Source organism: Pseudomonas sp. NPDC085632, assembly GCF_044541255.1.
Classification (GTDB): Bacteria; Pseudomonadota; Gammaproteobacteria; order Pseudomonadales; family Pseudomonadaceae; genus Aquipseudomonas.
On the sequence record NZ_JBITSX010000003.1, the window covers coordinates 1 to 55389 of the forward strand.

The 55389-nt window shown below is 59.8% G+C and carries 56 protein-coding genes, 2 tRNA genes, 1 pseudogene and 1 riboswitch (1 of these 60 only partly in view); of the genes and pseudogenes, 27 read left to right on the top strand and 32 right to left on the bottom strand.

The annotated features are described in order from the left end of the window. Positions 1-104 precede the first annotated feature (104 nt). From ACIF4X_RS03460 to ACIF4X_RS03520, 13 genes are all read right to left on the bottom strand, one after another. The gene (locus tag ACIF4X_RS03460; protein WP_397480934.1) at positions 105-1085 is read right to left on the bottom strand and encodes a LysR substrate-binding domain-containing protein; all 981 of its coding nucleotides are present in this window, start codon (positions 1083-1085) and stop codon (positions 105-107) included. 187 nt (positions 1086-1272) lie between these two features. Continuing rightward, positions 1273-2220, bottom strand: coding sequence for a peptidylprolyl isomerase (locus tag ACIF4X_RS03465; protein ID WP_397480935.1), 948 nt, complete (start codon positions 2218-2220; stop codon positions 1273-1275). Then, positions 2217-2687 carry a YbjN domain-containing protein gene (locus ACIF4X_RS03470; protein ID WP_397480936.1) on the bottom strand — a complete coding sequence of 157 codons (471 nt, stop codon included), beginning with the start codon at positions 2685-2687 and terminating at the stop codon, positions 2217-2219. The genes ACIF4X_RS03465 and ACIF4X_RS03470 overlap by 4 nt, the downstream gene beginning before the upstream one ends. 30 nt (positions 2688-2717) lie before the next feature. Next, entirely contained in the window at positions 2718-3347 is a 630-nt protein-coding gene (locus ACIF4X_RS03475) for a DNA repair protein (protein ID WP_397480937.1), read from the bottom strand. A gap of 17 nt (positions 3348-3364) precedes the next feature. Next, complete coding sequence (locus tag ACIF4X_RS03480) at positions 3365-5062, bottom strand: putative porin (RefSeq protein ID WP_397480938.1); 1698 nt, start codon at positions 5060-5062, stop codon at positions 3365-3367. A 39-nt stretch (positions 5063-5101) separates the two neighbouring features. After that, complete coding sequence (locus ACIF4X_RS03485; RefSeq protein WP_397480939.1) at positions 5102-5806, bottom strand: energy transducer TonB; 705 nt, start codon at positions 5804-5806, stop codon at positions 5102-5104. 3 nt (positions 5807-5809) lie between these two features. Continuing rightward, positions 5810-6235: an ExbD/TolR family protein gene (locus ACIF4X_RS03490; protein WP_397480940.1), complete on the bottom strand. Its 426-nt coding sequence runs from the start codon at positions 6233-6235 to the stop codon at positions 5810-5812. Between the two features lie 11 nt (positions 6236-6246). Beyond that, positions 6247-8043, bottom strand: coding sequence for a DUF2341 domain-containing protein (locus tag ACIF4X_RS03495; protein WP_397480941.1), 1797 nt, complete (start codon positions 8041-8043; stop codon positions 6247-6249). 12 nt (positions 8044-8055) lie between these two features. After that, on the bottom strand, positions 8056-9654 hold the full coding sequence (locus ACIF4X_RS03500) for a ShlB/FhaC/HecB family hemolysin secretion/activation protein (protein ID WP_397480942.1): 1599 nt from the start codon (positions 9652-9654) through the stop codon (positions 8056-8058). A gap of 56 nt (positions 9655-9710) precedes the next feature. Further along, on the bottom strand, positions 9711-10322 hold the full coding sequence (locus ACIF4X_RS03505; RefSeq protein WP_080750810.1) for a transposase: 612 nt from the start codon (positions 10320-10322) through the stop codon (positions 9711-9713). Between the two features lie 281 nt (positions 10323-10603). Next, the gene (locus ACIF4X_RS03510) at positions 10604-11812 is read right to left on the bottom strand and encodes a DSD1 family PLP-dependent enzyme (RefSeq protein WP_397481184.1); all 1209 of its coding nucleotides are present in this window, start codon (positions 11810-11812) and stop codon (positions 10604-10606) included. 74 nt (positions 11813-11886) lie between these two features. Further along, complete coding sequence (locus ACIF4X_RS03515) at positions 11887-13215, bottom strand: D-arabinono-1,4-lactone oxidase (RefSeq protein WP_397481185.1); 1329 nt, start codon at positions 13213-13215, stop codon at positions 11887-11889. A gap of 76 nt (positions 13216-13291) precedes the next feature. Further along, a complete protein-coding gene (locus tag ACIF4X_RS03520) occupies positions 13292-13648 on the bottom strand; it encodes a c-type cytochrome (RefSeq protein WP_397480943.1) in 357 nt (118 codons plus the stop codon). A gap of 349 nt (positions 13649-13997) precedes the next feature. On the opposite strand from ACIF4X_RS03520, the gene ACIF4X_RS03525 reads away from it, so the two are divergent. The 4 genes from ACIF4X_RS03525 to ACIF4X_RS03540 all read left to right on the top strand — a co-directional run bounded on the left by ACIF4X_RS03525 (position 13998) and on the right by ACIF4X_RS03540 (position 18170). Then, on the top strand, positions 13998-15623 hold the full coding sequence (locus tag ACIF4X_RS03525) for an NADP-dependent glyceraldehyde-3-phosphate dehydrogenase (RefSeq protein WP_397480944.1): 1626 nt from the start codon (positions 13998-14000) through the stop codon (positions 15621-15623). 129 nt (positions 15624-15752) lie between these two features. Next, a complete protein-coding gene (locus ACIF4X_RS03530; protein ID WP_397480945.1) occupies positions 15753-16103 on the top strand; it encodes a DUF3302 domain-containing protein in 351 nt (116 codons plus the stop codon). A 5-nt stretch (positions 16104-16108) separates the two neighbouring features. Next, positions 16109-17068: an HlyD family secretion protein gene (locus ACIF4X_RS03535; RefSeq protein ID WP_122597890.1), complete on the top strand. Its 960-nt coding sequence runs from the start codon at positions 16109-16111 to the stop codon at positions 17066-17068. A gap of 61 nt (positions 17069-17129) precedes the next feature. Beyond that, positions 17130-18170 (top strand): FUSC family protein, encoded by a 1041-nt coding sequence (locus tag ACIF4X_RS03540; RefSeq protein ID WP_258709805.1) that lies wholly within the window; start codon positions 17130-17132, stop codon positions 18168-18170. A gap of 3 nt (positions 18171-18173) precedes the next feature. On the opposite strand, the gene ACIF4X_RS03545 is transcribed toward ACIF4X_RS03540, so the two are convergent. After that, entirely contained in the window at positions 18174-19067 is an 894-nt protein-coding gene (locus ACIF4X_RS03545; protein WP_397480946.1) for a DMT family transporter, read from the bottom strand. Positions 19068-19204: 137 nt separating this feature from the next. On the opposite strand from ACIF4X_RS03545, the gene ACIF4X_RS03550 reads away from it, so the two are divergent. Together ACIF4X_RS03550 and ACIF4X_RS03555 are read left to right on the top strand one after the other, a co-directional pair. Further along, positions 19205-19642, top strand: a complete 438-nt coding sequence (locus tag ACIF4X_RS03550; protein ID WP_064118307.1) for an Lrp/AsnC family transcriptional regulator — start codon at positions 19205-19207, stop codon at positions 19640-19642. A 57-nt stretch (positions 19643-19699) separates the two neighbouring features. Further along, positions 19700-20017: a YceK/YidQ family lipoprotein gene (locus tag ACIF4X_RS03555; protein ID WP_397480947.1), complete on the top strand. Its 318-nt coding sequence runs from the start codon at positions 19700-19702 to the stop codon at positions 20015-20017. Positions 20018-20104: 87 nt separating this feature from the next. Here the strand turns inward: ACIF4X_RS03555 and ACIF4X_RS03560 are convergent, their stop codons facing one another. After that, the gene (locus tag ACIF4X_RS03560; RefSeq protein WP_008081508.1) at positions 20105-20776 is read right to left on the bottom strand and encodes a Bax inhibitor-1/YccA family protein; all 672 of its coding nucleotides are present in this window, start codon (positions 20774-20776) and stop codon (positions 20105-20107) included. 122 nt (positions 20777-20898) lie between these two features. Between ACIF4X_RS03560 and ACIF4X_RS03565 the strand changes: the two genes are divergently transcribed. Beyond that, positions 20899-20986 (top strand) — tRNA-Ser (locus tag ACIF4X_RS03565). A gap of 155 nt (positions 20987-21141) precedes the next feature. Here the strand turns inward: ACIF4X_RS03565 and ACIF4X_RS03570 are convergent. Further along, entirely contained in the window at positions 21142-21522 is a 381-nt protein-coding gene (locus ACIF4X_RS03570; RefSeq protein ID WP_397480948.1) for a hypothetical protein, read from the bottom strand. 142 nt (positions 21523-21664) lie between these two features. Between ACIF4X_RS03570 and ACIF4X_RS03575 the strand changes: the two genes are divergently transcribed. Next, positions 21665-22876, top strand: a complete 1212-nt coding sequence (locus ACIF4X_RS03575; protein ID WP_397480949.1) for an MFS transporter — start codon at positions 21665-21667, stop codon at positions 22874-22876. Continuing rightward, positions 22851-23060 carry a hypothetical protein gene (locus ACIF4X_RS03580; protein WP_397480950.1) on the top strand — a complete coding sequence of 70 codons (210 nt, stop codon included), beginning with the start codon at positions 22851-22853 and terminating at the stop codon, positions 23058-23060. The genes ACIF4X_RS03575 and ACIF4X_RS03580 overlap by 26 nt, the downstream gene beginning before the upstream one ends. Before the next feature lie 9 nt (positions 23061-23069). Here ACIF4X_RS03580 and ACIF4X_RS03585 read toward each other — a convergent pair whose 3' ends face one another. Both ACIF4X_RS03585 and ACIF4X_RS03590 read right to left on the bottom strand, forming a co-directional pair. Then, complete coding sequence (locus ACIF4X_RS03585; RefSeq protein ID WP_397480951.1) at positions 23070-23483, bottom strand: cupin domain-containing protein; 414 nt, start codon at positions 23481-23483, stop codon at positions 23070-23072. A gap of 123 nt (positions 23484-23606) precedes the next feature. Next, positions 23607-24506: a transcriptional regulator GcvA gene (locus ACIF4X_RS03590; protein ID WP_397480952.1), complete on the bottom strand. Its 900-nt coding sequence runs from the start codon at positions 24504-24506 to the stop codon at positions 23607-23609. 109 nt (positions 24507-24615) lie between these two features. Here ACIF4X_RS03590 and gstA point away from each other — a divergent pair, with 109 nt between their 5' ends. Then, positions 24616-25227 (top strand): glutathione transferase GstA, encoded by a 612-nt coding sequence (gene gstA, locus ACIF4X_RS03595; RefSeq protein ID WP_397480953.1) that lies wholly within the window; start codon positions 24616-24618, stop codon positions 25225-25227. An 83-nt stretch (positions 25228-25310) separates the two neighbouring features. On the opposite strand, the gene ACIF4X_RS03600 is transcribed toward gstA, so the two are convergent. Both ACIF4X_RS03600 and ACIF4X_RS03605 read right to left on the bottom strand, forming a co-directional pair. Continuing rightward, positions 25311-26783 carry a hypothetical protein gene (locus ACIF4X_RS03600; protein WP_397480954.1) on the bottom strand — a complete coding sequence of 491 codons (1473 nt, stop codon included), beginning with the start codon at positions 26781-26783 and terminating at the stop codon, positions 25311-25313. Positions 26784-26787: 4 nt separating this feature from the next. Next, positions 26788-27594 (bottom strand): GNAT family N-acetyltransferase, encoded by an 807-nt coding sequence (locus tag ACIF4X_RS03605; RefSeq protein WP_397480955.1) that lies wholly within the window; start codon positions 27592-27594, stop codon positions 26788-26790. 166 nt (positions 27595-27760) lie between these two features. Here ACIF4X_RS03605 and ACIF4X_RS03610 point away from each other — a divergent pair, with 166 nt between their 5' ends. Together ACIF4X_RS03610 and ACIF4X_RS03615 are read left to right on the top strand one after the other, a co-directional pair. Next, the gene (locus ACIF4X_RS03610) at positions 27761-28141 is read left to right on the top strand and encodes a RidA family protein (protein ID WP_397480956.1); all 381 of its coding nucleotides are present in this window, start codon (positions 27761-27763) and stop codon (positions 28139-28141) included. 211 nt (positions 28142-28352) lie between these two features. Further along, positions 28353-30341 carry a U32 family peptidase gene (locus tag ACIF4X_RS03615; protein WP_397480957.1) on the top strand — a complete coding sequence of 663 codons (1989 nt, stop codon included), beginning with the start codon at positions 28353-28355 and terminating at the stop codon, positions 30339-30341. Positions 30342-30454: 113 nt separating this feature from the next. On the opposite strand, the gene ACIF4X_RS03620 is transcribed toward ACIF4X_RS03615, so the two are convergent. Continuing rightward, positions 30455-30529, bottom strand: a tRNA-Gln gene (locus ACIF4X_RS03620). A 319-nt stretch (positions 30530-30848) separates the two neighbouring features. Between ACIF4X_RS03620 and ACIF4X_RS03625 the strand changes: the two genes are divergently transcribed. After that, complete coding sequence (locus ACIF4X_RS03625; protein ID WP_397480958.1) at positions 30849-31877, top strand: alpha/beta fold hydrolase; 1029 nt, start codon at positions 30849-30851, stop codon at positions 31875-31877. Between the two features lie 56 nt (positions 31878-31933). Here the strand turns inward: ACIF4X_RS03625 and ACIF4X_RS03630 are convergent, their stop codons facing one another. The 7 genes from ACIF4X_RS03630 to ACIF4X_RS03660 form a co-directional block, all read right to left on the bottom strand. Next, a complete protein-coding gene (locus ACIF4X_RS03630) occupies positions 31934-32290 on the bottom strand; it encodes a DUF6124 family protein (RefSeq protein ID WP_160040417.1) in 357 nt (118 codons plus the stop codon). 118 nt (positions 32291-32408) lie between these two features. Then, positions 32409-32774, bottom strand: a complete 366-nt coding sequence (locus ACIF4X_RS03635; RefSeq protein ID WP_007919069.1) for a DUF6124 family protein — start codon at positions 32772-32774, stop codon at positions 32409-32411. 601 nt (positions 32775-33375) lie between these two features. Further along, a complete protein-coding gene (locus ACIF4X_RS03640) occupies positions 33376-34401 on the bottom strand; it encodes a GlxA family transcriptional regulator (RefSeq protein WP_397480959.1) in 1026 nt (341 codons plus the stop codon). 50 nt (positions 34402-34451) lie between these two features. After that, on the bottom strand, positions 34452-35573 hold the full coding sequence (locus ACIF4X_RS03645; RefSeq protein WP_397480960.1) for an agmatine/peptidylarginine deiminase: 1122 nt from the start codon (positions 35571-35573) through the stop codon (positions 34452-34454). 46 nt (positions 35574-35619) lie between these two features. After that, positions 35620-36723, bottom strand: coding sequence for an extracellular solute-binding protein (locus ACIF4X_RS03650; RefSeq protein ID WP_397480961.1), 1104 nt, complete (start codon positions 36721-36723; stop codon positions 35620-35622). 1 nt (position 36724) lies between these two features. Further along, positions 36725-37633, bottom strand: a complete 909-nt coding sequence (gene aguB, locus ACIF4X_RS03655) for an N-carbamoylputrescine amidase (protein ID WP_397480962.1) — start codon at positions 37631-37633, stop codon at positions 36725-36727. A 4-nt stretch (positions 37634-37637) separates the two neighbouring features. Then, positions 37638-38690: an agmatine/peptidylarginine deiminase gene (locus ACIF4X_RS03660; RefSeq protein WP_397480963.1), complete on the bottom strand. Its 1053-nt coding sequence runs from the start codon at positions 38688-38690 to the stop codon at positions 37638-37640. Between the two features lie 111 nt (positions 38691-38801). Here ACIF4X_RS03660 and ACIF4X_RS03665 point away from each other — a divergent pair, with 111 nt between their 5' ends. Next, a complete protein-coding gene (locus tag ACIF4X_RS03665; protein WP_397480964.1) occupies positions 38802-39662 on the top strand; it encodes a LysR substrate-binding domain-containing protein in 861 nt (286 codons plus the stop codon). Here the strand turns inward: ACIF4X_RS03665 and ACIF4X_RS03670 are convergent. Next, the gene (locus ACIF4X_RS03670; RefSeq protein ID WP_397480965.1) at positions 39640-40566 is read right to left on the bottom strand and encodes a LysR substrate-binding domain-containing protein; all 927 of its coding nucleotides are present in this window, start codon (positions 40564-40566) and stop codon (positions 39640-39642) included. The genes ACIF4X_RS03665 and ACIF4X_RS03670 overlap by 23 nt on opposite strands. A gap of 116 nt (positions 40567-40682) precedes the next feature. Between ACIF4X_RS03670 and ACIF4X_RS03675 the strand changes: the two genes are divergently transcribed. The 11 genes and pseudogenes from ACIF4X_RS03675 to ACIF4X_RS03725 all read left to right on the top strand — a co-directional run bounded on the left by ACIF4X_RS03675 (position 40683) and on the right by ACIF4X_RS03725 (position 49256). After that, positions 40683-41084 carry a RidA family protein gene (locus tag ACIF4X_RS03675; protein WP_397480966.1) on the top strand — a complete coding sequence of 134 codons (402 nt, stop codon included), beginning with the start codon at positions 40683-40685 and terminating at the stop codon, positions 41082-41084. Positions 41085-41157: 73 nt separating this feature from the next. After that, positions 41158-41715, top strand: a complete 558-nt coding sequence (locus ACIF4X_RS03680) for a transcriptional regulator (protein WP_397480967.1) — start codon at positions 41158-41160, stop codon at positions 41713-41715. Positions 41716-41790: 75 nt separating this feature from the next. After that, positions 41791-42351, top strand: a pseudogene (locus tag ACIF4X_RS03685) (HD domain-containing protein); the annotation flags it as partial. After that, on the top strand, positions 42352-42858 hold the full coding sequence (locus ACIF4X_RS03690) for a GNAT family N-acetyltransferase (RefSeq protein WP_397481186.1): 507 nt from the start codon (positions 42352-42354) through the stop codon (positions 42856-42858). A gap of 107 nt (positions 42859-42965) precedes the next feature. Next, positions 42966-43685 (top strand): SDR family NAD(P)-dependent oxidoreductase, encoded by a 720-nt coding sequence (locus ACIF4X_RS03695; protein ID WP_397480968.1) that lies wholly within the window; start codon positions 42966-42968, stop codon positions 43683-43685. A 129-nt stretch (positions 43686-43814) separates the two neighbouring features. Continuing rightward, positions 43815-44678, top strand: a complete 864-nt coding sequence (locus ACIF4X_RS03700; RefSeq protein ID WP_397480969.1) for a putative selenate ABC transporter substrate-binding protein — start codon at positions 43815-43817, stop codon at positions 44676-44678. Beyond that, positions 44675-45472: a phosphonate ABC transporter ATP-binding protein gene (locus ACIF4X_RS03705; protein WP_397480970.1), complete on the top strand. Its 798-nt coding sequence runs from the start codon at positions 44675-44677 to the stop codon at positions 45470-45472. The genes ACIF4X_RS03700 and ACIF4X_RS03705 overlap by 4 nt, the downstream gene beginning before the upstream one ends. After that, on the top strand, positions 45466-46290 hold the full coding sequence (locus ACIF4X_RS03710; protein ID WP_397480971.1) for a PhnE/PtxC family ABC transporter permease: 825 nt from the start codon (positions 45466-45468) through the stop codon (positions 46288-46290). The genes ACIF4X_RS03705 and ACIF4X_RS03710 overlap by 7 nt, the downstream gene beginning before the upstream one ends. Beyond that, positions 46287-47054 (top strand): phosphonate ABC transporter, permease protein PhnE, encoded by a 768-nt coding sequence (gene phnE, locus ACIF4X_RS03715; protein ID WP_397480972.1) that lies wholly within the window; start codon positions 46287-46289, stop codon positions 47052-47054. Before ACIF4X_RS03710 ends, phnE begins: the two co-directional genes overlap by 4 nt. Positions 47055-47242: 188 nt before the next feature. Beyond that, the gene (locus tag ACIF4X_RS03720; RefSeq protein WP_116255585.1) at positions 47243-48922 is read left to right on the top strand and encodes an MFS transporter; all 1680 of its coding nucleotides are present in this window, start codon (positions 47243-47245) and stop codon (positions 48920-48922) included. 118 nt (positions 48923-49040) lie between these two features. Then, positions 49041-49256 (top strand): hypothetical protein, encoded by a 216-nt coding sequence (locus ACIF4X_RS03725; protein ID WP_397480973.1) that lies wholly within the window; start codon positions 49041-49043, stop codon positions 49254-49256. A gap of 49 nt (positions 49257-49305) precedes the next feature. Here ACIF4X_RS03725 and ACIF4X_RS03730 read toward each other — a convergent pair whose 3' ends face one another. Continuing rightward, positions 49306-51150, bottom strand: coding sequence for a hypothetical protein (locus tag ACIF4X_RS03730; protein ID WP_397480974.1), 1845 nt, complete (start codon positions 51148-51150; stop codon positions 49306-49308). A 264-nt stretch (positions 51151-51414) separates the two neighbouring features. Continuing rightward, positions 51415-51587: riboswitch (yybP-ykoY riboswitch) on the top strand. 6 nt (positions 51588-51593) lie between these two features. Here ACIF4X_RS03730 and mntP point away from each other — a divergent pair. After that, a complete protein-coding gene (gene mntP, locus ACIF4X_RS03735; RefSeq protein WP_180698735.1) occupies positions 51594-52157 on the top strand; it encodes a manganese efflux pump MntP in 564 nt (187 codons plus the stop codon). A gap of 1 nt (position 52158) precedes the next feature. Here mntP and ACIF4X_RS03740 read toward each other — a convergent pair whose 3' ends face one another. Together ACIF4X_RS03740 and ACIF4X_RS03745 are read right to left on the bottom strand one after the other, a co-directional pair. Then, entirely contained in the window at positions 52159-52881 is a 723-nt protein-coding gene (locus ACIF4X_RS03740) for a DUF72 domain-containing protein (RefSeq protein ID WP_397480975.1), read from the bottom strand. Positions 52882-53034: 153 nt separating this feature from the next. Continuing rightward, entirely contained in the window at positions 53035-54822 is a 1788-nt protein-coding gene (locus tag ACIF4X_RS03745) for a thiamine pyrophosphate-requiring protein (RefSeq protein WP_397480976.1), read from the bottom strand. A gap of 185 nt (positions 54823-55007) precedes the next feature. Here ACIF4X_RS03745 and ACIF4X_RS03750 point away from each other — a divergent pair, with 185 nt between their 5' ends. Next, on the top strand, positions 55008-55389 hold the 5' portion of the coding sequence (locus tag ACIF4X_RS03750) for an APH(3')-II family aminoglycoside O-phosphotransferase (RefSeq protein ID WP_397480977.1). 389 nt of this gene lie beyond the right edge of the window; the window shows 382 of its 771 coding nt (coding positions 1-382); it begins with the start codon at positions 55008-55010; its stop codon lies beyond the right edge, outside the window.

Consider the following 55389-nt stretch of genomic DNA (forward strand, 5'->3'; position numbering starts at 1 on the left):
ATAGCTACTTTGTTCATGACAATGGTCTCCGATGGGCCCCTTGCGAAAGCTTAGTGAGCTATCGCAAGGGGCGGCGGGGGTAACCATTTCATTAGGGGAATGCTTCAGGGCTGGAACCATTCGTGGCGCTCGTTAAAGGTGCGGTGGATGAGGTCAGTCAGGGTCTGCACTTCGGCCACATTCTCCGACTCGGCATTGACCGCCAGCCACGCCTGCAATTGCATGGGCTCCTCGAACAGCCCCGGCAGTGCGATCAGGCCTCGATCAAACCGGCTCATGTACGCTGGCAACAAACCGATGCAAGCGCTGCAACGAATCATCTCCAGCATCAATTCATAAGACTGCATCTGCACCACCCCGGCCAAGCGCTGTTCAACCAGTTCATTCCACGGACGAAAACTGTCGATCTGCCGGTCATGCTGCCATTGCACGAGCATGAAGTCGGCGAGGTCCTCGGGGGTGTCCGGGCGGGCGGTGACGCGGGAGTAGCGTTTGGCGATGTGCGGCAGGTAGTCGAGGCGCGCCAGCGCTTGCGGTTCGCTGGTGGCGAAGGTCGGCCCGGGGTGTGGGGTATCGCCGTGGGCGAGCCAGAGGACGACGTCGGCGCTGACGGCACGCAGCGACAATTCGCTGTCCAGCGCGATGATCTCCAGACGCACACTGGCGTTGCGGCGCAACAGTGCGATCAGGTCGCGGCCGAGGATGTCGTGCAGGATGGATTCGGCGACGGCGAGGCGAATCAGCGGTTGTTCGATCACTGGAAGTTTGCGTTCGTTGGCCAGCGCCACCAGTTTGGCCTGCAGTTGCTGGCCTTCGCGGGTCAGGCTCAAGGCGCTGCCCTGGAAGCTGAACAGGGTGTGCTGCAGTTCTTGTTCGAGTTGCGCCAGTTGTTTGCGCAGCAAGGTCGAGCGCACGTTGAGGCTGCGCGCCGCCTGCATGAAGCAGCCGCAACGGGCGCTGACCAGGAAGTATTGAGCGACGTCGGCGTCGATGGTCGCGGCGTGCGAGAGCCAGGGTTCGCTTTTGTCCTGCGGCCAGCGGAATTCAGTACTGCCCTGTCGTCCTGCGGGTTCGGTGAATGACATCGATGACTCCCTGTCGATCTTTGTATTTTGGTGGCTTCCAGCACTTTTTAACTATTTCTGAACCCAATGGAGATCCTGTGGGAGCTGGCTTGCCAGCGATGAGGCCGGCAGATCCAACATTATGGGTGACTGATAAGCCGCCATCGCTGGCAAGCCAGCACCCACAGGTCACTCAGTGAAGGTGAAATCAGCGTTTTTCCTCCAGGACTTTGTTGAGTTCGGCACCGTCAATGCTCAGTGTCGCGGTGTTGAGCATGCCGTCCAGATACGCCTGAGCGATCTGCTCCTGTCGCTGTGCACGCAGGGCCTGGGTCAGTTGATCGCGCAGTTCATCAAGGGTCGCGGTGCGCGCCGGTTGTTGCTCAGTGAGCTTGATTACGTGGAACCCGGCAGCACTTTGAACAGGATCGGAAACCGCGCCCACCTTGAGCCGTGCCACGGCGCCTCGCACTTCCGGTACCAGTTGCTGCAACGGTTGCAGGCCACTATCACCGCCGCGTTCAGCGGTGACGCGATCCTGCGAATATTGAGTCGCCAGTGCAGCAAATTCTGCCGGCGTCGCCTGCGCTTTCTTGCTCAGTTCAAGCGCCTGCTTGCGCACCGCTTCAAGCGTCTGCGGATCATTCACCCCAAGAAAAATCTGACTGACCCGATACAACGCCGGCGTCTGCCAGTTCGCCTTGCCGGCGTCATAGGCCTGCTGCAATTCAGCCGCACTCGGATAATCCGCCGGCACTTCGCTGACCGAACGCAAGTAATCACGGAAGACAATCTGCTCAGTCGCCGCTCGAGTCTGCCGCGCAACCTCGGGCCGCTGCGCCCAACCCTGCGCATCAGCCTGCTCCAGCACCGCTTTCTCGGCCAGACGCGTGCGAATCCAGCGCTCCAGCGCTTCACGATTGCCGCGCAGTTGTTCGCGGGTTTCTGCCGGGACTGTCGCCAGCAACGCCTGTAATTCGTCAGGTGAAACTTGCTGATTGCCCAACCGCGCCACCGCCGGCCCCGCAGCAACCGCCGCCAGCGGCGACGATTGCTGGGCAGCGACCGGGTCACTGCCCGGCCGCACCACCAGCGCCACGGCCACCACCAACAGCGCTACCGCAGCGGCGCTGATCACCATGGCAGGCTTTTTCACAGCGCGACTTCCTCTTGCTCGGCAACGGCGACTTTGGCGGTCTGCGCAGCACCCTTCTGGGTGAAGTCACGCAGATAAACGATGAATTCCTGCAACAGGCGATCCCATAACTCCAGGTTGCCACGCAGATGATCGTTGCTCACACTTGCCGCCACCACCACATCCATTTCCATCACCAGAAACTCGCCCTGCAACGACAAGCGCGCAAACCGCCGACTCGCGTTCCACTGCTCGGCCACACCTGGTGGCAACTCACCCTGCACGCGCAGCGCACAGCTGAAAGTAAAGTCGACGTAGCTGCCCTGCTCCACCGCCGGGTTGCCGAAACGCACCGCGTAGCCGATACCCTGACTGGCGCTGAGCAACTGGACGATGCCGTTCTGCTCGGTTTCGTTGACGCGATAACCGGCTGCTTGCAGGACGTCGGTCAGGGATTTTGGCGATACGTGGCTGATCAATTGAGTCATTGTTTCTTCCTTGTTTATCAATCTTTTAAATCAATGTGCGAGCGCAGCTTGCGGCGCGTCGAATTGAGTCTTGTAGAGGTCATCGCCGAACCCCTGAGCCAGTTCATCGAACTTGACCCGGGCGCTGCCCGCAAAGGGCTGGCGGATCTTCATCACCTCGGCCACGTCGATGTTTTCGTAGGCAGTGAGGATCTGTTTGGCGACGCCGTACATCTGCTGATTCTTGACTGAACATTGCTGCACTTGTGTGTCACGTTCAGCCAATTGCGCTTGAAGCTTAGACCGTTCTGCCTCTTTGGCACGGGCCATGACCAGCAACTCGTCATAGGCTTTTTTGAACTTGCCGGTCTGCTCGGCGCTGGCCGCCACTTGTGCCTGCGCCTGGCTGTGCACGCTCTGCTGCTGCCCGGCGAGCTGTTCGGCAACGCCCTTGGCCTTGGCCAGTTCAGCGCTCAATTGCTTGATTTGCGCCTGCGCAGCCTTGGCCTCATTCTGCGCCGCCAGTTGCGCGGCGCTGGCCTGGGCCTGCTGACTTTGCAGGGCCTGCAACTGCTGAGTGGTGCTGCGCAATTGCGTGCGCAGGCGTTCTTCCATGCCTTCGGCATGCGCTCCAGTGGCGATCAAAAGCCCGAGCCCGAGCCACACAAATCGCGTTTTCATAACCCTCTCCCGGCGCCTTAGAAGCGCGTGTTGATCTCAAGCTGCAAGACGTCGATATCGAACGGCGCGCCATACACCGCTTCGGTGCTCATCCAGCGACCGGTGGCGTAAACGTTCTTCGCCAGACCGTAGTTGCCGCCGATGAAATAGCCCTTGGCGTTGGTGCCGCCGAGGTGGAATGACGAATCGTTGAAGCCATCAGGCAAGGCATCAGGCTGGATGTACTTGTAGCCGGCGAACATGTTCCAGTCGCCCTGCTTTTTCAGGTCCAGCGCGCTGCCGAGGGTGAACTGCACCATCCACGCATTGGCGCCGCTTTCGATGTCGCCGTTGCTGTCGAGGTTGTTGACGATCTGCCCGGCCGAACGCTTGCGCATGTCGCCTTCGTCGTAAGCGAGGTTGTGGATGTAGTTGCCCTGACTGCGCAGCTTGAAGTCTTCCGGCAGGTCGGCATCCCAGACCACGTTCAGATCCAGCAGGTTGAATTCCGAAGCGAGGCCAACGAATTGCGGCTGCGGCGTGGTAGTCGGGTTGAGCGGGTTCGGCGTGATGTCGCGAAGCAGGAACACGCTGTTGCCCTTCTGCATGAACGCTGCGCGGCTGCCGTCGCTGTCGCAACCCGGCGCGCCGGCCCACGGTTCGCAAGGGCTGGAACGCTGGCCTTGAATGTCGTCGAAGCGGTAGTAAGCCAGCGCACCTTTCAGGCGGTTGTTACTGTTGATCGCCCACTTGGCGCCGATCTGCGCGCCGTACAGCCACTTGTTGTCGCTTTCTTCCTTGTCGAAGCCGTTGCTGCTGGCAGTGTCGTTGGTGTAATCCACCGGGAACGCGCCGACGGTGCCGAACACGCCCCAATCGCGATTGAGTTTGTGGTCGAAAATCGCCGCCACGCCGTCGAAGTTCAAGTCGTTGGAATAGAGCATGTCGGTGGACATGAACGGGTTGGCGAAGCGCCCACCGGTCAGGGTCAGCTCATCCGTCGGCTTCCAGTTCAGGTAACCCTGATCCAGCCAGATGTCCTTCTTGGCGAAGCCGCCGCCGAGGCTTTGCGTGGTGGAAACCGGATTGTTGTCGGAACCGGTGCCGATGCGAATGCCGGCAGTCCATTGCGGCGAAATCTCCGCTTTCATGCCCAGGCGTGCGCGGATGCGGAACTGGTTGGTGCGGTCTTCGCGGGTGTTGAGCAACGGCGGCAGATTGGTGCTGCTGTTGGGGTTTACGTCATACGGGCCGTTGTTGTTGAGCTTGGCGAAGTCGACGATCTCGTTGCTGTTGCTGTCCGAGTAGTACCGCGACTCGTCGCGCAGACGAATATCGCCGTCGAAACTGATGCGCGCAGCCCATTCCGGGAAGCTGTTGGGCGCGGCCCAGTTTTCCTGTTTGGCGGTGGCCATGACCTCGGCTTTGACCTGATCGCGAATCTGGTCGCGCACCGCTGCCGGCACGTATTGCACACGCACGTCACCCGGCGCCGCCACTGGCCCGGCCGCCACGGCGGTGGATGCCGCAGCCTGTTTCGCCTGGGCGGCTTCGCTCTGCGCCTGAGCAATCAGTGCGTCGGCCTTGTCCTGTTTCAGAATGCCCTGCTCGACCAGCAAGCGGATCAGATTGATCGTGGCGTTCTCCGAGGGCGCAGGCGCTGCCGCGGCCTGACCGACCAGGGTCGCAATGACCATGCCGACCGCCAGGGACAATCGATTCACGTTGGAAATCATCTGCACACAACTCCTTTTGCCAAAGCGTAAATAAATGAATTAACCCGGACGCCGCCCTTGCAGGGACAGGCGCACAGGCAATGTGATGGAGGCCGGTGGCCGTTCGCTCAGCGCAGGTGCGCCACGCAGCGCGGCCAACACTTGCGTATCAATCTCGGGGTTGCCGCTGGACTTGATCAGCTCGACGCGGGTGATCTCGCCGACGCTGCTCAGCCACACATCGGCCTGCAACGAAAACGCGAGGTTGCGCAGCTCGGGGTTCTCGCGCAGCAAACGCTGGAAGGTGAACGCCAGAAACTGGCTGTACGTCCCCGTGCCCAGACGCCCGCCGCCAGCCCCGGCCATGCCGCCGCCCTTGCCCGCGCCGATATTGAAAGCGTCGTTACCGGATTGCGCATCGCCGTCCATTTGCATCGGGTTGGCCAGATCGTCCGCCGGTGATGGCGGCGCTTCTTCCTCGGGCTTGACCTCTTCTGGCTCGGGGGTTGGCTCCGGCTCGACGACTTTTTCTTCGACCGGGGTTTCCGGCTCCGGTGGTTTCTCCGGCGGTGGAGGTGGCGGTGGCGGCAGCGGAATGATCGTCGGCACCTTCGGCGCTTCACGGCGGATGCCGCTCATGTCGTTGGCCCACTGCCACAGGAACCATGCGGCGAGCGCGCCGATGAGCAATCCGGCACCCCACTTCGCATAACGCAGCACTGGCTTTTTCACCGGCAGCGGCTCGATCGGGAGTTGTGCGGTCATGACTCAGCCCTGACTCGGTTTGCCGGTCACAAGACCGACCTGGGACAGTTCGAGCCGGCGCAACAGGTCCAGCACCTCGATGACTTTCTGGTACTGCACCGTCGCGTCGCCGCGCACGATCACCGGGAAATCCGGACTCTGTGCCTTCTCGATGCGCAGGCGCTCTTCCAGCTCGGCGAGCGTCACCGGGTAGGCGTCGAGAAACACCTGGCCGCCGTCGTTGACCGAAATCGCCTTGGTCTTGGCCTCGGACAGCGACACCGACGCGCTGGCCTTGGGTAGGTTGATCTGGATCCCCGAGACCTGCGCAGTGGCGGTGAGGATGAACATCACCAGCACTACCATCAGCACGTCGACCAGCGGGGTGATGTTGATGCTGTCCACCGCGGTATCTTCGTCATCGTCGTGGGAGGCATTTACAGACGCCATGTCAGTGCTCCTCAGGCCGGTACGGAGTGGTTGGCGTGATGGCCGCGATGCGACGCCTCACTGAACTGGCTCTCGCCGTGCATCTCCGCCAGACGGGTGATGAACTCGTCGACGAACACGCGCATGTCGGCGCTGACTTCCTTGTTGCGGGTAATCAGGCGGTTGTAGCCAAACAGCGCCGGGATCGCGACGAACAGGCCCATTGCCGTGGCCAGCAACGCAGCAGCCATACCGGGCGCGATGGCGTTGATGTTGACGTCGCCGGCCATTGCGGTGCCGAGGAACACCACCATGATCCCCAGCACGGTGCCGAGCAGGCCGATGTACGGGCCGCCGGCGATGGCGTTGGACAGGGTCGAGAGCTTCGAGCTGAGCTGCTGATTTTCGCGGGTACGCACGCCGTCCATCGAGCAGCGGATCGCTTCGATGGTCGCCGCTGAAACCGACGAGGTATCGGCGCCCTGCTCGCGGCGGGTGCGAATCTCTTTAACCGCCACCAGATACAGGCGCCACAGCGACGAATGTTGCAGGCGCTGGGCGAGTTGCGCGTCGTCGGCGAACATCTCCAGACGCGTGCCGACCTTGGCAAACTGCACACGGAAGTCTTCGTTGGCGGCAGATACGCGGCTGAGGCTGCGGTTCTTGCGCAGCATGATGATCCACGACTGGAACATCATCAGCACCAGCACGGCGATGATCACCCAGGCGTCGATGGGCACGGCGTTGAGCAGGAAGCCGAGGCTGCCGAAGCCAAAACCGGACTGTTCTTCGTCGACACCATAAGCCACCAGTTTCGACTCGGCACCTTGCGACGTGGCGTCGGCCAGCAGCAGTGCCGCCGGGCGTGAAACCTTCGACAGACGCAATTCGTCGATAGCCCCAACGAACGGCTGGAACGGGCCTTCGTGCAGGTCGGCGCCGATGGCCATGACCGAGTTGAATGCCGGCATCGCCTGAGCAAGCGTGGCCGCTTCACGACCGTTGATGAACAGGGTCACTTTGGCACCTTCAGCGGTCAGCGCGACGTGTTGCCATTGGCCCGGATTCAGCGCTTGTGTGGCGACGGCACGTTGACCGTCGATTTCAACAAACGGCACACCCTGGTTCGCACCGACCAGCAAGCTGTTGGCGCCTTCACGACGAGCGAGAACCAGTTGCTCGCCACCGGCCTGATCCAGACGCAGCCAGGCACTGAAGGTGAACGCACTGCCCGCGTTGTGTTGCAACGAAGGACTGGCCGGCAGCAACAACGGTTGACCGCTGAACTGCAACGCGCGCCCGACGACGCCGTCAATCGCCGCGCCGGTCGCGCTTTGCGCAGTGTTGCCGTAAGCGGTGGTGTCTTTGACCGGGGTGCCGGTGGCGCCGTCGAAGTGATAGAGCGCGGTGTAATTCGGGTCGAAAGTCAGCTGGCCGTTGCCAGTCGCCGGGGCCTTTTGATTGCCGTAATACATCCAGATGTCCTGGCGCTGACCGCCCTCGACATTTGGCACATCGACCCAGATCAGCGCCATGCCCATCAACGCGTCGAAACTCTCGATCTGGTGGTTGAGCACGGTTTTGTCATCGGCCGCGACGAAGCGCAGGTCCGAGCCGTCCTCTTTCACCCCGTCGAAGGTGAAGTTGCCGGTGTGCAGGCGTACCAGCAGCGCAGTGCGGCCGAGCGCCTGATTGATGCCCGCGCCTTGTGGCGTGGTGTCGACGGCGATCTGTTTGCGGTAATGCCAGTCGTCCTGCCACCAGGCCTGAGCCGTGGCCGGGAGCACGAAGCCCAGGCAGATCAACAACGAAAGAATGAGGCGCTGCATGAACGTGCTCCTTTAGAAAGTGGCTTGAAGGTTGAAATGCAGGCGCGATTCCTGCTTCGAGGTGTTCGGCCCTTCGAGTAGCGGGTAACCCCAGTCGACGCTGCCGGACAGCCATTTGCTCAGGCTGGCGCGGGTACCGAGGCCGACGCTGGCCAGGGCGTAATTGGCGTCCTGATCCGGCAGTTCGTCGCGCAGGTAAAGTTGTGCGCCTTCGGCGAAGGCATAGAAACGCCAGTCCTGCATCCACGTGCCGGCGTACTTGGCCAGCGACGGCGTGCGCACTTCCTGACTGAGCAGCAAGCCGTCATCGCCAGTGCGTTCGGCGGCCAGATAGCCGCGCACCGAAGTGGCGCCGCCGGCGGAGAATTGTTCGTTGGAAACCAATGGCCCGGACGCCAACTGGAACGCTGCTTTGCTTGCGCTCTGCCAGTCGCTGTCGAAGGTCCAGGTGTAATTCGTGTCGCCCTTGAGCACGGCGAAACTCGGTTTGGCGCGGTAGCGTTTGTAGTCGAAATCTTCGTCGGAGCTGCCGTAGCCGAAGATGCTACGGGTGGCGGCAACCAGGCTCAGACCCAGGCCGAGCTGGCTCTTCTCTGTGTAGCGGTAGCCGTTGTAGGCGAAGGTGAACGGCGCGTATTGCAACGGGACTTTGTCGCTTTCGCCGGACAGGGTCAGGCGTTCGTCGAAGTCCTTGAAGTCGATGCCGGCCGACAGCGAGTTCGACCAGTTGCCGCTGGAGGGCAGCGTGTAGATCGCTGATACACCGTAGCTGTGGCCCTTGCCGAGCACGTTGCTGCCGCCGATGGTGGCGACGTTGCTGTCGGACTGGTACCCGGAGAACTGCACACTCCAGCGATCGGTCAGCGGCGCGGTGTAGGAGCCGGACCAGACCTTGGCGTTATCGGTCTCTTGCGGCGCGGTGAAGAACGTCAGGTTGACGCTGTGGCCGAGTTGCCAGAGGTTGTTGTAGCCGAGGCTGGTGACCGTGCGCAGCTTTTCGGTGTCGGCGCTGTAGTCGTTGTTGAGGCCGACGCTGGCGGTCCACGGGTTCTGGTCTTCGACCTGCAGATCGACGTCCATGGTGCCGGGGCGCTGACCTTCACGCACCAGCGGCATCACCTGGCGACCCGGCGTCTTGTTGAGTTGCGCCAGTTCGCCCTGGACCTTGGCGAAGTCCGGCACCTCGCCTTCCTTCAGCGCCGGGACGTCGTCGCGGATGTCCAGCGGCGAATAGTGTTTGGCGCCGACCACACGCACCCGGCCGACCTTGGTTTCGCTGACTTGCAAGTAGACGATGCCATCGGCGACGGCTTGCTCCGGCAGCTCGACGAACACGGACTGATAGCCGCGTTCCTGATAGGCCTTCTGCAAGGCATCGCGCGCACCTTCGATATCGCTGAGGGCTTTTTGCGGGCCGAGAAACGGGTACACCGCCTCTTCAATTGCCCGTGCATCGAGCACGGTGTTGCCGCGCACGAAGTATTCGTTGACGTCGACCAGACGCTTCGCCGCTGCGCTTTCGGCAGCCTCTTCGGCCAATGCCGGCTGCGCGCCCGCCGTCACCAGCAGCCAGCCCCACAGCGCCAGCCGTGACTTGAAAATCGGTTCCACACTACCCCCTGAATTCGCGATGACCTGTTGGCGTTTCGAACGCCGCGTGTATGGCGTCAATTGCTGGCTGTCGAGGCGCAGGCGTGTTTGCCCAGCCATGTGTGCAAAAGCGCGAAGTTCAGCGAGAACTCGGGCATTTGCAGCAAGGCACCGCAGAACACTTCGCCGATGATTTTTTGAATGAGCAGCACCGCGCGCGGCTCGTTGAGCAACGTGGCGATGTCGCGACTGAGGGCGTTGAAGCTCCAGACTTTCTGGTTCAGGCCAAGACCGACGAACCAGCGGAACAGCAGGTTGTAATTGAGTTGTTCATACAGTTGCTGTTCGCTGGGCACCGAATAGAGCAGTTGCAGGAGCAGGATGTGCATCACCGTTTGCGCAGGAATCAGCATGCCCGGCTCGGCATTGAGGTCGTGCAGGAGGTCGCGGTGGGCGTCGAGCAAGTCGTCGATCTGCGGGCGCAGCAACACCAGCGAATGGCCCGGCGGAATGTAGCTCGACACCTCTTTCAAGGCGCCCTGCCAGTCATCCTGCGAGACGATCCAGACCCACGGCGCGCCGTAGCGATACACCGAAACCGGCTTCTTGCGCGCGGCTTCGACGATCTTCGACAGGCGTTGATCAAGCTCCTGCATGCCCACTTTCGAGTAGCGTTCCATAGTCCCCATTGCCTCACTCCCGGCGTCCCGCCTCGGCTTGTGAAAAGCGCCCCGTTGGGCCCCTCAAGCGCGTTACATAGGCATGACCGGACTGGCGATGTGCTACCGAACTTTTGTCATAAAAGCTTCATTACAGAATTTGGCAATGAGATGGGACATACATCGAGAACCCTGTGGGAGCTGGCTTGCCAGCGATTGCGGTCTGTCAGCGAAGTAAAGGGTTGCTGACATGACGCCATCGCTGGCAAGCCAGCTCCCACAGGGTTTTGCAGTGTTTGGGTGATTTGGGGTCAGGTGTAGACCGGCCAGGTGTCGACGATTTTGCCGCCGCGCACCGCCAGCAAATCGCCGAATTGCAGGAGCACCGCTTCGGTCTGGGTCGGGCGCAGGAAGACTTGATCTTCTATCGTCAGGCCCACGGCACTGGAGCCATTGACCATCTCCTGATTGGAGCTGCGACCGTAAACGCTGTTGCTCTGCAAACCGGCCGGCGATTCGAATTCGGCCATCCAGTTGCCGCCATAGATGAAGAAGGTCTGACGCTGATTCTGGTCCCACCACGAAAACAGCTTCGACTTGTCATCCAGCGCCGGGATGTTCACCGCGCCAGTGCTCTTCAATACCGGCGTAGCGATGTAAGTCGCGGGCACATGCTCACTCAGCGATGGCAAATCATAGTGCGTCGGCTTGAGCATCGCCGTTCCCACCGACACTTCAGTGCTGAGCTTCTCGTTTTCATGCATGCGATAACTCGGACTGCCCGCGGTGTTCAGGCACAAACCGTCATGCCACAACGCGGGAAACTGCTGCCGGGTGAAATCGACACAGCGCTGATAAATCAGCATGACCTTGGCGAACAGTTCTTCCGGTGAACCGAGAATCCCCGGCACGCCCATGCCCACGAACGGGTCGTAGCCCATGAACCCGGCAAATTCCAGATGCTGCGGGTTGGCGCTGATCAGGCTGAGCATCTGCCCAAGGGTATTCACATCACTGACGCCGCCGCGATGCAGACCGACGTCCAGTTCGATGTTGATGCGCATCCGCGTGCCCAGTCCTTGAGCCAGCGCAAGGTATTGCTGCAAACGTTCGGGGCCGTCGAGCAACCATTGCAGTTGTTTCGCGGGATCGAACGGGCTTTTGTGGAATTGATAAAACAGTTCTGCCGAGCGCACCGGCAATGGCTTGCCCAGCAGGATGTCGGACTGCGGAAAAACCTGCGCATCGTGATTGAGAAACGGCTGATGGAACGACATCAATTTTCGGGTGCCGGCACGTTGCGCGATGTAGCTCAACAGTCCCGGTGACGGCAGCGACTTCTCTACCAGCCGCAACTGCTTACCGCCACGTCTGACCGACTGCATCACCACATCAATGTTGTGATCGAGGCGATCCAGATCGATCAACAGCACCGGGCGCATCGGGCCTTTTTCCTTTAACTCTTTGTTCAGTGCGCGGAAATAATCGCTGTACGGCGCGCCGTGGTCTCCCGGCCGCAACCATGCGCCAACGCCCACCAACAATGCGCCAAACCCCAACGTGCCGAGCAGAAAATTGCGTCGATTGACCGCCATCAGCTCACCCCCAGAATCGACGCCAGATGCGCATTGAGAAAGCGTCCGCTCGGATCCAGCGCCTGGCGCACATCGACAAACTCGCGCCAGCGCGGATACAGCGGTTGCAGGGTTCGCGCATTCAGCGTGTGTAACTTGCCCCAATGCGGACGTCCGTTGTACTTCCAGAAAATCGGCTCGATCGCCGCAAAAAAGTTGTGATGATCCATTTGATAATGCTGGTGCACCGAGATCGAACAGCTGTCGCGCCCCTCGAACATACTCAGCGGAATATCGTCGGCCTTGACGTAGCGGTACTCGATGGGAAACCAGGTGCGCAGATCCTTGTCCTGAATCAGCTTGAGAATCTCGCGCAGGCACGCCGGGCCGTGTTCGGCGGGCACCGAGTATTCCATCTCGTTGAAACGCACCGTGCGCACGTTGGCATAGATGTCGAACGAATCACCCACGCGATCATCGAAACTGGCTAGATGGCGCAGGCTGTTGAGCAGCGTGCGGCGCAGGTCGGGGAAGTCGCTGCCGTACTTGTCGATCTTCTCGATCAGGGTGACAAACTCGTTGCCGCCCTCCTCTTCGGGCGGAATCGGTGGTGTGGCCGGGTCATCGGTTTCGTTTAGGGCGATGGACAAGGCGTAATCGGAATGCGTGACGACGAGCATTTCCCAATGCTGGTTTTCACGGGTGTTTTTGTCGATGTCCTCCAGCAGTTCTTCAGTCTTGGCGATCCACTGGCGCTCGCGCAGGCGATAGTCCGGACGGTTTCGCAGACGGATCTTCGTCGCCACGCCGAGGGCGCCGAGAGAAACCCGGGCGGCATTGAATACTTCAGGGTGACGCTGACTGTCGCAGTCCAACACTTCGCCATTGGCCGTCACCAGTTGCATGCCGCAGACATGCGCCGAGTAGGACTGGAAGTTTTTGCCGGTGCCGTGGGTCGAGGTGGCAATGGCTCCGGCAAGCGTTTGGTAATCGATATCGGCCATGTTCTGCAAAGCCTGGCCGATGTCTTTCAGCGGCTGGCCCATGCGCGACATCGGTGTGCCGGCGGCAAATTCGGCTTGCAGGGTTTTCGCATCGTGATCGAGCAGACCACTGAAGTAACTCAGCGACAACAGCGTGCCATCGGTGGGCACCAGTGCGCTGAAGGAATGCGCCGAGCCGACCGGGCGGATCTTGCCTTGCGCCTGCTGGATAACCGTCACCAGTTCATCGAGACTCTTCGGCGCCAACCGAGCGGCTGGCAGGCAACTCTGCCCGCCCGACCAGTTGCGCCACGGAATCAAGCGCGGCGCACGCAGCAATTGAGCCAATGCCGGGGTGCTCGCCAACGCGCTGAACGCGCCGACAATACTTGCCCGTTGCAATAACTGACGCCGTGTCAGATCCATCGTCATGCCAGGCACCTTATTCTGGGAGGGGCTGGTCGGCCATGAAGCCGATCAATTGCAGGAATTGTTCTTCCGAGCACTCGACACACTGGCCCATCGGCGGCATGCCGTTATAGCCGTTGATAGCGTGGTCGAGCAGCGTGTCGGTGCCCTGCCGGATGCGCGGCTCCCAGGCTTTGCGATCCCCGGTTAACGGCGCGTTGGCGGCCGGGTTGGCGTGGCAGAGCTGGCAGCTGTTGGCGTAGATCTGCGCCAGTGCCGGGTCTTTGGGCATGGCGTTATGATCGATGGTGGCCGGGGGTTTGGGGTCTTCGCCGCAGCCTGGCAGCGCCATGGCCAACGCCAGCAGCAGAGTGAGTCGGATTGCCCGCATAAAAGCCTCGCTTGTTGTTATGCCCACACCTTAAGGCAGCGACAACAGCGGGTTGAGGGCATTGCGGGACAGCGAGGGGGGCAAACGGGGCCAGCCCTCTCCCCGATGATCGTTCCCACGCTCTGCGTGGGAATGCCTCAAGGGACGCTCCGCGTTCCAATGGGACGCAGAGCGTCCCCGGCTGCATTCCCACGCGGAGCGTGGGAACGATCATCAAGCCAACCCCCTCTGCTTTGCGTCTTTGCGTGACATTCGGGTGACATTTGCAGGTTTAAATTCCGGCGCATTCAGGCGTATAACCTGTGAAGGCTTTTTGATCTGCATGCGGACATCAACACGGGGTAGTGACATGACCACAGCAAACATCCTTGGCAACCTGTTCCCTTCTGTCAGCGAAATCCCGGAAAAATACCGCCTCGACGGTCAAGTCGAGCAACGTGAATACCTCGTCGACGGCCAGTTGCGTCGCTGGGACGGCCCGCTCGCCACCGTGCGCAGTCCGGTCTATCTGAAAGGTGACGCCGGCGACGAACAAGTGATCCTCGGCAGCACGCCGCTGCTTGATGCCGACACCGCCCTCACCGCCCTCGACGCCGCCGTGCGGGCCTACGACCGTGGCCAGGGCCTGTGGCCGACCATGCGCGTGGCCGAACGTATCCAGCACGTCGAAGCCTTCCTCGGCCGCATGCGCCAACAGCGCGATGCCGTGGTGAAGCTGCTGATGTGGGAAATCGGCAAGAACCTCAAGGACTCGGAAAAAGAGTTCGACCGCACCTGTGACTACATCGTCGACACCATCAATGCGCTCAAGGAACTCGACCGCCGCTCCAGCCGTTTCGAGCTGGAACAGGACACCCTCGGCCAGATTCGCCGCGTACCGCTCGGCGTCGCCTTGTGCATGGGCCCTTACAACTATCCGCTGAACGAAACCTTCACTACGCTGATCCCGGCGCTGATCATGGGCAACACCGTGGTGTTCAAACCGGCCAAGCTCGGCGTGTTGCTGATCCGCCCATTGCTCGAAGCGTTCCGTGACAGCTTCCCGACCGGTGTGATCAACGTGATCTACGGCAGCGGCCGCGAAACGGTCAGCGCGCTGATGGCCAGCGGCAAGATCGACATCTTCGCCTTTATCGGCACCAACAAGGCCGCCAGCGACCTGAAGAAACTGCACCCAAAACCACACCGCTTGCGCGCCGCGCTGGGGCTGGATGCGAAAAATCCGGGCATCGTCTTGCCGGAAGTCGATCTCGACAACGCCGTCAGCGAGGCGGTCACCGGCTCGCTGTCGTTCAACGGCCAGCGCTGCACGGCGCTGAAAATTCTCTTCGTGCATGAAGATGTCGTCGACAGCTTCATCGAGAAATTCAACGCCAAACTGGCCACGCTGAAACCGGGCATGCCGTGGGACAGCGGTGTGTCGCTGACGCCGCTGCCGGAATCGGGCAAGGTCGACTATCTGCACGGTCTGGTGGCCGACGCGCGCAGCAAGGGTGCCGAAGTGGTCAATCCGAATGGCGGCGAATCCCGTGAGTCGTTCTTCTACCCGGCAGTGCTGTACCCGGTGAATCCGCAGATGCGCGTCTACCAGGAAGAGCAATTCGGCCCGGTGGTGCCGATCGTGCCGTACCGTCATCTCGATACCGTGATCGACTATGTACTGGAGTCGGATTTCGGTCAGCAGTTGAGCATTTTCGGCACCAACCCGGTGGCGGTCGGCCGGCTGGTCGACACGTTCGCCAACCAGGTCGGGCGGATCAACCTCAACGCGCAATGCCAGCGCGGCCCGGACACTTACCCGTTCAACGGCCGCAAGAACTCGGCGGAAGGTACGTTGTCGGTACACGATGCGCTGCGGGTGTTCTCGATCCGTACGCTGGTGGCGACCAAGTTCCAGGACAGCAACAAGGACTTGATCAGCGAGATCATTCGCGGGCGTGATTCGAGTTTCCTGACCACCGATTACATCTTCTGATCACTGTCACCCGGATCTGGCATAAGCAAGAAAGCGGCCGCGTGCGGTTCTGATCCGAAGTCGCCAAACGCCCGGCAAATCAGTGTCTACACTGACCCCAGCACTGTGCTGGATGCCGGGAGCTTGACCATGCTGGATTACTTCGCGTTGGGCGTGTTGGTGTTTGCCGGGCTCGTACTGTTTTACGGGATCATCGTGTTGCACGACATTCCCTATGAGATTGCCGTTCATCGTAACCATCCGCATCAGGATGCAATCCATGCCACTGGCTGGGTCAGTCTGTTCACGCTGCATGCGCTCTGGCCGTTCCTGTGGATCTGGGCGATGGCCTATCGAGAAGATCGCGGCTGGGGCTTCGGTGACGGCAAATCCGTGCAAAACCATGTCGTTCGCCTGGAGCAACAGGTGCTCGAACTGCAAGGACGTCTCGAGCGACTCGAAACGCTGAATGCCACATCCCCCCAAAACCGGGAGGGCTGAACGCCATGGATCTGCTGCTCATCCTGACTTACGCCGCGATCTGCGTCGCAGTTTTCAAGATCTTCCGTATCCCGCTGAACAAATGGACAGTGCCCACCGCCGTACTGGGCGGCATCCTGATGATCGGTGCCTTGATTTTCACCATGAACTACAACCACCCCTACTCCGAGGTGGCGCGCACTTACTTCGTTTCTGTGCCGGTGATTCCCATCGTCAGCGGCCAGGTGATCGACGTGCCGGTGAAGGGTAACGAGCCGCTGGAAAAAGGCGACGTGCTGTTTCGCATCGACCCCACGCCGTTTGAAAACCGGCTGAAATCACTCAAGGCGCAACTGGTCGCTGCCAAGGGTGATCGCTACCGCATCACCGAGTTGATCCGCCGCAACTTCGGCACCCAGCGCGAACTCGATGCGGCCATCGCCCGCACCGATGATTTGCAGGCGCAACTGGACAACGCCCAGTTCGAACTGGACAACACCACCGTCCGCGCGCCGAGCAAAGGCTTCGTCACCCATGTTTCCTTGCGGCCGGGGATGATGGCGAGCAAGTTGCCGTTGCGTCCCTCAATGGTGTTCATTCCCGAGGAAGGCCAATATTTTGCTGCGTGGATGCGCCAGAACAGCCTGCTGCGCCTTACCGTTGGGGATGAGGCGGAAGTTGCGTTCGATGGCATTCCCGGTAGGGTTTTCGCCGGGCGGGTGAAAAACGTCATCGGTGTGATTGCCGAAGGTCAGGTGCAACCATCCGGCACACTGATCGGCTATACCGGTTCGCCGCCGGCCGGGCGCGTGCCGGTGATCATTGAAATCACCGATCCCGAGTTCGCCCAGTACAGCAAGTTGATGCCGGGCGGTGCTTACGGGCAGGCCGCGTTGTACAGTCAGCACTTCCACCACATTGGCACGATGCGCAAAATCCTCCTGCGCATGGCAGCATGGATGAATTACATTTTTCCTTTCCATTGACCTGAATCGCCATCACGAGAGGCCCGCACTGAGTACTTACAGCACCCATCGACTTCCGCCCTTGCTGCGCCGTGTCCTGCGTCCGTTGCTTGATCCTTATCGACGTTACCGGCACGCGCGGCTGATTCATGCGGTACGGGTGGCCCTCGGGTTACTTGCGACGATCCTGCTGACCACCGGCATCAACCTGCCCCACGGCGAGTGGGCATCGGTAACCATGCTGGTGGTCATCGGCGGTTTGCAGCACCACGGCAACATCGGCAAAAAAGCGGCGGAACGGGCGACTGGCACGTTGATCGGCGCGGGGGTTGGCTTATTGCTGGTGGCGCAGCAGGCGTGGCTCGGCATGCCTTGGCTGACGTACTTTGCGATGGCGGTGGTCTGCGGTTTCTTCTCTTATCACGCCATCGGCAAGGGTGGGTACACCGCCCTGCTCTCGGCGATTACCGTGTTCATCGTTGCCGGGCATGGCGACAATCCGATCACCGATGGTTTGTGGCGCGGCGTCGATATTCTGATCGGCATTGCCCTCGCCCTGGCCTTCTCTTTTGCCCTGCCGCTGTATGCGGTGTATTCGTGGCGCTACAACCTCGCCGATGCCTTGCGTGATTGCGCCACGGTGTATGGACGCATCATCAGCGGCCAACCGGTCAGCGCCGATGAGCATTTGAAATTGATGGGCCGTCTCGGTGCGGTGATGGTGCAGTTGCGTTCGCTGATGCCGTCAGTGTCCAAGGAAGTGAAGATTTCCATGACCGAACTCGACGCGATTCAACGCAATCTGCGCATGTGCATCAGCACATTGGAAATCCTCGGCAACACGCGACCGGATGCCAATGATCCAGAAGCCATGGCTCATCTGCAATCAGCGCTGAAGGCCGAGCACCGGCAGATTCGCGTGCAATTGATCGGTATGGCCCGAGCGTTGAAAACCGGCGCTTCGCAACGCCTGGACAAGCCGCTGGAGTTGCCGGAAGCCAACCTCGATGCGCCGGTTTACAGCACGCTGGATGGTTACCGACTGCTAACCCGGCAACTGGCGGCGAACATCGGCGAGATGCGCCAGCGCCTGGCGAAAACCGCACCGCGCTGGAACATCTGAGGGTTACTGCGCGGCCAGTCGCCGGGACTTCAGGCCCCAACCCTGTTGCATGCCGGCGGCGGCCAGCAGGATCGCCGCGACACCGACCCATTGCAGAGTTTCCAGGCGATGGCCGAACGCGAACCAATCGACGAAGATCGCCGCAATCGGGTAGATGAACGACAGAGCGCCGGTCAACGCGGTCGGCAATTTCTGGATGGCGCCATACAGCAGCACATACATCAGACCGGTGTGAACGATGCCCAGCGTCACCAGACTGGCCCAGGCACTCGGTGCTTGCGGCAATGCGCTGAAATGCGCGAACGGCGCCAGCAGCAAAATCCCGGTGCACACCTGAATCAGCGCAATCAAGTGCGGTGGCGTGCCGGTCAGGCGTTTGATGATCAACGCGGCAATCGCATAGAGAAACGCCGCACCCAACGCTAACGCAATCCCCATCAGATAGTCGTTGCCGCTTTCACCCTGGGTGCCGTGGGCACTGACGATTGCCAGCATGCCCATGAACGAAATCGCCAGCCAGAACAGCTTCTGCAAAGTGATTTTTTCGCCGAGAAACAGTGCCGCCAACCCGACCAGCATAAACGGCTGCACGTTGTACACCGCCGTGCCGATGGCAATCGAAGCCCGGGAATACGAGGCAAACAGCAGCACCCAGTTACCGACAATCGCCACCCCGCTCAGCACCGCGAGCAGGAACGTGGTGCGGGTCAGGATACCCGGGCGCAGAAAGCCAAAAGCGGCACAGATCAACAGCAAGGTGCCGGCGCCAAACACGCAGCGCCAGAACACCACGTCCAGCACCGGTTGCCCGGAGACCAGCACAAACCAGCCGATCGTCCCGGATATCAGCATGGCAGCGGTCATTTCGAATGAGCCGTGACGCAGTGTCTTGTCCATCATTGATCTCCTGTCTTTGTGGCAAAAGTATGCCAAGCGGACATGCAAGCGCTCCAGCGCAAAAAGAAGGCTAAACTCAGCGTCTGCCTTTTTTATCGTGGGTAGATTTCGTCAACTGCCTAATACTGGAGTTTTTCATGACAGATGACATTGATCAGATCCTCATCGGCGCCTTGATGGAGGATTCGCGGCGATCACTCAAGGCCCTGGCGCAGATCAGCGGATTGTCTTCGCCTAGCGTGGCCGAGCGTTTGCGTCGGCTGGAAGAGCGCGGTGTGCTCAAGGGCTATACCGTGGAGATCGACCCGAAATGCTTTGGTTACCAGTTGCAGGCGATCGTGCGGGTGCGGCCATTGCCGGGACAGTTGCAGGAGGTGGAGCGGCAGATCCTGGCGATTCCCGAGTTTACCGAGTGCGATAAGGTTACCGGCGAAGACTGCTTCATCGCGCGCCTGCATGTACGTTCGATGGAACAACTGGACACCCTGCTCGACCGGCTCAATACGCTGGCGGAAACCAATACCGCGATCGTCAAAAAGACCCCGGTCAAGCGCCGCTTGCCGCCGATGGCGTAAGTGCTTTTCCTGCATGATTGGCTTAGATTGGGTCTTTTCCGGCTAAGGATTGGCGGTATGAAAGTTCAGGCAGTGATGCTGTTGGCGTTAATACTCAGTGGTTGCGGGACCGTGCAGACGGTCGTGCGCGACGATCAGGTCGCTGTGGACGATTTGAGATCGAACAAGTCCTATTGCGGAGCTGTGCCAAGAATCTACAGTGGCGTGATGTATGACTTCTGTAACCTGCATGCGCCGGTAGGCGAAGGTAACAAGTACAACGCCGCCCTTCCCGGCTGGGCGATTGATGCCGTGGCTTCCGGAGTGCTCGACACCTTGTTGCTGCCCTACACCCTCTACAAGCAGCAGGTTGACGGCAGCATCATCATCAATTGATCGACGATCTTTCTGCACCCATCTACCTTTTCACAGGCAACAAAAAACCCGCATTAGCGGGTTTTTTGTTGGCGTCAGTACAACTGATCAGTCGTCGCGGCTCATGATGCCGAAGATCTGCAACAGGCTGATGAACAGGTTGTAGATCGATACATACAGGCTGATGGTCGCCATGATGTAGTTGCGCTCGCCGCCGTGAATGATGGCGCTGGTCTGGAACAGGATGCACACCGACGAGAACAGCACGAAACCTGCGCTGATCGCCAATTGCAGGCCGCTGATCTGGAAGAAGAAGCTCGCCAGCGTTGCACCCAGCAACACGAAGAAACCAGCGGTGATGAAACCACCGAGGAAACTCATGTCCTTGCGGGTGATCAGCACGTAGGCCGACAGACCACCGAACACCAGCGCGGTCATCGCGAACGCCGAGCTGACCACTTCAGCGCCGCCCTGCATGCCCAGGTAACGGTTGAGGATCGGGCCGAGCAGGAAACCCATGAAACCGGTCAGCGCAAAAGCGGACACCAGGCCCCACGCGGAATCACGGAGTTTGTTGGTGAGGAAGAACAGCCCGTAGAAACCGATCAGCACCACGAAAATGTTCGGGTAGCCAACACGCATCTGCTGGGCAACGAAAGCCATGACGCCGCTGAATGCGAGGGTCAGAGCCAGTAGGCCGTAAGTGTTGCGCAGGACGCGGCTAACCTCTAGCTGCTCAGCCTGCACGCTGTTATTAACTGCGTAATCCTGTTCGCGCATGGCGACACTCCTGTTGGTTTGAAACGTTCAGTCGCAAAGATCATAACAGACGCTCTGTAACAAGCCATGCAGAGAGTTTGACAGTGTGTTTCATTCAGGTATTATGGCGCCCGCAACGCAACGGAGGTGTGGCCGAGTGGTTTAAGGCAACGGTCTTGAAAACCGTCGACTGTAACAGGTCCATGAGTTCGAATCCCATCGCCTCCGCCATATTTGGTACCGTCAAAGCCCTGATTATTCAGGGCTTTGTCGTTTCTGGCGTCCACGAAGGCTTCCGCCCTTCTCATCGCGCTCCATGACTTTAATGGACGTGAAGGTGAAGATCGCACGATGCACCAGGGTGTTTTCCAGCCCAACACCCGCTATCACTCCGCCGAACGCCGCATCTCCTCCCGTGCAGGCATGGTCCAATCCGAGGCGCGCCTTTCATAAATAGAGTCGGGCTTCTGCTCTTCGTAGCTGAACATCAATAAGTAAAGCCCTAGCGCCACTGCAGCCAATAGTGCCCTGCCGATCGGGTTGGCATCCCTCGGCAGTCCACCGGGGCCGATTGCTACCCAGCCCCCGCGAAGGTAAGCAAACACGGCTTGGGCAAACCACGCTTGCGCCACTACGCACGTCCAAAACTGACTCCACCCGCCTGTAAAGCGCCAGAACGCGTTTACCAGGGACGCGATCACCATGACCGCCAGGATCAAATAACGAAAACGTTTGAGAGCGCTCAGAATGCGGCTGTCCTGCTCCATATCTGCCCTGTTTTCACTTCAAGAAAAAAGATCCGATTATACCGTCGAGACTGCAAATATCGGCCAGCCGCCGGCAAACAGCTCGCTAAAATTGCTGTCACTCAGGCCGCACGGCCAGACCGTCAACAACAAGGAGTCCACTTTGCGCAAGGATTACCTGGCATTTTTCACCTCACTGTTTCTGTCGCGGCTGGCGGATCAGATTCTGCTGTTCATCGTGCCGTTGGTGGTGTTCCAGACCACCAACAGCGCCTCTTGGGCAGGTCTGGCGTTTTTCGTCGAATCGCTGCCGCGGTTTCTCGCGTTTCCACTGTGCGGAGCCCTGTGCGACAAGTTTTCGCCCATCAGGATTCTGCACATCAGCCAGGTGTACCGGGCACTGCTTTGCCTGCTGGCGGTGGGCATGTTTGCCCTCTTCGGCGGTATCGCCTGGGTCGTCGTGCTGTCAGCGCTGTGTGGCGTGCTGACCACCCAGGGCATCATGGCCCGCGAGGTGCTGATGCCGCATATTTTCCAGCACTACAGCTACACCAAGACCTTGTCCTATTCACAGATCGCCGATCAGACCGGGCTGGTGCTTGGTCCGCTGGTGGCTGCGCTTTTGCTGGAGGTGTGGGCCTGGCACTGGGTGGTGCTGTGGGTCGCGGGTCTGTTCCTGCTGGCTGACCTGAGCATGCTGGTCTGGCAACGCCTCAGCCGCATTACGCTGGAGGTGTTCGAGCAGCATCAGGACATCTGGCTGCAACCGCTGCGCATTGCTTTCGGGCATATACGCGAGCTGGCGGAACTGAAAAAAATCATCCTGCTGGCCGTCGGGGTCAATCTGATCGTCGGCGTCACCCTGGCCACTTCGGCGGCGATGGTGATCGGCGAGTTCAGTGCCGGCAAGGATGCCTACGCCGGGCTACAGGCAGCGGGCGCAGTCACGACTATCGTGATCCTGTTCTTCCTCGCCCGGGTGGAACTGCCCCAGCGGATAATGGGCGGGCTCGCTTACTCGATGATTGCCGCCGGTGCGCTGGTCAGCGCCCTGAGTCCGAATCTGGCCGGCTATGTGCTGGGATTCCTGCTGATCGTCGGCTTCGACAAGATGTTCAACATCTACATGCGCAGCATCCGTCAGCGGGTGATTCCGGCCAAGGATTTTGGCAAGACCGTGGGCGTGATCACCTTGCTCAACAACCTCTCGCAACCGTTGGCGGGTTTGCTGGTGGCGCTGTTGGCCTCAAGCGCAGGCACACAAGGGGTCATCCTGATTCTGGCCGTGCTGACTATGCTGCTGGGTGCTGTAGCGGTATGGTGGTTTGCCGCCAGCAGAGGAACCCTGAATGCCGAAGAAACCACCGGCCCCTAAAGACAACGCAACCGCCGCAGACATCGAGCGCTCGATCCAGACCTTGAACAGAATGGCCGAGCGCCTTTGGGGCGAAGGCCGGGAAGCGGAAGCCAAAGCCCTGCTTGATGCTCTCGATGCGTTGAACCGGGCGCTCGATCGAATCAGGATTGGAGAAAGTCGCCGAGCGGCGACTCTCCATTGAGCCAAGGGCCTAAGGTTTGAGTATCAGCACCGGCTCACCCTTCTTCACGATATAGGTCGCCAGCTCCGAACCCTTCTGCGCACCAACGTTTTTGGCGACATGCGCCACACCTTCGGGAATGAACAACGAATCCCCCGCTTTCAGTGTCACCGGCGCCCGGCCCTCCAGTTGATATTCGAACGTGCCGCTGATCACGTACGCCACCTCCACGCCCGGATGTGCATGCCGGGGCGAGGTCACGCCCGGTTCGAAATCGACGCGCGCCTGAATTACCTCGCGCTCGGCGGCACCGAGGTCCTGACGAACCAGATCCGTGCGGCTCAAGCCTTGCTGCCAGCTCTTGGCGGGCGCATCAGCCGCGTGGGCGACACCGATGATTGAAGCGAGAATCGCAGCGCTGGCCAGTAACAGTGGACGATGCATGATGTTGCCCTCTCAAACGTAGTGGTGGTGTGACCGCTACTTTGGGCGCTGCATGTAGGGAGGATGTGTCCTGAACCTTGAGATTATTGTTCGCGTGTGTCTGCGCGGCCGCTTGATACACGCTTATACAAAGGTGTCCTGGCCTTCTGGCAAAGCCAACAGCCATGTCCTGAACGCGACGATCTTCTTCGATTGCGCGGTTTCATGGGGCGTTACCAGATAGAAACCCAATTGATCCTGCAAGCGCAGACCAAAGGGCACCACCAAACGCCCGGCCCGCAGATCGTCCTCGACATAAGTTGAACGGCCAATGCACACCCCCTGCCCGTCAACCGCTGCCTGTACCGCCATCATCGCCAGGTCAAAGGTCATGCGCGCGCCTTCCGCCAGTTGCGGCGGTTGACCCGCTGCACGCAGCCATGCGCTCCAGTCACCGGCCGTCGCACCACTGACTCGCAGCATTGTGTGAGCAGGCAGATCCGCCGGCGAGCGCAAGGTCTTCGCCAGTGCGGGACTGCACACCGGAAAGATCTCATCGGACATCAAAAAATCGGCACGCAAACCCTTCCAGTCACCGCGCCCGTAACGAATCGCCGCATCAATGGCGCCCTTGGCAAAGTCCACCAGTTCGGTGGACGCACTGATTCGCACATCGATAGCGGGAAACGCCTGTTGAAAGGATGGCAAACGCGGTAACAGCCACTTCGACGCAACGGACACCAGAGTACTCACCGTCAGTACGCTCTTATCGCGAGACTCGAGCAGTTGTTCAGTCGCATAACGCAGTTCATGAAACGCCGCGCGAACACCCGGCAAGTAGGCTTTTGCGTCTTCACTGAGGGCCAAGCCATCGTTGAGGCGTAAAAACAGAGGCACGCCCAGCTCCGCTTCGAGTCGGCGAATCTGGTGGCTGACGGCAGTCTGGGTAACGTTGAGCTCTGCGCCAGCCTTGGTAAAGCTCATGTGCCTGGCGGCGGCTTCAAAGGCACGCAATCCCTTAAGCGACGGGAGTCTGATGGTCATGGGGTTTTCATCTAGCATGAGATTTTGTCATACGCTAACACCCGAAATGACCTTTGCCAAAGCCTCTGCGGCCATGGAATCTGGCGCCTTCACTCAGCAAGGAAGTGCCATGAAACTGTATTTCGCGCCGATGACCTGCTCGCTATCCCCGCACATTGTTCTGCGAGAACTGGGTTTGCCTTTTGAACTTGTTCGCGTCAACAACCAGAGCAAACGCACCGCCGATGGGCGTGACTTTCGTGAGATCAACCCGAAGGGCTACGTCGCCGCGCTGGTGCTGGACAACGGCGAGGTGCTGACGGAGGGGCCAGCAATTGTCCAGTACTTCGCCGACCGAGTGCCGGGCAATTCTCTCGCACCGGCCAACGGAACGTGGGAACGCTCGCGCCTGCAAGAACTGTTGAACTTCATCACCTCGGAAATCCACGGTGGTTGCACGCCGCTGCTCAACGCCGACATTCCCGAGCCAACCAAGGACATCTTCCGTCAGAAACTGTTCAAGCGTCTGGACTACCTGAACAAGCAACTGATCGACAAGGACTACCTGCTCAACGCTTTCGGAGTGGCTGATGCTTACCTGTTCACCGTGCTCAAATGGCTGCCGTTCTTCAACATCGACGTCAATGACTGGAAGGCACTGGGCACTTTCATGGCTCGTATCGAAGCACGTCCAAGTGTACAAGCGGCCATCGCTGCCGAAGAGGCAACGCAGCCGGTGTAACGCTGGATAGGCAGCACGCCCTGCGCACGTGTGCCAGGGCTGTTTCTGCAAACTGCCTGCGCACTGTCGAGCACCCAAGGTCCTCAGCTAAACCAGGGCGCGATGTACTTATCAAAGGCCAGCCAACTCTTGTTCCAGTCCTCCGTGGCTTTTGCCACACTTTCTCCCTCCGCGACTTTTTTCGCTTGCGCAACCACTGCCATCTGATCGTGGATGAGCTTGAGCAACAGATACATCGCCGAGTCCTGCATTTTTACGGCATCCCATTGGTTGAGAAAGCGTTTGCTGCCATTCAGGTGCGCCCAATCAAGCGCAATGCCATTGGTCGGCACACCTTGGACCGGCGGGGTATTGAGTCCGCGATAAAACGGGCACGTCGTCATGCGCGTAATGCTTGCACCCTTGGCGCCCGTGTAAGCGACTGCGGTGTTGGCGTAAGGGGGGTTGCTTGCGTCAAACCCGACCATGAACTGGAGCGGAAACTTGTCTTTTTTAAATTCGATGATCCCGGTGAGTACGCCCACTTGGGTTTCCGGTCTTCTCAGGCGGAGCATCTCGCAATAGACAAACAGTCCCTTGTCCTCCTTGGAGGCAATGAAATACTTCGAGAAGGTGGGTTTTTCGGGCTCCGGAGTTTTCGGGTTGATGATGGTGAGAATGTTGAGTTCACCCTTGGGACTGACGCCGCTTATCCAGGGCAGGCGTGGCTCAAGAATGGCAGGCATTTTTTCCAGATGACTGAGCGTGACCGACTTTCCGTCGAGCTCCAGATTTTTGGTTCGATCATCCGTCATGAAGCAAAGACGATTGAGTTTTCTGGCGACATGGATACCGACAGCGCGGGCAAAGCCCATGCCAAAGCCGTTGTAACCCACGAGAGTGACGCCCGCCGCCCGAATACTCTCGTAAGTGGCAATTTCCTCGTTCGAGACAAGGAAGATCACCTGGAGGTCACCGACGAAGCGCGCCCACCAGAAACTGGCCTTGCTCTTATCCGCGGCAATTTCATCAGACACTTTCTTCAGCCATTTCGCGTCTTTACCGCCGGAAGGAATGATGATGGCTGGCTTGTCGGTTTTCTCGCTGACAAGAGTGGAAACATCTGGAAGATCGAACATACAGGCTTGCTGGCGATGACCTTGCAGCAGGTCGAACAACATCATGTTCTGGATCAGCCCCTCCTCGCAGACATTGGGCCGCATCCCGCGAACATCGGGGTATTTTATGTTTGAGGCTCCCGAGTAGTAATCACCCCAGGCGAGATCCTGAAACTGAATACACATCGTTGGGCAAATCGCGACGGTTTCGGCACTGCGCAATGTCTGCAGTTGCCTGCGCTTGGCGGCCTGAAGGCTGCAGGTCTGAACCGCTAAGGAAATCTGTTTGACCTGATCGCGCTCATGCGCTCCGGCACGCTTGCTCGCCACGACGATTTTCTTTTGCAACTCCTTGATTTTGTCCTGATAGGTGACTTCAGCAGCGTCATGACCCAGATCCAGGTATTGATTCAAGGCATTCGCCACGTCGTCGGCGAGGGTTTTATCAGCAACGTCCATGTTTTCAGACCATAAAAGTCAGAGGAGCGGTTTGTTGGAAGCCACATCGCGCGGCGACGCTCAGCGACGGGGTGTTGTCGGGTTCGATGACCAGCATCAGTTTTTCGTTTTGTCGCAGAGCCTTCAGTTGCGTCAGCGCCTGACTGGCAGTGCCCCGCCCCCATACGTGCCGGGCCACCCAATACGACACAGCGGTGACGTCCTCACCGCGGGTCGCGAAAACTGCCCCCAGCAACTCATTCTGCCGATCAACGATGGCATAGCCGGATTTGCCGGAGGCATCAAGGCCCCGAATCATCTTCAATACTTCATCGCCATTCATCATCGGTTTCATTCGGCCCAGACGCCACACGTCAGGATGCCGCGCGTGGTGCCCGTAGCTTTCAGCGTGACACTCTTGCAGAGGCATCAGCGAAACGGCGCTACGTTCCGGCACTATTTGATAACGGCTGACGATGTCGAATTGCGCGGCGCGATGCCAGTCGTCAGCGTCGGTTTCGGCAAAGAGCGCTGCCATACGCGCCGCACTGTCGTGACGAGCGAGTATGTCCTTGAGCGGCCGATACTCATCAAATAACGGCCCGACAAGGAACGAAAGACGAACGAACGCTTCGACATCATCCCGCGCATCCAGTTGATGAGCGATGGATTGAGAGATGGCCGTATCAAGTCGAGCATCGATTTCAGACGCCGACAATCCGACAACCGCGTGAGGCGTCGAGCGCCGCAAATCGTCGAGGACTGCCTGCGCAATCTGGCGACGCTGGTCCTGTTCAAGTATCGAAAGTTGTAGCGGGCGAATCGCAAGCATTGAAGTTCCTTCTCCGTTACAGGGTAAAAAGCTCGGCCGTCGTTTCACCGGTGGGTCGCCGCCATCAACAACGCGCAGGAGTATGGTGCCAATTGGCCAAACGGGCCATGTCGGCCCTGAATCTGTAAACTGGCGCGATCTTTACTCGCTCAAACAAGGGATCAGCATGGCCAACCAAGACATCACCTTCACCCCGGATCCGGACGCAGACTCGATTTCGTCGGACGTGACCACGTTCAACGGGATCATGGTCTCCACGCAGATCCCGACCCGTGCCGATGGCAGCCTGGAACTGGGCGATATCACCGCGCAAAGCGAATGCACCCTGCAAGCGCTGAAAGTCGCACTGGAACGCGCCGGCAGCTCGATGGATCGGGTGATGCACTTGACCATTTACCTGACCGACATGGCGGATCGCGCGGCATTCAATGAGGTTTACAAGCGTTTCTTTGCCAAGCCGTGGCCGGTGCGTGCGGCGGTCGGCGTTGCCTCGCTGGCGGTTGAAGGCATGCGTGTGGAAGTGACTGCGATGGCGGCAAAGGCCTGAGACTCACTGCACAAACCAATGTGGGAGCGAGCTTGCTCGCGAAGGCTTCAGTTCAGGCACCATTGATGCTGAATGTGACGGCCCCTTCGCGAGCAGGCTCGCTCCCACAGGGTTGTGCAGTGTCAGCTGCCATCGGGCAGCGCAGACGTGCCGGGCGCGCGTTTCACGGGTAGAATGCGCGCCTAACCGTGACAGCCTGACTAAAAAAACTATGTCCTTGCCCAAGCATCATCTGGAATTGCTCAGCCCTGCCCGCGATGTCGCCATCGCCCGCGAGGCGATCCTGCACGGCGCCGACGCCGTGTACATCGGCGGCCCGAGCTTCGGCGCGCGCCACAATGCCTGCAACGAAGTCGGCGAAATCGCCGAACTGGTGGAATTTGCCCGCAAGTATCACGCGCGGATTTTCACCACCATCAACACCATCCTGCACGACAACGAACTGGAGCCGGCGCGCAAGCTGATCCATCAGTTGTACGACGCCGGTGTCGACGCGCTGATCGTTCAGGATCTGGGCGTGATGGAGCTGGACATTCCGCCGATCGAGCTGCACGCCTCGACCCAGACCGACATCCGCACCCTTGAGCGGGCGAAGTTCCTCGATCAAGCCGGTTTCTCGCAGCTTGTTCTGGCGCGTGAGCTGAACCTGCAGGAAATTCGCGCGATCGCGGACGAGACCGACGCCGCCATCGAGTTCTTTATCCATGGCGCGTTGTGTGTGGCCTTCTCCGGCCAGTGCAACATTTCCCACGCGCAGACCGGGCGCAGCGCCAACCGTGGCGACTGCTCGCAGGCCTGCCGCTTGCCGTACACCCTCAAAGATGAAAAGGGTGGCGTGATCGCCTACGAAAAACACTTGCTGTCGATGAAAGACAACAACCAGAGCGCCAACATCCGCGCGCTGGTTGAAGCCGGTGTGCGTTCGTTCAAGATCGAAGGTCGCTACAAAGACATGGGCTATGTGAAGAACATCACCGCCTATTATCGCCAGCGCCTCGACGACGTGCTCGAAGACCGCCCGGACCTGGCCCGCGCCTCCAGCGGCCGCACCGCGCACTTCTTCCTGCCGGATCCGGAAAAGACTTTCCACCGTGGCAGCACCGACTACTTCGTCACCGATCGCAAGATCGACATCGGCGCTTTCGACTCGCCGACCTTCACCGGTCTGCCAGTGGGTACCGTCGAGAAAGTCGGCAAACGCGATATGCAGGTCGTCACGCAGGAGCCGCTGTCCAACGGCGATGGCTTGAACGTGCTGGTCAAGCGCGAAGTGGTCGGTTTCCGCGCCAACATCGCTGAAGCCAAAGGCGAGTTCGAAGAGGACGGCGAGAAGCGCTACCGCTACCGCGTCGAGCCGAACGAAATGCCCGAAGGCCTGTACAAGCTGCGCCCGAATCACCCGCTCAATCGCAACCTCGATCACAACTGGCAACAGGCCCTGCAAAAGACCTCTTCGGAGCGTCGCGTGGCCCTGAGCTGGGTCGCTCGTCTGCGTGAAGCACAACTGGAAGTGACCGCCACCAGCGAGGAAGGCATCAGCGCCAGCGTCACCCTGGCCGGTCCGTTCGGTGTGGCCAACAAGCCTGAGCAAGCGCTGGAACAATTGCGCGATCTGCTCGGTCAGCTTGGCACCACGCAGTATCACGCCACCGACATCAAACTGGATGCGCCTCAGGCTTTCTTCATCCCCAACTCGCAGCTCAAAGCCCTGCGCCGTGAAGTGATCGAAGCCCTGACCGCCGCCCGTGTTGCCGCTCACCCGCGTGGCGGCCGTAAAGCCGAAACCAGCCCGCCGCCGGTGTACCCGGATGCGCACCTGACCTTCCTCGCCAACGTCTACAACCAGAAGGCGCGCGACTTCTACCACCGTCACGGCGTGAAGCTGATCGACGCGGCGTATGAAGCTCACGAAGAGCCGGGCGAAGTGCCGGTGATGATCACCAAGCACTGCCTGCGTTTCTCCTTCAACCTGTGCCCGAAGCAGGCGAAAGGCGTGACCGGCGTACGCACCAAGGTTGCACCGATGCAGTTGATCCACGGCGATGAAGTGCTGACGCTGAAGTTCGATTGCAAGCCGTGCGAGATGCACATCATCGGCAAGATGAAAGGCCACATCCTCAACCTGCCGCAACCGGGCAGCGTGGTTGGTCACATCAGCCCTGAAGACCTGATGAAAACCATTCCGCGCGCACCGCACTGAGTGGACGGCGTGCGCGGTGCTTCGGCGCCGCGCACGCCTGCCCTGCTCTGCCGGGCCAAATCGCAGGCATAAAAAAACGCCAACTTCTTGCGAAGTTGGCGTTTTTTCGAATATGGCAGGGGCGGCTGGATTCGAACCAACGCATGGCAGGATCAAAACCTGCTGCCTTACCGCTTGGCGACGCCCCTACTGCTCTGTCCAGCTACTTCGTTAGGTTCGCTGTGAGAACGGGGCGCAATTTACCAAGGTTTTTTGGGTTTGGGAAGCGCCAAGTGAAATATTTTTTGTTTTAAAACAGCGACTTATTATTTTGGCCTGAATCAGGTCCATGCTGAGTCGGTTTCGCCGCCGTGTATCACACTGTGTACGAACCTCATCGCGACACATCGACTTTCAACTAAGCCGTTCTTCGACACAGGCCAGATACGTCCCCACGCTCAAATGCACTCAAGGTTTCAAGGGTTCAAAACGACCCCTCGGCCAACAGCTCGCAAAGGAGACGTCACCATGAAAAAGGCACTGCACACCCGCAACACCGCATTCGGCTTGTCGATCCTCGCGCTGTCGCTGTTCGGCGCTTTTGGCACCACTCAGGCGCAAACCGCTGAACCGGCCGCCGCCAGTTATTCCGCGCCCTCGCCCTTTGGCCCGCTCAAGCATGTAAAGGCTGGCGTACTCGACGTCGCCTACGCCGAAACCGGCCCGGCGAACGGCCCGGTGGTGATCCTGCTGCACGGCTGGCCTTACGACATTCACAGCTACGACGAAGTCGCGCCGTTGCTCGCGGCCAAGGGTTATCGGGTGTTGATGCCCTATGCGCGCGGTTATGGCGATACGCAGTTCCTTTCCAAAGACACCCTGCGCAACGGCCAACCGGCGGCGCTGGCCAGCGATGTCATCGATTTCATGGACGCGCTGAAAATCAAGCAAGCGGTGCTCGGCGGTTATGACTGGGGCGCACGTTCGGCGGACATCGTCTCGGCGTTGTGGCCGGAACGGGTGAAGGCACTGGTTTCGGTCAGCGGTTATCTGATCGGCAATCAGGCTGCCGGGCAAAACCCGCTGCCGCCCAAGGCTGAATTGCAGTGGTGGTATCAGTTCTACTTTGCGACGGACCGTGGCCGTGCCGGTTACGAGAAGAACACTCATGATTTCGCCAAGCTGATCTGGCAGACCGCTTCGCCGCAGTGGAAATTCGACGACGCCACGTTCGACCGCAGCGCCAAGGCGCTGGAGAACCCGGATCACGTCGACATCACCGTGTTCAATTACCGCTGGCGTCTGGGCCTGGTACAGGGCGAAGCGAAATACGCCGCACTGGAGCAGAAACTCGCCACTGCACCGTCGATCAGCGTGCCGACCATCACCCTCGAAGGCGACGCCAACGGCGCGCCACACCCGGCGCCGGAGGATTACGCCAAGCGTTTTACCGGCAAGTATCAGTTCCGTTTGATCAATGGCGGGATTGGCCACAATTTGCCGCAGGAAGATCCGCAGGCGTTTGCCAAAGCCGTGATCGACGCCGATCACCTGTAAAAACAAAAAAAGCAGTCAGCCGCAATGGCTGACTGCTTGATCGTTAACGTGTGCGACTACTCGGTTGGCACAACCAGATCCAACGCCTTGTTCACCGCCAACTCCCCCAACATGACCACTTGCGCAATACCCAGCAGCGTATGGCGGTTCGATCCCTCCAGCACCCCGGCAAAATTGCCGAGCATGACCGTGGCAGACGCGAGGGAACCGCTGGCATTGCTCAGCAAAGACTCGACGTCGGATTGCGGGTTAACCATGAACATCGTGCTGGGCGTATAGGGTGTGGCCATGATTGCGGCAGGCAACAGGTAATGGTCGAGCGCACGCTCTGCCGCTTCGTGGAGCTTTCTTGAATTGGGCGATGCGTACGGGGACACCAGATCGGTGACCGGTGGTTCGGGTGGCTGAGACATCAGCTGAAACTCCAGACAAGAACCGTTTGGGGCTCTTCGATAGAAGGCGTGAAGCGCCGCGATCGCGGACGCTTCTGTGCAATGAGGGAGCGAGCCCCCTCACCCATCTGCATCGCGACTAGTGCGGCAAGCGCTGGTTATCCAGGACTCGCCCGACCACCAATTCACTGAGCATGATCACCTGTTGCAGGATCAGCATCTTTTTGCGCTGTGAAGGGTCAATCGAATCGGCGAGTTCACGGGCCATGTCAGTGGCGGAGGACAAGGTTTCAGTGGCTTCGACGAGCAGGGTTTCGTTATCCACCGTGGGGTCGATGAGGTAGATCTTGCCGGTCTTGCGGGTAGGTATTGAAGTCTTCAGCGCGGAGGGATTGAGGTAGAAGTTGATCGCGCGGTCGGTGGCCTCTTTGATGTTTTGAGGTTCGAGCGCAGCGTCGTAGGGGATTGGATCGGTTTCTGGCGGGTTTGGCGTAATTTTGAACATAGATGACACTCGCTTAGCAAAAAATAAGGAGCCATCACTCACGCTACCAAACGAGGTGGTGACCATTGCGCAGGTTGGTAGACCGGTCTAAGCGAGTAAACCCCGGCGCTCCCGAAGGAGCCCCACGCATGGCCACCATAAAAAACCGAGCCTCGAAAAGAGACTGCATATAGCGGCGCATAACGCTTAGAAAACGGGCTACCAAACCCGATCACTGTTTTGCAGTGACAGGGAAACGATACAGCCCGCCTCAAGGCGCGTAAGCCGGCGGATTCTGGCGTACGCGTAGGCAACGGCGCAAGGTGTTGTAGCCGTTATGGCGTAACAGTGCGTGTAAGTTAAACGCGTGTGGGTGATGGTGTTTAAAAGCCCCTCACCCTAGCCCTCTCCCAGAGGGAGAGGGAACTGACCGGGGTGTTTGGGCGAGGTTCGCCGACGTGGGATTTCGAGGTGAACTCCGGTGAGGAAACAGTTGGGGACCACTGCTGCCAATTCCCTCACCCTAGCCCTTTCCCAGAGGGAGAGGGAACTGACCTGGGTGTTTGGGGGAGGTACGCCGACGTGGGATTTCGAGGTGAATTCAGGTGGGTAACGGCTTGGGTTATTTGACCAGTCGTTTTTCTTTGGAAGGTCTGTAGCCGAAATATGAGCTGTAGCATTTGCTGAAATGACTCGGCGAGACGAAGCCGCACGCGACCAGCACTTCCACCTGCGAAAGCTCAGTGTGCTGCAACAACCGTCGCGCTTCGGTGATGCGCAGCTCCAGGTAATAGCGCTGCGGCGTGGTGCCGAGCTGCTCTTTGAACAAGCGCTCCAACTGACGACGAGAACGGCCGGCATACACCGCCAGTTGCTCCAACTCCAGCGGCTCTTCCAGATTGGCATCCATCAGTTTCACCACTTCACGCAACGGCGCACTGACGCAGAGATTTTCATCCGGTTTGATCCGCCGGTAGCGCGACTCCTCAAACGCGAGGATGTCTTCGATGCCTTCGACCAACGCCTTGCCGTGCAGGCTCTTGATCCAGTCCAGCGCCATGTGGAAAGCGCCGGACGGACTCGATGCAGTGAGCCGGTCGCGGTCGATCACGTAAGGCTCACTGCTGACATGGGTGGTTTTGGCGATTTCAGTCAGTGCCGGGCGATGTTCCGGGTGAATCGCGCAGCGATAGCCGTCGAGCAATCCGGCACGGCCGAGAAACCACGAACCGTTCCACAAACCGGCGAGACTGATGCCCCGCTCCGCTGCGACCCGCAGCAAATGAATGAATTCGTCACTCGCCCGCAATTCAGTGCGATAACCGCCACACACCACCAGCAGATCCAGCTGCTGAAGCGCGGCCGAATCCAGACGCGCATCAGGGCGGATCACCAGCCCAAGATCACTGATGACTTCACCGTCACCCAAACCAAACGTGCGCGAAGAAAACAATCCCGGGCGCAGCAGATTAGTGGTGACAACCGTATCCAGCGCCTGGGTAAACGCCGGCAGTGAAAAATGTTCCAGCAGCAGAAAACCGGTGCGGGTCAGGCGCGTGTCATCCGCGCCTTGCTCATTCAGATAGCGGAGGTTTTTCCCCTTCATGCCTCCGCTGAATTGGCGTCGTTCGATCAAGTTGTGTTCCATCGGTCATGTTGTTGTGCGCCGATAGTTGGCTTGATCCGCCAAAGAGTCAATCACGCCTGTGGTTGATGGCTGGTGACGCAGTGAATTCCACCGCCACCGGCGGCGATGGCATCGATGTTGAGCTGGACGATTTCGCGATCCGGATACAGTTGCGACAACAGATCGAAAGCCTTCTTGTCCGCCGCTTTATCGCCGAACTCCGGGGCGATGATCGCGCCATTGATGACGAAGTAATTGATGTAACCGGCGGCAAAGTCCGGGTTGTTCTTGTTGAATTTGCTTTTGCGCGGTTTCAGCGGCGGCGACATCGTGTGGATCTGCAATTTGCGGCCATCGGCATCGGTGGCGTTCTTGAGGATTTCCAGGTGCGCCAGGGTGACCTTGTGATCGTAGGATTCAGGGTCGGTGTCGAGGTTGGCGATGACCACGCCGGGCTTGATAAAGCGCGCGTAGAAATCGACATGGGCATCAGTGATGTCCTTGCCCTTGATCCCCGGCAGCCAGATGATTTTGCGCAGACCCAGGCGTTTCTTCAGTTCAGCTTCGACATCGACCTTGCTCCAGTCCGGATTGCGGTTGCTGTTGATCCAGCTGCTCTCGGTCATGATCCCGGTGCCGTGACCGTCGACTTCGATGCCGCCGCCCTCGCCCACCAGATCGGTGCGAATGTACGTGGCTTGCGCGTCGTCGGCGACCACTGCAGCGATCTTCGCGTCCTTACTGTGCTGCTGTTTGCCACCCCAACCGTTGAAGTTGAAGTCCACCGCACCGAGACCACCCTTGTCGTCGATGACGAAGTTGGCGCCGATGTCGCGCATCCAGATGTCATCGAGCCCGGCAGTAACGTAGGTGATATTGCGCGTGCCGCAGAATTCTTCGGCAATACTGCGCTCGTTCTTGCGGCAGAACACGGTGACCGGTTCAAACCGGGCAATGGCGCGGGCGATGCGGCCGAGGGCTTCCTGGACGTCTTCGGTGAAGTCTTCCCAGATCGCGTCCTGCGCGCCGAAAGCGATGTAGGCGCGCTCATGTTTATCGCCCTCGTCGGGCATGAACCAGCGACCTTGGGCAGCGGCGAATACTTTGCCCGGCGACAGGCCAAGACCCATAAATGCCGCGCCGACACCGGCGGCGACCGTGACTTGTTTGATGAACTCACGACGAGTCGACATCTTGCTATTCCTGTAAATAGGGGCCGGCGAACGCGCCGGCCATTAATCATTTGCCAGTGGCAGTCTTGAATTTGGTCCAGGTGCGCATGCGCGCGCGCATGTCGGCCTGAGGAATATCCTTGCCCGGAATCAATCGAGCATAGGTCGCCTCGTCAAGGTAGATATCCGGGTTGTCGCGCATGCTTTCATCGACACTCGCCCGCGCCTTGGCGTTGGAAGTCGGGTAGCCGGTGAAATTGCTGATCGCTGCCATGTTCTGCGGGCGCATGACGAAGTTGATGAACGCGTAGGCGTATTCCGGGTGTTTGGCGTCAACCGGAATGGCCATGGTGTCCATCCACACCGTGGTGCCTTCGCGAGGTACGCGGTACTGAAACTTCGTTTGCTTACCGGCACTGTCCGAAGTGCGCTGGGCCTGGGTCATGTCGCCGCTGTAGCCGAGTGACAGGCACAGGTTGCCGTTGACCAGATCGGTCACCGGTTGCGACTGGAACTTGCGGATGTACGGACGCAGCTTCATCAGCAACTCACTGGCCGCTGCCAGGTCCTCAGGCTTAGCGCTGCGCGGATCACGTTTGAGGTAATTGAGCACCACCGCCAGCACTTCATCCGGCGAGTCGATCATCGAGATGCCGCAATCGGCGAACTTCGCCGCCAGTTCGGGTTTGAACAGCATGTCGAGGCTGTTGACCGGCGCGTCCGGCATGCGCTGTTTGATCTGCTCTTCATTGTAAGTCAGGCCGATGGTGCCCCAGGTGTAGGGCACGGTGGCTTTGCTGGAGTGCTCGTAATGACCGCGCAGCTTCTGCAAACCGGGTTCGATGTCGACCAGCTCGGTCAGCTTCGCTTGATCCAGCGGCATCAGGCTGCCGGCGCGCATCAAGCGCTCGGCGACGGTGTCGCCGGGAAAGATCAGGTCATAACCGCTGCCGCCGGAGAGCATCTTCGCCTCCAGTGTTTCGCTGCCGTCCATGACGTCGTAGATCACCTTGATCCCGGTTTCGGCGGTGAAGCGACTCAGGGTGTCTTCGGCAAAATAGTCGGCCCAGTTGTACAGCCGCAGGGTTTTGTCTTCGGCGTGCAGCGACGGTATCAAGCAGATCAAAGCCAGGCCAATTACGCCGCGCAAGCGTTTGTGATGGGTAGCCATGTCAAACCCCTTGGGTGTTCCAGCGTGCATGAAGGTGGCGGCCGTCCTGACTGAGCAGCGGCCCGTACATGTCCGGACGCCGATCGCGATAGATGCCCCAGCTCAAACGCTCTTCGCGCATGACCGCCAGATCGACGCTGTGCAGCAACACGCCGGAGCTGTCGCGGTCAGCGCTGGCGAGCAATTGGCCCTTGTGATCGCTGATGAACGACGAGCCGTAGAAGCTCATTTGCAGACTCGAATCGGTGGTCGCGGTTTCTCGACCGACGCGATTCGACGCCACCACCGGCAGCAGATTGGCCGCGGCGTGACCGCGCATGGTCATCTGCCAGTGGTCGCGGGAATCCAGCGCCGCGCAGCCCGGTTCCGAGCCGATCGCAGTGGGATACAGAAGTACTTCGGCGCCCATCAGCGCCAGGCAGCGCGCGGTTTCCGGGAACCACTGATCCCAGCAGATACCCACGCCGAGGCGGCCGAACGCGGTGTCCCAGACTTTGAAACCGGTGTCGCCGGGACTGAAATATTCCTTCTCCTGATAACCGATGGCGTTGGGGATATGGATCTTGCGGTACACGCCCAACAGGCGCCCGTCGGCATCGGCCACACTCAGCGAGTTGAAGTAGGCATTGCCGGCCTTCTCGAACCAGCTCAGCGGCAACACCACGCCCAACTCGCGGGCCAGTGCGGCGAAGCGTGCGAGTACGCGGCTGTCGCGATACTCCTCGGCCAACGCCATGTGTTGATGGCTTTGTTCGATGCAGAAGTACGGTGTGGCGAACAGCTCCTGCAACAGGATCACTTGTGCGCCCTGCTTCGCGGCGTCGCGTACGAGCTGCTCGGCGCGATCAAGGTTGCCCGGTAAGTCCCAGGTGCACGGCATCTGGGTGCTGGCGATGGTCAGAATGCTCATGCGTTCAACCTCTCAGCGGCCAGGCTGGCTGCTGTTGCGTGATGCAGTGCACCCCGCCGCCGCCATGGGCCAGATGATTGATGCGTACCGGCACCACTTCGCGGCCGGGGAAGGTCTGCTCCAGGACTTTGGCGGCGACGTTATCCGCTTCGATGCCATACGCCGGCATGATGATCGCGCCGTTGGCGATGTAGAAATTGGTGTACGAGGCGCAGAACACCTCGGCTTCGGTGTCGACGGCGTCGGTGGCTTCGAACAGTTCGATCAGCTCGAATTTGCGCCCGCTGGCATCGGTGGCCAGTTCCAGTGCCCGGCGGTTTTCTCGGGCTACTTCCGCGTAGACCGACGATTTGTCTTGGGTGGCGTCAACCAGCAACACCCCGGGACGGGCAAAAGCGCAGACACCATCGACGTGGCCATCGGTCATGTCGCCGGTGACGTAATCCGGATCGCCCGGCAGCCAGATGGTTTTCTTCACGCCGAGCAAACGGCTGAAGATTTCTTCCATCTCGGCTTTGCCAATGCCGGGGTTGCGATTGGGGTTGAGCAACACCGATTCGGTGGTGATCAGCGTGCCTTCACCGTCGACATGAATCGCCCCGCCCTCGTTGCTCAGCGGCGTGCCGAAGCATTCCAGGCCGAGGTGATTGAGTGCGCGGCGCGCCAGACTTTCGTCCAGATCATGCGCCGACTTGCCGCCCCAGGCGTTGAAGCGCCAGCTCACACCGGCCAATCCTCGCTGCGGATGGCAGATAAAGGTCGGGCCAGAGTCGCGGCACCAACTGTCATTCACGGCCAGCGCAATCAGCTCGATGTTCGGCCCGCACAGGGCTTTAGCGCTAGCGATGGCCGATGGGTCGACCACCAGTTTCACCGGTTCGAAACGGGCGATGGCGTTGGCGACGCGCGCAAAATCTTCCTGCACCTGCGCCAGCATCACGCGCCAACCGGATTCCCACAACGTCTGGTTATGCGGCCAGACCATCCACGTCGCGGCATGGGTCACCCACTCTGCCGGCATCATCCAGGCGCTGTTTTTATTGTCATTGTGCTGCATGATAAGCCTCGTTAGTTAAGCCAATGTGTTCACATCGACCATGCTACGGACGCGCAAACAGGCAAACAAACGATGGATTTTGCGGACAACTGATTAGAGGAACTTATCGATATGCTTAAGCACTGGCCGCCACTCAGTTCTCTGCGAGGCTTCGAAGCCGCCGCCCGGCTCGGCAGTTTTCACAAGGCAGCCGAGGAGTTGAACCTCACGCAGTCGGCGATCAGTCAGCAGATCCGCAGCCTTGAGGCGTACCTGGAACAGCCGCTGTTTTTCCGCAGCGGTCGCAGCGTGGCATTGACCGATGCCGGCCATGATTTGCTCAGCACCACCCAGGCGATGCTGCAACAACTGGCGGTGGGGATTCGGCGTTTGGGCCAGTATCAGAAACCCAATCAACTGGTACTCAACACCACGCCAGCGTTTGCCCGGCACTGGTTGCTGCCACGCTTGGCGGACTTTCGCGCGCAGCATCCCGAGGTAGACCTGTGGATTTACAGCACCGATGAAGTGCCGGACATGGCCACTCAGACCATTGATCTGGCGGTGCGCGACGACATCAGTTCACAGGCGGAATGCAGTTTCAAAGTGCTGCACGCCGACCGGCTCTTTCCGGCGTGCCATCCGCGCCTGCTCCAAGTCGCTCAAGCAGAGCGCACCACATTGCATGGCGAGCGGGAAATGGACTGGAGTCATTGGGCGGTCGAGGCCGGGATCGACGTCGGTCAGCAGGATCAGGGATTGAATTTCTCCGATCCCGGGCTCCTGCTCGACGCCGCGTGTTCTGGGCTTGGCATTGCGCTGGTCAGTCAACTGCTCAGCCGTCAGGCGTTGGCTGACGGCTTGTTGCAACCGCTGGTGGAAGACACCATTCGCGGGCCGAACTGGGCGTTGCTGACTCATCGCGACAGCGAAAACGACCCGATGGCGCGCAGTTTCAGCGAATGGCTGATCAATAACCTGGGCGATCAATGACCGGTGCATGCTGCGCCATCACCTCGACAATCCAGTCGATGAACACACGCAGCTTGAGGCTGACATGCCGGTTCGGCGGATAAGCCACATAGAGCGGCATCGGTTCGAGTTGCCAGTCCTCGAACAGCGGCACCAGTTCGCCGCGCGCCTCATGGTTTGTCGACATGTACTTGGGTAGCCACAGCACGCCCAAGCCCGCCAGACCTGCCGCGAGGTAGGCATTACCATCGTCGACCGCGAGCACGTGGCGGCCTTTGATTTGCAGGTTTTCACTGGCGTTGTGCAAGGCATACGGCACCGGTTTGCCGGTGCGCGCCCAGAGGAAACCGACCACCCGGTGATGGCTGTCTTCCAGCTCCCGTGGATGCGCAGGCGTGCCCGCGCGCGCCAGATATTGCGGTGCGGCGAATACACCCAACTGCAGATCGGCGACCTTGCGCGCCATCAGCGACAAGTCCATAAGCTCGCCGCCACGCACCACGCAGTCGACATTCTCATCAATGATGTCGACGATGCGGTCGCTGACGCCCATGTCGATCTGGATATGCGGGTAACGCGCGTGAAACTCAGGCAGGGCCGGCACCAGAATCAACCGCGCCAGCGGGCTCGGCACGTCCACGCGCAACCGTCCCTTGGGCAACGCCGCCGCGCCGGGCAGGCTGGTTTCGGCGTCGTCCATATCGGCCAGCAACTTGATCACTCGCTCGTAATAAACCGCGCCGTCGTTGGTGACGTTGACCTTGCGCGTGGTGCGGTTAAGCAACTTGACTCGCAGCCGCGCCTCCAACTGCTGAACCAGTTGAGTCACGGTGGTTTTGCTCATGTGTAAGGTTTCCGCCGCTTTGGTGAAACTCCCCGCCTCGACCACCCGGGCGAAGGCCTGCATCGCATCAAATCGGTCCACGTTACGCCCTCTGATTGTTTGGGATTCACAAACAGTGAACGCCAAGCTTGCGCGTTTATCGCCCGGCTGCAAATACCTACAGTGGCTCCATCAACTCAAATGAAGGAGACACTCCCATGACTCAGCGCGATGTTGTTTTCCCGCCTGCCCGCCGCGCACTTTACGAACGCCATCGTTACTCGCCGGCGGTGCGTTCAAACGGTTTTCTGTTTGCTTCGGGACAAGTCGGCAGCACCGAGGACGGCACGCCCGAGCCGGATCTGCAAGCCCAGGTGCGCCAGGCGTTCAGCAACCTCAATTCGATCCTCCACGAGGCTGGTTGCACGTTCGATGATGTGGTCGACGTCACCGTGTTCATCGTGGATCCGCAGTCGAATTTCGAAACGATCTGGAATCTGGTGCTGGCGGAATTCTGGGGCGAGGCGCCACACCCGACCGCCACCGCAATTGGCGTGACCTGGCTGTATGGCTTTGATTTCGAGATCAAGGTGATCGCCAAGTTACCTGAAGCGGCCTGATCGTCAGATCGATTTGCAGCGTGGGCCGGCAGTCTTCAGACTGTCGGCCCTTTAGTCTTTCCCGACATCCGCCATGTCAGTTTCCTTGCTCGAACCTGCCCTCCCCGGCATCGCCCTGCGTCGCTGGCGCCTGTTGCATCGCGTCAAGCAAAGCCACGCGGCCACGATGTTCAACGTCACCCAATCGACCATTTCCCGCTGGGAAAGCGGCGTGCTGGCGATGGATTCAGCGGCGCATCTACAACTTGAACAACTGCTGGCCGCGCGCCTCGACACGGCGGCCGATCAGGCTCTCGCCCGGCTGGTGCGCGAAAGCGCACGGCCGGTGCATCTGGTCTGCGACCTGACCCACCGTTTGCTGGCCTGTTCTCCGGCCCGCGCCGCGCAGTTCGCCAGCCCGCTGAGCGAATTGCTCGGACAATCGCTGTGGCGTTTCGTGACGGCGGAAATCGCCAGCAACGAACTCGCACTCGACGCCCTCGGCTGGCGCGAACTGCAGGCGCCACCGGCGCTGGAATTCGTCACCGGCAACAACGACTCCGACCTCGTTCCAATCCGCCAGAGCCTGTGCCGCTGGACGCGTATTCCGTTGTCCGACGGCACGGCGGCGCGGCTGGTCGAGACGCTCTGAACGCATATTTTATGCGTGGACGCTCACCCACATCAGTTCTAGGCTTGCCTCTCGGTTCCACCATCGGGCAAGTTCATGAACCTCGAAAAAATCAGCGGACGCCTTGAATTCCTGCGTGAAGCGGAAAAACTCAAAGACGTCCTCAGAAGCGCACACACCTCAAGCGGCCGTACCGAAAGCACCGCCGAACACAGCTGGCGCCTGTGCCTGATGGCGATTGTCTTCGCCGATGAACTGGCCGGGCTCGACCTGCTGAAAGTGCTGAAGATGTGCGTGATTCACGACTTGGGCGAAGCCATCAATGGCGACATTCCGGCGGTCGATCAGGCTTCTTTTCCCGACAAGAGCGAGCAGGAGCGCAACGACCTTCTGCTGCTGACCCGCTCGCTCGATGACGCCCTGAGAAACGACATTCTCGCGCTATGGGACGACTACGAAAACGCCCGGTCTGCCGAGGCCAAAGCGGTCAAGGCACTGGACAAACTCGAGACCCTGCTGCAACACACCCAAGGCCAGAACCCGGCGGATTTCGACTACCGTTTCAATCTGACTTACGGCAAGAAACACACCGCTGCCGAACCGATCTTCGCCGCGTTGCGCGCGCTGATCGACCAAGACACCCGCAAAAGGATCAGCATGAACCTGACCATCCGCAACGAACAACCCGACGACGTCGACACTATCGCGCAATTGACCGAAGCGGCCTTCCAGAACGAAGAGCACTCCAGTCATACCGAGCAGTTCATCGTCAATGCTTTGCGCGACGCTGACCAACTGAGCGTTTCGCTGGTCGCCGAGGAAAACGGCAAGATCGTTGGCCACGTGGCGATTTCCCCGGTAACCATTTCGTCCGGCGCCACTGGCTGGTACGGTCTTGGTCCGATCTCGGTATGGCCTGAACATCAGCATCAAGGCATCGGTTCGGCATTGATGAAGGCCGCACTGGCGCAACTGCAAAACCTCGGCGGTGCTGGTTGCGTGGTCCTGGGCAATCCGGGCTATTACGGGCATTTCGGCTTCAAGAATCACCCGGAGCTGACGTTGCCCGGTGTGCCGCAGGAGTATTTTCAGGTGTTGTCATTTGGCGCTGACCTGCCTGCTGGAGAAGTGAAGTACCACGAGGCCTTTGAGGCTACCGAATAAGTATTCAGCTGACCGTAAATATCCGGACACACCCATTCGTTTGCCATTTCAAAGGTCGTCTGTTTGCATGCTCTCCCACATCAACGTGCAGATCAGGGAGAGGATCGATGAACATTTTGGTGGTGGGTGCCAGTAAAGGCTTGGGTCGAGCGTTTATCGAAGGTTTGGGTAACGCGGGAGACACGTTGATTGGTGTGTCCCGCACGCGTCCCGAAGGTTTGGTGTCCGAGGCAGAGCGTCCAGTACGCTGGGTGGAAGCCGACCTGATGAACCCGGTCAAAGCCGCGCACGCCATCGAGCAGGCGGTCGTCGACAATGGGCTGGATACGCTGATCTACAACCTTGGCATCTGGGAAGAGTCGGCTTTCGATCCAGCCTATGACTTTCTCGACAGCCCGGACGACGAACTGCAAGCCATCGTCAGTTGCAACATCACGTCGACGATCCTGTTGATCAAACGCCTGCTTCCCCTTCTGCTGAAAAGCCCCCACCCCAGAATCATCCTCACCGGATCAACCTCGGGCCTGCCGCAAAGCGGGCGCCCGGAAGTCGCTTTCGGCGCCTCGAAATTCGCCCTGCGCGGGATCGCCGATACATTGCGCGAAGGCTACCGACATCAGCGCCTCGCGGTGACTTGCCTTAACCTCGGGTATCTGAATACCAAGGACCCGCTGAGCACCCCGCCAGATCTGGCGGCGCAGCGTGGCGAGGGTCAATTGATTCCCGTACACGATGTCGTCCAGGTAGTGCGCATGATCCTGAGCCTGTCTGCGGCCAGCTACGTCAAAGAGCTCACGCTCCCGGCGATACTCGACGAACGTTTTTGACCACTCCAGCCCTGATGGCGCTGGCCTTTGCGCGTGGGAATACGTATAACCTCGCCGATTCGTCTACCCTCACGTAGCGCCGTAATTCAGCTCTTCACACTTTTTGACGCTCACGAAACGGAGAATTCCATGCTCAAACAAACCCTGGCACTGACCGCCGGCCTGGCCCTGTCCTTTTCTGCATTCATGGCCCAGGCCGCCGACGTTTTGCGCGTCAGCGCGATTCCTGATGAAGCGCCGACCGAACTGCTGCGCAAGTTCGAACCGCTGGGTGCTTATCTGGAACAGCAACTGGGCATGAAAGTGCAGTTCGTACCGGTCGCCGACTACCCGGCGGTGGTTGAAGCACTGGCCACCGATCGTCTCGACATGGCCTGGCTCGGCGGTTTCACTTTTGTGCAGGCGCGTTTGAAGACTGATGCAACGACGCCGGTGATTCCGTTGGTACAACGCGAGCAGGACGCGCAGTTCACCAGCAAATTCATCACCGCCGACCCGAATGTACATAGCCTCGCCGACCTGAAAGGCAAGACCTTCGCCTTCGGTTCTGTGTCGTCCACCTCCGGCAGCCTGATGCCGCGTTACTTCATGCTGAAAAACGACAACATCAAACCTGAAGCGTATTTCAGCCGTGTCGCCTACTCCGGCGCCCACGACGCCACCGTGGCCTGGGTGCAGGCCGGCAAGGTGGATGCCGGTGTACTGAATGCCAGCGTCTGGCAGAAACTGGTGGATGCCGGCAAGGTCGACACCAACAAGGTCAAGGTCTTCGCCACCACCCCGACCTACTTCGATTACAACTGGACCGTGCGCGGCACCCTCGACCCGGCGCTGGCAGCGAAGATCAAGAAAGCCTTCCTTGACCTGGACCCGGCCAACCCTGAACAGAAGAAGATCCTTGATCTGCAGGCCGCCAGTCGCTTCATCGACACCAAGCCTGAAAATTACAAGGGCATCGAGGAAGCCGCCCGCGCTGCCGAACTGCTGAAATGACCCTGAGCCTCAACCAGGGCAGCCTGCGCCACGCCAATGGAGTCGACGCCCTGCGCGCTATCGATTTGCAGATTGGCGTCGGCGAACAGGTCGCCATCATTGGCCCGTCCGGGGCCGGTAAATCGAGTTTGCTCAACCTGCTGGCCACCGCACTGCGGCCCAGCAGCGGTGAGATCGAAGTGCTGGGCGAACGCGCCTGGCACTTGTCGGCCCGCCAGCGTCAGCGTCTGCGCGCCCGCATTGGTCTGGTGCATCAGGCACCGCCATTGCCACCGCGTCAGCGCGTGGTCACGGCGGTGCTGGCCGGCAAGCTCGGCCAATGGAGTCTGGGTAAAAGTCTTCTGAACCTGTTGCATCCACTGGATGTGGCGGGTGCGCGCGCGGCATTGGCGCGGCTGGATCTGGGCGACAAGTTGTTCGCCCATTGCCAGCAGTTGTCTGGCGGCCAGTTGCAGCGTGTCGGCATCGCCCGCGTGTTGTATCAGGCGCCGGAGATTCTGCTGGCTGATGAACCGGTGTCGGCGATGGACCCGGTCATGGCCGGGCACACCTTGTCGATCCTCTCCCGGCATGCCCGCGAACACAACGTCACGCTGGTGGCGAGCCTGCATGCGGTGGATCTGGCGCTTTCGCACTTCCCACGGATCATCGGCCTGCGCGACGGGCAGATCCTGTTCGACAGTCCTTCCGGGCAAGTCAGCCATGAAATGCTCGACGCACTGTACGCCAACGAAAAACTGCAATCGCCGACCGCTGCGGTGGCGCCTCTGACTGTGCAGATCCCCCGATGCTGAAGGCTGATTCACGCGATCCGGCGGCGTGGCCACGACTGCTGCTGACGCTGTTGGCGATTGCCTTGCTGTGGCCGGGCGTTCAGCTCAGCGAACTGAGTCTGGGCGTGCTGCTGCCCGACAGCCAGAATGAAATGGGCCGCTTTGTTGCGCAATTCTGGCCACCGGCGCACGACGAAGCGTTTCTCCAGCTACTGCTCAAAGCCACCCTGCAAACCCTGGCCATTGCCACCGCCGGCATGGCCTTGGCGCTGTTGCTGGCGATACCGGCGGGCCTGATTGCCAGCCGCGCGCTGTCGCTGTCCGCCGCCTCGCGCGGTGGCGTACCCAGCCGCCTGGGACGTCTGCTGCGCTGGCCGGTGCGCGGCCTGCTGATCTTTTTGCGCAGCGTGCCGGAAATCGTCTGGGCGCTGTTGTTTGTGCGCGCCGTCGGATTGGGTCCGGCGGCAGGTGTGCTGGCCATCGCCATTACTTACAGCGGCATGCTTGGCAAGGTCTACGCGGAGATTTTCGAATCCACCGACCAACGCCCGGCACACGCACTGTTGCAGGCTGGCAGCGGCCGTCTTGCGGCGTTTGCTTACGGCACGTTGCCCAATGTCGCGGCGGAGCTGCTTTCCTACACGGTTTATCGCTGGGAATGCGCGATCCGTGCGTCGGTGGTGATGGGGTTTGTCGGCGCCGGAGGCTTGGGGCAGCAGATTGACCTGTCAATTCGCATGTTCGCCGGTGGTGAAGTCGCCAGTATTTTGCTGTGCTTTCTGATTCTGGTTTTGGGCGCCGATCAACTCAGCCGCTTGCTGCGCTGGAGGCTGACATGAATCGGCTGATCAACCTGTTGCTGATTGCCGGCATCGCGCTGGCGGTGATCGCTTCCTTCGTTTATCTGGGACTGGATCTTGGCGAACTCGGCAGCGCCACCAGCCTCAGGCAGATGAGCGCTTACGTGCAGCGCTTTCTCAGCCCGGACCTGAGCGCCGATTACCTCAAGGCAATCTTCCACGGCTCACTGGAAACCTTGGCCATGTCGGCCCTCGGCACTCTGCTCGCCGCCGTGTTCGGCATTGTCCTGGCACTGCCCGCCGCCGGGCGTTTCGGCTGGCCGCTGCAAAGCGCCTCGCGCCTGCTGCTCAACGCATTGCGGGCGATTCCGGAACTGGTCTGGGCCGCACTGATGGTACTTGCCGCCGGCCTCGGCCCGAACGCCGGCACCCTCGCCCTCGCCTTGCACACCACCGGCGTGCTCGGCCGCTTGTTCGCCGAGGCGCTGGAAAACACCCCGCCGCAACCTGCCGAAGCCATTCGTTTGCAGGGTGGCAATCCGATTCTGGCCTTCTGCTACGGGACGTTGCCGAACCTTGCGCCGCAGCTGCTTGCGTACATTCTGTATCGTTGGGAAAACAATATTCGCATGGCCAGCGTGCTGGGTTTTGTCGGCGCCGGCGGGCTTGGGCAGATGCTCTATGTGAGCCTCAGCCTGTTTCAGGAAGCCCAGGCGAGCACGGTGATTCTGGCGATGCTGGGGCTGGTGTTTGTGGTCGACTGGCTGAGTGCCTGGAGCCGGCAGCGCTGGGTGAAGGCCTAGTAGGCAGGCCGACGGCTGGATATCTGGCAGAAGCTGATTATGCTTCAGGAAAGCTTGCACAAATGCGCGATGGCGACATTGTGCAAGCTTCACGCGACAGCGCTTCCGGCATATGCCACAAGGCCAGAGTGAGACAAGCAGTAACGGGGGACTCCGGCCTACAACAATAAGCACGACGGAGAACACCCATGGCCACAATCGACACAGCATCCACCGGCAGTCCACCGCGCAGCGGCGGCATCACCAAGGAGGAGCGCAAGGTCATCTTCGCCTCGTCCCTCGGTACGGTTTTCGAGTGGTACGACTTTTACCTCTACGGCTCACTGGCGGCGATCATCGCCAAGCACTTCTTCGCCGGCGTCAACGAAACCACCGCATTCATTTTTGCTCTGCTGGCGTTTGCCGCGGGCTTTGCGGTGCGGCCGTTCGGGGCGATCGTGTTCGGCCGGCTCGGCGACATGATCGGGCGCAAGCACACCTTCCTCATCACCATTGTCATCATGGGCGTCTCGACGGCGATTGTCGGTCTGTTGCCCGGCTACGCGACCATCGGCGTCGCTGCACCGGTCATTCTGATTACCCTGCGTTTGCTCCAAGGTCTGGCGCTGGGTGGTGAGTACGGCGGCGCAGCGACTTATGTGGCCGAGCACGCACCCCGCAACAGACGCGGCTTCTTCACTTCATGGATTCAAACCACCGCGACCCTCGGCCTGTTTCTGTCGTTGCTGGTGATCCTCGCCTGCCGCACCGCGTTGGGCACTGAAGCCTTCGAAGCGTGGGGCTGGCGGATTCCGTTTCTGCTGTCGATCCTGCTGCTGATCGTCTCGGTGTACATCCGCCTGCAACTGAGCGAGTCACCGGTGTTCCAGAAAATGAAGGCCGAAGGCAAGGCATCTAAAGCGCCGCTCACCGAATCCTTTGCGCGCTGGGACAACCTCAAAGTGGTGATCATGTCGTTGCTCGGCGGCACAGCCGGACAAGCAGTGGTCTGGTACACCGGGCAGTTCTACGCATTGTTCTTCCTGCTGCAGACACTGAAGATCGACCCGCAAACCGCCAACCTGTTGATCGCCGGTTCGCTGCTGATCGGCACGCCGTTCTTCGTGATTTTCGGGAGTCTTTCTGACCGCATCGGGCGCAAGCCGATCATCATGGTCGGCTGCATGCTGGCAGCGCTGACCTACTTTCCGATCTTCCACGCGCTGACCCAGTACGGTAATCCCGACGTGTTCATCGCTCAGGAGAAGAATCCGGTCAAAGTGATCGCCAACCCCGATCAATGCTCATTCCAGTTCGATCCGGTGGGCAAGGCCAAATTCACCAGCTCCTGCGACCTGGCCAAGACCCTGCTGGCGAAACGGGCGATTCCTTATGAGAACGTGATCGCCGAACCTGGCACCGTCGCACAAGTGCGCATTGGCGACAAAGTCGTCGAGAGTTTCGAAGGCAGCGCGCTACCGGCCGCCGACTTCAAGACCCGCAACGATGCGTTCACCGCGACCCTCGGCACTGCGCTAAAAGAGGCCGGTTATCCGGAGAAAGCCGACCCGGCGAAAACCAACTACCCGATGGTGCTGCTCCTGCTCACCGTGCTGGTGATCTACGTGACCATGGTCTACGGCCCGATTGCAGCGTGGCTGGTCGAGCTGTTCCCGACCCGCATCCGCTACACCTCGATGTCGCTGCCGTATCACATCGGTAACGGCTGGTTTGGCGGCTTCCTGCCGACGGTGGCTTTTGCCATGGTTGCTGCGACCGGGGATATTTATTACGGGTTGTGGTATCCGATCGTGATCGCGGTGATGACGGCGATACTGGGCACGTTCTTCCTGCCGGAAACCAAGGATCGCGACATTCTCAAGGACTGAAAACCATCAGCGCGCCCTCTCCATCGCGGGAGGGCGCCATTGGGCGCAACCCGGCAAAAATATCGAACGCCTGCCGCACTGCTTGCCTCCAATGTTTACACCACTGGAGGTCACCCACATGAACAACGACGAGAAAACCCCGAACGCCCCGCCAACCGACACGTCCGGCAAACCGGTAAATGTGGTCGAGCGCGATCTTGAAGATCGGGACAATGACAGCGAAGCCGTGGATGAAGTCATCACGCCCTCGTCCACAAGAGTGAAGGAGCAGGACGCCGAGACGCTGCAACGCAAAATCGATGAGATCGAACGCAAAGTGGCCGATGGCAACTAGTCAGCCGCGGGAGCGGATGAAATACATCCGCTCCCGCAACCACGCGATCTCAGGCCGGCTCGTAGGCCGATTCGAGCAAATGACCACCCACGAACTGACCGTTCTGCACCTGTAGCAGCACCTGACGATCGGATTGATCGAACAGCGAGCGGTGCAGTTGCCTGGCGTTGACCGGGCCATTTTTCAGATCATTGTCCAGCGCCGCCAGTTGCGATTTGAACCGTTGCAAATTGTCGGCACTGCCGCTGAAAAACAGCGTGTTGCTCAACTCCATCTGGGCGCTGTAAATCTGCTGGTTGGCCGCCGCCGTCACGGTCAGGCGCTGCAGGTTATCCAGGACTTTCGCCGCTTCGGTACGATAACGCGCCAATGGCTTTTCCATGTGCAGCAAGGCGTAGGCGACCACGCGCAGCTGAGTGACCTGCAGATAGCTTTGAACCCAAATGTCCATGCGCGACAGGCTTTCGAGCAAAGCCACCCGGGATGAATCGGCGTTGAACAGCTTGCCGGTTTCGATGGCCCGCGCCTTGTCCACTTCTTTATTCATCTCCCGCTCGAAATACGCCTCCAGGGCCACCAGTTCAACCTGGCGGTGTTCCAGTTGCATCAGCGCAGACGCGTCGATGCCTTCCTGCGGATAGTGATCGAGCAGGCTCTGCACATAACCCACCAGCCCGGTCAAATCATCGCGGCGCAGGTTGATCAGGTCCTCTTGCACTTCATCCAGTTGCCGCTTGATGGCGGACAGTTTTTCATTGATGTCGTGCAGATGTTTCTGGCCCACCGCCGACGACACGGCATTCCACAGCGCACCACTGAGCATGATGTTTTGCAGGTTGTCGGGGCTGAACAAGTGCGCGTGTTCCTTGATGCGCTTGCTTTCAGTGACGAAGGCACGCACCGCACCTTCCTGATCCTTGGCTTTGGTCAACATCTCAAATGGCAGGCTGCACACCACATAGTTGCCGTTTTGCAACTCGGCCAGCGCGGCCAGACCCGGGACGTTGGACAGCAATGGGTTGAGCGCACTGAGTTGCCCGGACGGGATGGCACTGCCCGTGATGACCGGTGCACGGTCGAACACACTGATCTTCATCAACGTACCACCGGCCTCATCGGCCAGCACCATGTCCTGCAGCGCCGTGCCCTGCCCGGCCAGTGCCGCAGGACTGGCCAGTTTTGGCGCAACGGGCGCTTGTGCATCCATGTCCTGGCGCAAACGTATCCAGCCCATTTGCGCCACGAATGGCACGGTGATCCGGTAAGCCTCTGACGCGGCGCTTTGCGCCCCTATGCCCGCCGTCACCAACAAGCCCAGCGGATTCAAACGCAGGCCGGTCGAAACAGCAGTAAACAACGCTGCACTGCTGGTGGCCGACAAGCCCATGATCGTACCGCTCGCACCGAGTCCCAAGGCCGATGGCAGCGAGAACGTGCCAGACAAGACTTTGATGTGCGTACTGCGTTCGTGCCGTTGTGGAGCAGGCATTTCTCGCCATTCGGCACCAAACAAGGCCAGTGCAACCTCCCGTTCCTTTTGCGCCAATGGCTTGTCAGCAGGGTTCTTTCCGTTCAGCTTCTTGTAAACGTCATCAACGATTTCACTGTAGGACACCGCAGTACGGCCCAGCGCGCGACGCGCGAGGTTCATGGCCGAATTGCCGCCAAATTGCTGCAGCTCATGGCCCAGCAATGCAAGCAATGATGCGGAGTATCGGTCTGCACGGGGATCGTGTTTGGCCAGAATCAACTGTTTCTTGCACTCGGCATCCAGGCCCGCCCGCCCTCGCCCAAAATCGCTGATCACGTCCACCAACACATCGATTTCATCGGCGCTGGCGGCCTGCATCTGCGCCAGCAACATCTCATCGCACACCCATTGTTCCTTCAACATCACCTCTCCTGCACTAAACAATTGGCTCGAATACCGGTAGATCGTCGCTCGGAGCGAGCGCGCCATCAAAAAGATATCACAGTGGATAGTGCAGAAAGGGTCTGACAGACCAAAGTCTTAACGTGCAGCCCTGCAGCTGTACAACTTGCCGCGTGGCGGTTTATGCGCAGAGTTGCGGATCAACGAGAAGCCAGCGTGACGTGTTACGCCTCATGTCAAATACGTCTGTTTTGACGAAATTTTCATGTTTGCCCGCATAAGATCCGCCCCCTCGTTGGGGAGTAGCCTGTTTCCGAGCCTTTCGGAAGCGTTCGTATCAACATTCTCGGCAACATGCCGTGGTGCGAACACCTTTTGGTTGGTGAGACCGACGACACATCCATGCCTAAAGTCGGGCGTGTGGTTGTGTCGTTGACTCATAGCCCGACTGGAAGTGTGCCCCCGTGAATCCTGTTTCCCTCATATTCCTCGCTTTGGCCATGTCCACGGATGCGTTCGCCGCCGCCATCGGCAAAGGCTCCAGCCTGCACAAACCGCGCCTCACCGAAGCCCTGCGCACCGGTCTGATCTTCGGCGTGATCGAAGCCATCACCCCCATCATCGGCTGGCTGATCGGCCAGGCGGCGACTCGCTGGGTAGCCGAATGGGACCACTGGATCGCTTTCACCCTGCTAGTGATTCTCGGCCTGCACATGATCTATAACGGGCTTAAACACGAAGAAGAGGAAGAAGAAAAGCCGGGGTCGCACTCCTTTCTGATTCTCGCGGTCACCGCGTTTGCCACCAGCATTGATGCGCTCGCGGTCGGCGTCGGTCTGGCGTTTGTCGACGTGAATATTTGGGTCGCGGCCGCGGCGATCGGTCTGGCGACCATGACCATGGTGACCCTTGGTGTGATGCTTGGCCGAGTGCTCGGTGCGGTGGTCGGCAAGCGTGCGGAAATCGTCGGTGGCGTGGTGTTGATGATTGTTGGTGCGACGATTCTGTATGAGCACTTGTCCGTCTGATTCAAGCGGAGGTCAGCGTCGCCAGCGCCAAGGCATTGCCCAGCGCGGCGCCGCTGGCGGTGTTGTCGAAAACGCACCAGGTCGCGGCACCTGTCGCGGCCGCTGATTGCAGGGCTTGTGCGAGGTTTTGCAGATAAGTGGAATCGTAGGCGCTGTGGTAAATGCGCGGTGAGCCGTGCAGGCGCCAGTACTTCGTTTCTGTCCAGCCACGGGGCGATACATCATTGCTGATGCGCGAAGGATCGACCGCCGTTTGGGCGATCTGATGGGCCATTAACATTGGTTCAGCGCTGACCCACGATTCATGCCGTGGCTCAAGCACCACGGGGCCAGAGAAGCGCTGACGCAATATCACGAAGAAGGCTTCGGCGATGGCTTCGTCGAACGCCAGTGATGGCGGCAATTGCACAAGCAAGCAACCGAGGCGCTCGCCCAACCCGCCGCACTCAGCCAGAAACTTGTCCAGCGCCGCCTCGCACCCCGCCAGGCGTAATTCATGGGTGATGTGTTTGGGGACTTTCACCGAAAATCGGAAGTCCTCCGGTACGCCATCAGCCCAGCGCTCATAGGTTTGCCGACGATGCGGGCGGTAGAACGAGCTGTTGATTTCCACACCATTGAGGCGCGCGGCATAGCGCTGCAAGTGCGAGCCTTCCACCGGAAATGCCGGCCAATGCTCGCGCCCCAGACTCCAGCCTGCACAGCCGATGAAAATCAAAAGCATGCCTCCTCACCTGTAGGCGCAGATCGTTCGGTGATCGTTCCCACGTTCCGCGTGGGAATGCAGCCCGTGACGCTCCGCGTCACTGGACGCAGAGCGTCCCTAGAGGCATTCCCACGCAAAGCGTGGGAACGATCAAACCTGTGTGCTAATCGGTTATTTCTTGCCGGGCAGCACCGCGCCGAGCACCTGCTTGGCGGTTTGCACGATCACCCCGGCTTCATCCGGATCGCCCTTGAGCAGCGTCGTGGCGAACTTCTTCGCCTGTTCAAGTTTGATGTGCGGTGGCAGCGGCGGCACATTCGGATCAGTCTTGAACTCGATCAACACCGGCACCTCCGAGGCCAGTGCCTGCTCCCAGGCAGCGGCGACGTCTTCTTCGCGATCAACGAAAATGCCTTTCAGGCCAATGGAAATGGCGAACAGGTGATAAGGCACGTCCGGGATACTTTGCGAAGCTTCGAACTTCGGATCACCCTCCATCACCCGCTGCTCCCACGTGACCTGATTAAGGTCCTCGTTGTTGAACACCGCGCAAATCCATTTCGGACTCTCCCACTGTCGCCAGTATTTGGCGACGGTAATCAGCTCGGCCATATTGTTCATCTGCATCGCACCGTCGCCTACCAGTGCAATGACCGCACGCGCGGGGTAGGCGAATTTGGCGGCGATGGCGTAAGGCACAGCGGCGCCCATCGAGGCCAGGCCTCCAGATAACGAACATTGCATGCCACGGCGAATCTTCAGATCACGGGCAAACCAGTTGGCGCACGAGCCGGAGTCGCTGGTGATGATTGCCTGATCGGGCAGGCGCGGCGACAGTTCGTACACCACCCTTTGCGGGTTGACCGGGTCAGCCTTGGCCATGGCGCGTTTTTCCAGGGTTTTCTCCCAACTGCCGCGCCAGCCTTCGACTTTCTTGCGCCACTTGCCAGAGGTTTTCTGTTCAAGCAGCGGCAACAACGCCGCGAGTGTTTCCGCCGAGTCGCCAACCAGATTGACCTCCATCGGGTAGCGCAGGCTGAGCATGTCGGGCTGCAAGTCGATTTGTACGCCCCGCGCCTGGCCTTCCTTGGGCAGAAATTCCGCGTAGGGAAACCCCGAACCGATCATCAGCAAAGTGTCGCATTCGCTCATGAGTTTGTAGCTCGGCTCGGTGCCGAGCAGGCCGATGCTGCCGGTGACCCAAGGCAGATCATCCGGCAACACGGCTTTGCCCAACAGCGCTTTGGCGACACCGGCGCCGAGTTTTTCCGCCACGGCAATGACTTGATCCGTCGCCTGCAAAGCCCCCGCGCCAACCAGAATCGCGACCTTTTCTCCCGCGTTCAAAACATCGGCGGCACGCTGCAGATCCACGTCATAAGGCAACACTTTGGGTTTCGTGTAACCCACCCCGGAATGCGCGGTGCCATGGGCGCGCGCCGGCGCTTCGTATTTCAGGTCTTGCAAATCATTGGGCAGAATCAGCGCGGTTACCCGGCGTTCGCCCACGGCCGTGCGCACTGCCCGATCGAGCAGATGCCGCACCTGTGAAGGCGCCGACGCCTGCTGCACAAATGCCCCGGCGACATCCTTGAACATCGACACCAGATCCAGCTCTTGCTGATAGTGACTGCCCAACGCCGTGCGTGCCTGCTGACCGACAATGGCCAGCACCGGCATGTGGTCCATGCGTGCATCGTAGAGGCCGGTGATCAAGTGCGAGGCACCTGGGCCCGAGGTGGCGATGCACACCCCCAACTCGCCGGTGAACTTGGCGTGCGCCGAGGCCATGAACGCGGCCATTTCTTCATGCCGCGCCTGAACGAATTCGATTTTGCCCTTGGCCCGGCTGAGCGCGCCGAACACGCCGTTGATGCCGTCACCCGGGTACCCAAAAATCCGCGTAACGCCCCATTGGCTGAGCCGCTCAACCAGAAAGTCTCCCACTGTCATCGTCATCTCGATCCTCGTCTTTCTCCGCTGCATGGAACTGTCCCGGCAGCACATCCGCCGGGAGGTGTAAGGGTCTGGACACTCGGGGCGTTGGCGAAGTTTCGATGGATTTCTGCGCGCCGATCCTTGTTTGCGAACAAAACCGCCAGAGCGGCACAATGCGCACATCGATAATGACAAGGACAATAGACATGGATTTCCCAGCAGCATGGCGCAGCCAATTTGCCGGTGCGGCCGTTGAACAGCAGACCCTTGGCGAATCGCGCGCTGATGTATGGCGGATTACGCCTGCCGGGGCTGCACCGCAGTTCGTCAAAACCGAACAGGTGATGACCTGGGGCGAGTTGCCCGGTGAAGTGCAGCGGTTACGCTGGATGGCGACTCAGGATTTACCGGCACCGCGTGTGCTCGACACCACCACGCAAGCGCAACACAATTGGCTATTGATGACCGCCGTGGCCGGTCGCGATCTGGCCAGCAGCGAGCACCTCTCGCCACAGCAGATCGTCACGCTCGCCGCAGAGGCATTGCGCGCACTGCACGCGGTCGCGATCGACAGTTGCCCGTTCGATC

What these genes read in the sequence shown, in the direction of transcription:
- ACIF4X_RS03460 (WP_397480934.1), bottom strand. Translation starts at nt 1,085, where the DNA reads ATGTCATTCACCGAACCCGCAGGACGACAGGGCAGTACTGAATTCCGC.
- ACIF4X_RS03470 (WP_397480936.1), bottom strand. Translation starts at nt 2,687, where the DNA reads ATGACTCAATTGATCAGCCACGTATCGCCAAAATCCCTGACCGACGTC.
- ACIF4X_RS03475 (WP_397480937.1), bottom strand. Translation starts at nt 3,347, where the DNA reads ATGAAAACGCGATTTGTGTGGCTCGGGCTCGGGCTTTTGATCGCCACT.
- ACIF4X_RS03480 (WP_397480938.1), bottom strand. Translation starts at nt 5,062, where the DNA reads ATGATTTCCAACGTGAATCGATTGTCCCTGGCGGTCGGCATGGTCATT.
- ACIF4X_RS03485 (WP_397480939.1), bottom strand. Translation starts at nt 5,806, where the DNA reads ATGACCGCACAACTCCCGATCGAGCCGCTGCCGGTGAAAAAGCCAGTG.
- ACIF4X_RS03490 (WP_397480940.1), bottom strand. Translation starts at nt 6,235, where the DNA reads ATGGCGTCTGTAAATGCCTCCCACGACGATGACGAAGATACCGCGGTG.
- ACIF4X_RS03495 (WP_397480941.1), bottom strand. Translation starts at nt 8,043, where the DNA reads ATGCAGCGCCTCATTCTTTCGTTGTTGATCTGCCTGGGCTTCGTGCTC.
- ACIF4X_RS03505 (WP_080750810.1), bottom strand. Translation starts at nt 10,322, where the DNA reads ATGGGGACTATGGAACGCTACTCGAAAGTGGGCATGCAGGAGCTTGAT.
- ACIF4X_RS03520 (WP_397480943.1), bottom strand. Translation starts at nt 13,648, where the DNA reads ATGCGGGCAATCCGACTCACTCTGCTGCTGGCGTTGGCCATGGCGCTG.
- ACIF4X_RS03525 (WP_397480944.1), top strand. Translation starts at nt 13,998, where the DNA reads ATGACCACAGCAAACATCCTTGGCAACCTGTTCCCTTCTGTCAGCGAA.
- ACIF4X_RS03530 (WP_397480945.1), top strand. Translation starts at nt 15,753, where the DNA reads ATGCTGGATTACTTCGCGTTGGGCGTGTTGGTGTTTGCCGGGCTCGTA.
- ACIF4X_RS03535 (WP_122597890.1), top strand. Translation starts at nt 16,109, where the DNA reads ATGGATCTGCTGCTCATCCTGACTTACGCCGCGATCTGCGTCGCAGTT.
- ACIF4X_RS03545 (WP_397480946.1), bottom strand. Translation starts at nt 19,067, where the DNA reads ATGGACAAGACACTGCGTCACGGCTCATTCGAAATGACCGCTGCCATG.
- ACIF4X_RS03550 (WP_064118307.1), top strand. Translation starts at nt 19,205, where the DNA reads ATGACAGATGACATTGATCAGATCCTCATCGGCGCCTTGATGGAGGAT.
- ACIF4X_RS03555 (WP_397480947.1), top strand. Translation starts at nt 19,700, where the DNA reads ATGAAAGTTCAGGCAGTGATGCTGTTGGCGTTAATACTCAGTGGTTGC.
- ACIF4X_RS03560 (WP_008081508.1), bottom strand. Translation starts at nt 20,776, where the DNA reads ATGCGCGAACAGGATTACGCAGTTAATAACAGCGTGCAGGCTGAGCAG.
- ACIF4X_RS03570 (WP_397480948.1), bottom strand. Translation starts at nt 21,522, where the DNA reads ATGGAGCAGGACAGCCGCATTCTGAGCGCTCTCAAACGTTTTCGTTAT.
- ACIF4X_RS03580 (WP_397480950.1), top strand. Translation starts at nt 22,851, where the DNA reads ATGCCGAAGAAACCACCGGCCCCTAAAGACAACGCAACCGCCGCAGAC.
- ACIF4X_RS03585 (WP_397480951.1), bottom strand. Translation starts at nt 23,483, where the DNA reads ATGCATCGTCCACTGTTACTGGCCAGCGCTGCGATTCTCGCTTCAATC.
- ACIF4X_RS03590 (WP_397480952.1), bottom strand. Translation starts at nt 24,506, where the DNA reads ATGACCATCAGACTCCCGTCGCTTAAGGGATTGCGTGCCTTTGAAGCC.
- gstA (WP_397480953.1), top strand. Translation starts at nt 24,616, where the DNA reads ATGAAACTGTATTTCGCGCCGATGACCTGCTCGCTATCCCCGCACATT.
- ACIF4X_RS03600 (WP_397480954.1), bottom strand. Translation starts at nt 26,783, where the DNA reads ATGGACGTTGCTGATAAAACCCTCGCCGACGACGTGGCGAATGCCTTG.
- ACIF4X_RS03605 (WP_397480955.1), bottom strand. Translation starts at nt 27,594, where the DNA reads ATGCTTGCGATTCGCCCGCTACAACTTTCGATACTTGAACAGGACCAG.
- ACIF4X_RS03610 (WP_397480956.1), top strand. Translation starts at nt 27,761, where the DNA reads ATGGCCAACCAAGACATCACCTTCACCCCGGATCCGGACGCAGACTCG.
- ACIF4X_RS03615 (WP_397480957.1), top strand. Translation starts at nt 28,353, where the DNA reads ATGTCCTTGCCCAAGCATCATCTGGAATTGCTCAGCCCTGCCCGCGAT.
- ACIF4X_RS03625 (WP_397480958.1), top strand. Translation starts at nt 30,849, where the DNA reads ATGAAAAAGGCACTGCACACCCGCAACACCGCATTCGGCTTGTCGATC.
- ACIF4X_RS03630 (WP_160040417.1), bottom strand. Translation starts at nt 32,290, where the DNA reads ATGTCTCAGCCACCCGAACCACCGGTCACCGATCTGGTGTCCCCGTAC.
- ACIF4X_RS03635 (WP_007919069.1), bottom strand. Translation starts at nt 32,774, where the DNA reads ATGTTCAAAATTACGCCAAACCCGCCAGAAACCGATCCAATCCCCTAC.
- ACIF4X_RS03640 (WP_397480959.1), bottom strand. Translation starts at nt 34,401, where the DNA reads ATGGAACACAACTTGATCGAACGACGCCAATTCAGCGGAGGCATGAAG.
- ACIF4X_RS03645 (WP_397480960.1), bottom strand. Translation starts at nt 35,573, where the DNA reads ATGTCGACTCGTCGTGAGTTCATCAAACAAGTCACGGTCGCCGCCGGT.
- ACIF4X_RS03650 (WP_397480961.1), bottom strand. Translation starts at nt 36,723, where the DNA reads ATGGCTACCCATCACAAACGCTTGCGCGGCGTAATTGGCCTGGCTTTG.
- aguB (WP_397480962.1), bottom strand. Translation starts at nt 37,633, where the DNA reads ATGAGCATTCTGACCATCGCCAGCACCCAGATGCCGTGCACCTGGGAC.
- ACIF4X_RS03660 (WP_397480963.1), bottom strand. Translation starts at nt 38,690, where the DNA reads ATGCAGCACAATGACAATAAAAACAGCGCCTGGATGATGCCGGCAGAG.
- ACIF4X_RS03665 (WP_397480964.1), top strand. Translation starts at nt 38,802, where the DNA reads ATGCTTAAGCACTGGCCGCCACTCAGTTCTCTGCGAGGCTTCGAAGCC.
- ACIF4X_RS03675 (WP_397480966.1), top strand. Translation starts at nt 40,683, where the DNA reads ATGACTCAGCGCGATGTTGTTTTCCCGCCTGCCCGCCGCGCACTTTAC.
- ACIF4X_RS03680 (WP_397480967.1), top strand. Translation starts at nt 41,158, where the DNA reads ATGTCAGTTTCCTTGCTCGAACCTGCCCTCCCCGGCATCGCCCTGCGT.
- ACIF4X_RS03690 (WP_397481186.1), top strand. Translation starts at nt 42,352, where the DNA reads ATGAACCTGACCATCCGCAACGAACAACCCGACGACGTCGACACTATC.
- ACIF4X_RS03695 (WP_397480968.1), top strand. Translation starts at nt 42,966, where the DNA reads ATGAACATTTTGGTGGTGGGTGCCAGTAAAGGCTTGGGTCGAGCGTTT.
- ACIF4X_RS03700 (WP_397480969.1), top strand. Translation starts at nt 43,815, where the DNA reads ATGCTCAAACAAACCCTGGCACTGACCGCCGGCCTGGCCCTGTCCTTT.
- ACIF4X_RS03705 (WP_397480970.1), top strand. Translation starts at nt 44,675, where the DNA reads ATGACCCTGAGCCTCAACCAGGGCAGCCTGCGCCACGCCAATGGAGTC.
- ACIF4X_RS03710 (WP_397480971.1), top strand. Translation starts at nt 45,466, where the DNA reads ATGCTGAAGGCTGATTCACGCGATCCGGCGGCGTGGCCACGACTGCTG.
- phnE (WP_397480972.1), top strand. Translation starts at nt 46,287, where the DNA reads ATGAATCGGCTGATCAACCTGTTGCTGATTGCCGGCATCGCGCTGGCG.
- ACIF4X_RS03720 (WP_116255585.1), top strand. Translation starts at nt 47,243, where the DNA reads ATGGCCACAATCGACACAGCATCCACCGGCAGTCCACCGCGCAGCGGC.
- ACIF4X_RS03725 (WP_397480973.1), top strand. Translation starts at nt 49,041, where the DNA reads ATGAACAACGACGAGAAAACCCCGAACGCCCCGCCAACCGACACGTCC.
- ACIF4X_RS03730 (WP_397480974.1), bottom strand. Translation starts at nt 51,150, where the DNA reads ATGTTGAAGGAACAATGGGTGTGCGATGAGATGTTGCTGGCGCAGATG.
- ACIF4X_RS03740 (WP_397480975.1), bottom strand. Translation starts at nt 52,881, where the DNA reads ATGCTTTTGATTTTCATCGGCTGTGCAGGCTGGAGTCTGGGGCGCGAG.
- ACIF4X_RS03745 (WP_397480976.1), bottom strand. Translation starts at nt 54,822, where the DNA reads ATGACGATGACAGTGGGAGACTTTCTGGTTGAGCGGCTCAGCCAATGG.